Annotated in this window: 37 protein-coding genes and 1 pseudogene (2 of these 38 cut by a window edge); 21 read left to right on the top strand and 17 right to left on the bottom strand. The window is 36.6% G+C overall.

Annotated elements, in window-relative coordinates:
• The 8 genes and pseudogenes from DHU68_RS12890 to DHU68_RS12855 all read right to left on the bottom strand — a co-directional run.
• Nucleotides 1–591, bottom strand: partial view of a hypothetical protein gene (locus DHU68_RS12890; protein ID WP_108823411.1) — the 5' portion only. It extends 189 nt beyond the left edge of the window; 591 of the gene's 780 nt are visible here — the first part of the coding sequence; the start codon lies at nt 589–591; its stop codon lies off the left edge, out of view.
• Nucleotides 592–631: 40 nt separating this feature from the next.
• Nucleotides 632–1,138, bottom strand: a complete 507-nt coding sequence (locus DHU68_RS12885) for an LptE family protein (RefSeq protein WP_108823410.1) — start codon at nt 1,136–1,138, stop codon at nt 632–634.
• On the bottom strand, nt 1,135–2,412 hold the full coding sequence (locus tag DHU68_RS12880; protein WP_108823409.1) for a sigma-54-dependent Fis family transcriptional regulator: 1,278 nt from the start codon (nt 2,410–2,412) through the stop codon (nt 1,135–1,137). The genes DHU68_RS12885 and DHU68_RS12880 overlap by 4 nt, the downstream gene beginning before the upstream one ends.
• Before the next feature lie 219 nt (nt 2,413–2,631).
• Nucleotides 2,632–3,477: a lysophospholipid acyltransferase family protein gene (locus tag DHU68_RS12875; RefSeq protein ID WP_108823408.1), complete on the bottom strand. Its 846-nt coding sequence runs from the start codon at nt 3,475–3,477 to the stop codon at nt 2,632–2,634.
• Nucleotides 3,478–3,542: 65 nt separating this feature from the next.
• On the bottom strand, nt 3,543–4,037 hold the full coding sequence (locus DHU68_RS12870; protein ID WP_108823407.1) for a metallophosphoesterase: 495 nt from the start codon (nt 4,035–4,037) through the stop codon (nt 3,543–3,545).
• A complete protein-coding gene (gene menA / locus DHU68_RS12865) occupies nt 4,034–4,942 on the bottom strand; it encodes a 1,4-dihydroxy-2-naphthoate octaprenyltransferase (RefSeq protein WP_108823406.1) in 909 nt (302 codons plus the stop codon). Before menA ends, DHU68_RS12870 begins: the two co-directional genes overlap by 4 nt.
• A gap of 50 nt (nt 4,943–4,992) precedes the next feature.
• Nucleotides 4,993–7,446 (bottom strand): annotated as a pseudogene (locus DHU68_RS12860) (DUF5686 and carboxypeptidase regulatory-like domain-containing protein).
• Nucleotides 7,447–7,501: 55 nt separating this feature from the next.
• Nucleotides 7,502–7,864 (bottom strand): helix-turn-helix domain-containing protein, encoded by a 363-nt coding sequence (locus DHU68_RS12855; protein ID WP_108823405.1) that lies wholly within the window; start codon nt 7,862–7,864, stop codon nt 7,502–7,504.
• Nucleotides 7,865–8,108: 244 nt separating this feature from the next.
• Here DHU68_RS12855 and DHU68_RS12850 point away from each other — a divergent pair, with 244 nt between their 5' ends.
• From DHU68_RS12850 to DHU68_RS12815, 8 genes are all read left to right on the top strand, one after another.
• On the top strand, nt 8,109–9,494 hold the full coding sequence (locus tag DHU68_RS12850; RefSeq protein WP_108823404.1) for an aspartate kinase: 1,386 nt from the start codon (nt 8,109–8,111) through the stop codon (nt 9,492–9,494).
• Between the two features lie 412 nt (nt 9,495–9,906).
• Complete coding sequence (locus DHU68_RS12845; RefSeq protein WP_108823403.1) at nt 9,907–10,749, top strand: MotA/TolQ/ExbB proton channel family protein; 843 nt, start codon at nt 9,907–9,909, stop codon at nt 10,747–10,749.
• 83 nt (nt 10,750–10,832) lie between these two features.
• Nucleotides 10,833–11,459 (top strand): biopolymer transporter ExbD, encoded by a 627-nt coding sequence (locus DHU68_RS12840; protein WP_108823402.1) that lies wholly within the window; start codon nt 10,833–10,835, stop codon nt 11,457–11,459.
• A 34-nt stretch (nt 11,460–11,493) separates the two neighbouring features.
• Complete coding sequence (locus tag DHU68_RS12835) at nt 11,494–12,147, top strand: biopolymer transporter ExbD (RefSeq protein WP_108823401.1); 654 nt, start codon at nt 11,494–11,496, stop codon at nt 12,145–12,147.
• Nucleotides 12,148–12,171: 24 nt separating this feature from the next.
• Entirely contained in the window at nt 12,172–13,002 is an 831-nt protein-coding gene (locus DHU68_RS12830) for an energy transducer TonB (protein ID WP_108823400.1), read from the top strand.
• Nucleotides 13,003–13,104: 102 nt separating this feature from the next.
• Nucleotides 13,105–13,308: a hypothetical protein gene (locus DHU68_RS12825; protein ID WP_108823399.1), complete on the top strand. Its 204-nt coding sequence runs from the start codon at nt 13,105–13,107 to the stop codon at nt 13,306–13,308.
• Between the two features lie 30 nt (nt 13,309–13,338).
• Entirely contained in the window at nt 13,339–14,325 is a 987-nt protein-coding gene (locus DHU68_RS12820) for a PstS family phosphate ABC transporter substrate-binding protein (RefSeq protein ID WP_108823398.1), read from the top strand.
• A gap of 49 nt (nt 14,326–14,374) precedes the next feature.
• Nucleotides 14,375–16,030 carry a tetratricopeptide repeat protein gene (locus tag DHU68_RS12815; protein WP_255412506.1) on the top strand — a complete coding sequence of 552 codons (1,656 nt, stop codon included), beginning with the start codon at nt 14,375–14,377 and terminating at the stop codon, nt 16,028–16,030.
• A gap of 185 nt (nt 16,031–16,215) precedes the next feature.
• Here DHU68_RS12815 and DHU68_RS12810 read toward each other — a convergent pair whose 3' ends face one another.
• Nucleotides 16,216–17,526 (bottom strand): hypothetical protein, encoded by a 1,311-nt coding sequence (locus tag DHU68_RS12810; RefSeq protein WP_108823396.1) that lies wholly within the window; start codon nt 17,524–17,526, stop codon nt 16,216–16,218.
• A 310-nt stretch (nt 17,527–17,836) separates the two neighbouring features.
• Here DHU68_RS12810 and DHU68_RS12805 point away from each other — a divergent pair, with 310 nt between their 5' ends.
• The 3 genes from DHU68_RS12805 to DHU68_RS12795 are packed head-to-tail and all read left to right on the top strand — an operon-like array spanning nt 17,837 to nt 21,795.
• Nucleotides 17,837–18,916 (top strand): DUF3857 domain-containing protein, encoded by a 1,080-nt coding sequence (locus DHU68_RS12805; protein ID WP_160111135.1) that lies wholly within the window; start codon nt 17,837–17,839, stop codon nt 18,914–18,916.
• A gap of 39 nt (nt 18,917–18,955) precedes the next feature.
• Nucleotides 18,956–19,903 (top strand): hypothetical protein, encoded by a 948-nt coding sequence (locus DHU68_RS12800; protein ID WP_108823394.1) that lies wholly within the window; start codon nt 18,956–18,958, stop codon nt 19,901–19,903.
• Entirely contained in the window at nt 19,903–21,795 is a 1,893-nt protein-coding gene (locus tag DHU68_RS12795) for a DUF3857 domain-containing protein (protein WP_108823393.1), read from the top strand. Before DHU68_RS12800 ends, DHU68_RS12795 begins: the two co-directional genes overlap by 1 nt.
• A gap of 55 nt (nt 21,796–21,850) precedes the next feature.
• Here DHU68_RS12795 and DHU68_RS12790 read toward each other — a convergent pair whose 3' ends face one another.
• On the bottom strand, nt 21,851–24,622 hold the full coding sequence (locus DHU68_RS12790) for a family 78 glycoside hydrolase catalytic domain (protein ID WP_108823392.1): 2,772 nt from the start codon (nt 24,620–24,622) through the stop codon (nt 21,851–21,853).
• A 479-nt stretch (nt 24,623–25,101) separates the two neighbouring features.
• On the opposite strand from DHU68_RS12790, the gene DHU68_RS12785 reads away from it, so the two are divergent.
• Nucleotides 25,102–26,499 (top strand): Gfo/Idh/MocA family oxidoreductase, encoded by a 1,398-nt coding sequence (locus DHU68_RS12785; RefSeq protein ID WP_108823391.1) that lies wholly within the window; start codon nt 25,102–25,104, stop codon nt 26,497–26,499.
• Between the two features lie 80 nt (nt 26,500–26,579).
• On the opposite strand, the gene DHU68_RS12780 is transcribed toward DHU68_RS12785, so the two are convergent.
• From DHU68_RS12780 to DHU68_RS12770, 3 genes are all read right to left on the bottom strand, one after another.
• Nucleotides 26,580–31,202: an alpha-2-macroglobulin family protein gene (locus tag DHU68_RS12780; RefSeq protein ID WP_108823390.1), complete on the bottom strand. Its 4,623-nt coding sequence runs from the start codon at nt 31,200–31,202 to the stop codon at nt 26,580–26,582.
• Nucleotides 31,203–31,206: 4 nt separating this feature from the next.
• A complete protein-coding gene (locus DHU68_RS12775) occupies nt 31,207–34,245 on the bottom strand; it encodes a TonB-dependent receptor (protein WP_108823389.1) in 3,039 nt (1,012 codons plus the stop codon).
• Between the two features lie 221 nt (nt 34,246–34,466).
• Complete coding sequence (locus tag DHU68_RS12770) at nt 34,467–38,495, bottom strand: two-component regulator propeller domain-containing protein (RefSeq protein ID WP_108823388.1); 4,029 nt, start codon at nt 38,493–38,495, stop codon at nt 34,467–34,469.
• 314 nt (nt 38,496–38,809) lie between these two features.
• Here DHU68_RS12770 and DHU68_RS12765 point away from each other — a divergent pair, with 314 nt between their 5' ends.
• The 5 genes from DHU68_RS12765 (at nt 38,810) to DHU68_RS12745 (ending at nt 48,129) form a co-directional block, all read left to right on the top strand.
• Nucleotides 38,810–41,827, top strand: coding sequence for a TonB-dependent receptor (locus DHU68_RS12765; RefSeq protein WP_108823387.1), 3,018 nt, complete (start codon nt 38,810–38,812; stop codon nt 41,825–41,827).
• Nucleotides 41,828–41,844: 17 nt separating this feature from the next.
• Nucleotides 41,845–43,428 (top strand): RagB/SusD family nutrient uptake outer membrane protein, encoded by a 1,584-nt coding sequence (locus tag DHU68_RS12760; RefSeq protein ID WP_108823434.1) that lies wholly within the window; start codon nt 41,845–41,847, stop codon nt 43,426–43,428.
• A gap of 66 nt (nt 43,429–43,494) precedes the next feature.
• Entirely contained in the window at nt 43,495–44,463 is a 969-nt protein-coding gene (locus tag DHU68_RS12755) for a glycoside hydrolase family 43 protein (protein ID WP_108823386.1), read from the top strand.
• Nucleotides 44,464–44,466: 3 nt separating this feature from the next.
• The gene (locus DHU68_RS12750; protein ID WP_108823385.1) at nt 44,467–46,098 is read left to right on the top strand and encodes a sialidase family protein; all 1,632 of its coding nucleotides are present in this window, start codon (nt 44,467–44,469) and stop codon (nt 46,096–46,098) included.
• Nucleotides 46,099–46,116: 18 nt separating this feature from the next.
• Nucleotides 46,117–48,129 carry a hypothetical protein gene (locus DHU68_RS12745; RefSeq protein ID WP_108823384.1) on the top strand — a complete coding sequence of 671 codons (2,013 nt, stop codon included), beginning with the start codon at nt 46,117–46,119 and terminating at the stop codon, nt 48,127–48,129.
• 117 nt (nt 48,130–48,246) lie between these two features.
• Here DHU68_RS12745 and DHU68_RS14265 read toward each other — a convergent pair whose 3' ends face one another.
• The 4 genes from DHU68_RS14265 to DHU68_RS12730 form a co-directional block, all read right to left on the bottom strand.
• Nucleotides 48,247–48,420, bottom strand: coding sequence for a hypothetical protein (locus tag DHU68_RS14265; protein WP_185117516.1), 174 nt, complete (start codon nt 48,418–48,420; stop codon nt 48,247–48,249).
• Nucleotides 48,421–48,577: 157 nt separating this feature from the next.
• On the bottom strand, nt 48,578–49,276 hold the full coding sequence (locus DHU68_RS12740) for a hypothetical protein (protein ID WP_160111134.1): 699 nt from the start codon (nt 49,274–49,276) through the stop codon (nt 48,578–48,580).
• Nucleotides 49,277–49,406: 130 nt separating this feature from the next.
• Nucleotides 49,407–51,005, bottom strand: coding sequence for an ATP-binding cassette domain-containing protein (locus DHU68_RS12735; RefSeq protein WP_108823382.1), 1,599 nt, complete (start codon nt 51,003–51,005; stop codon nt 49,407–49,409).
• Nucleotides 50,998–52,644 (bottom strand): ATP-binding cassette domain-containing protein, encoded by a 1,647-nt coding sequence (locus DHU68_RS12730; RefSeq protein WP_108823381.1) that lies wholly within the window; start codon nt 52,642–52,644, stop codon nt 50,998–51,000. The genes DHU68_RS12735 and DHU68_RS12730 overlap by 8 nt, the downstream gene beginning before the upstream one ends.
• A gap of 303 nt (nt 52,645–52,947) precedes the next feature.
• Here DHU68_RS12730 and DHU68_RS12725 point away from each other — a divergent pair, with 303 nt between their 5' ends.
• The 4 genes in view from DHU68_RS12725 to DHU68_RS12710 are tightly spaced (at most 7 nt apart) and all read left to right on the top strand, a layout consistent with a single transcriptional unit that may run on beyond the window.
• Entirely contained in the window at nt 52,948–53,571 is a 624-nt protein-coding gene (locus DHU68_RS12725) for a hypothetical protein (RefSeq protein ID WP_160111133.1), read from the top strand.
• A gap of 7 nt (nt 53,572–53,578) precedes the next feature.
• Nucleotides 53,579–54,712, top strand: coding sequence for an AAA family ATPase (locus tag DHU68_RS12720; RefSeq protein WP_108823379.1), 1,134 nt, complete (start codon nt 53,579–53,581; stop codon nt 54,710–54,712).
• The gene (locus DHU68_RS12715) at nt 54,685–55,425 is read left to right on the top strand and encodes a hypothetical protein (protein WP_108823378.1); all 741 of its coding nucleotides are present in this window, start codon (nt 54,685–54,687) and stop codon (nt 55,423–55,425) included. The genes DHU68_RS12720 and DHU68_RS12715 overlap by 28 nt, the downstream gene beginning before the upstream one ends.
• Nucleotides 55,426–55,430: 5 nt before the next feature.
• On the top strand, nt 55,431–57,671 hold the 5' portion of the coding sequence (locus DHU68_RS12710; RefSeq protein ID WP_160111132.1) for a hypothetical protein. Its footprint extends 63 nt past the window's final position; only the first 2,241 of its 2,304 coding nucleotides appear in the window; its start codon is at nt 55,431–55,433; the stop codon falls past the right edge of the window.

Below are 57,671 nucleotides of genomic sequence, written 5' to 3'. Positions count from 1 at the left end.
TTCCTCTCCATCATCTTTTATCTCGCTTTTTTGGGGGGACGGAGGAGTGCTAGCTTCTTCTGTAGGAATGATGCGGATGCCATCTTCGCTTTCTGCTTTATTGATAAAAGTATCAATTATACTTTGGTGTTTTAACTTTTTCTCTTCGGTAGTATGCCCTGTAGTATCTCTTTTCTCTTCTGCTTGCAGGTAAGAAAAATAATCGGTAGAGGCCAGACTGGAGTTAGAAATGCTGTATTCTAAATCTTCCTCCATCCCTAAGTCTTCATCTCTGGATTCGAAAAAGGCATTGAGCAGAATGTTTGTTCTATCCTCTTCAATTTCTTTTTTGCCGGTCTGCTGTAAGAAGTAGTCAAACTCCTCGCTCAGTATATAATAAAAAAGAGCCTTTCTGTCCGATATAGTGATGCTCAATCTTGATAATTCGGGGTTGAAGCCATTAAAGTCATACAGATAAAGAGCTTTCAGATAAGCGAACAATGCACCTTGAAAGTAAGGATATTCATTCACCAATTCTCTGAGGGGAAATATATCCTCTATTGTAGGATCGGTTTCCCTTCTTGCAATTTGGTGAAAGTGTTGAATATTCATTGTTTTTTTGATTTCGTTGATTAATTGTAGGTAGTATGTATTACCAATCCGACATTGTCGAGTTGAATATCTGATCTACAATATCTTTTGTCAACTCTTTGATCAGTTCATCTTGTACATCTGTCAGCATCTGATTGCTGTCGAAATCTCTGTACGCTGATATAGTTTCTTCCTTATCCTTTTCTGGTCTTTTGTTGTTTCTGAAGCGGAATGTTACAGCCATTGTTAGGCGTGTCTGCGAAGCCATTCTGTCTTCCTGCACCGCCATAGGTGTAAGGTCGTAACGTGTAATTTCTCCTTCAAGCTCCATAGAAGGATTAACCGAATTAAATCTCAGTTTAGTCCTGCGGGTAAACATATCCTTCAGGTCTTCATTGAAAAGCTGAGTTAATGGAGGGTATACGAGAAGAGCCTGATTCTGAAAATCCTGAATAGAAATGTCAGGAGTCTCGTCGTAGTTGATAGAAGCGCCGTTAAACTTGTAAGAAACGGTACACGATCCGGAAACAAGAATGAGTATAAATAATATTATGATGTTTCTTTTCATAAATTTTCCAAGTTGTATTCTTTTATTTTTCTATATAATGTCCGTTCAGATATTTTTAAGTCCTGAGCTGCATTTTTTCTTTTTCCGTTGTGACGCTCCAAGGCTTTCTTTATCATATCTCTCTCCACATCTTGCAAAGAAAGAGTTTCTTCTTCATACTCCGGAGCTTCGATGATATCGGCATCCGAAATGCTGGATGGCGGTATAATCGTATGTTTATCTTCTTTTACATTCGTTATTGAAGGAGCATATTCGTGGGGACTTACTACCATTGGAGTCAACGGAGTGTCTTGGTTCGTAATGGAAGAAGCAGAAATAATATCATTCGGAGATAGTTTTCCGGCAACGATGTCGTGAACAATTTTCTTTAGTTCATTCATATCCTTCTTCATATCGAACAGTACCTGATAAAGAATTTCGCGCTCGTTATTGAAACTTTTCTGCTCACTGCTGTTTATCGTTCCAATAGGTACTAGTCCAACCTCATTTTCGGGTAAATATAAGCGAAGAATCTCAGGCGTTATCTCACGTGCCTGCTCTATTATCGATATTTGCTCTGTGATGTTTTTTAGTTGACGAATATTCCCCGGCCAATAGTAGTTTTTCAGCATTTCTCGAGCCTCGTTGGTCAATGTAATAGGAGGCATGCTGTATTTCTCCGCACAGTCGCTGGCAAATTTTCTAAACAATAAAGGAATGTCGTCTTTTCTGTCCCTTAGCGCAGGAATTCTGATGGGGACAGTATTGAGGCGGTAATACAAGTCTTCGCGGAAACGACCGTTGCGTGTAGCACTTATCATATCCAGATTGGTGGCAGCAACTACGCGTACATCCGTTTTCTCTACTTTAGACGATCCTACTTTTATAAATTCTCCTGTTTCTAACACACGTAACAAACGAGCTTGTGTAGAAAGAGGGAGTTCGCCCACTTCGTCGAGAAACAAAGTTCCTCCGTTGGCTACCTCAAAGTATCCTTTGCGTTCGCCGGTAGCACCCGTAAAGGAGCCTTTCTCATGTCCGAATAGTTCGGAGTCAATCGTTCCTTCGGGAATAGACCCGCAATTGACAGCAATGTAAGTGCCATGTTTGCGGTGGCTAAATTGGTGTATGATTTGAGGGAAGTTTTCTTTTCCCACTCCGCTTTCTCCCGTTACCAGCACCGACATATCGGTAGGAGCAACTTGAAGAGCGATATCTATAGCCCGGTTTAGGTCTGCACTGTTACCTATAATACCGAAACGTTGTTTTACTTGTTGAATATCAGGTTTTGCCATATCTAAGATTCGTGTTAGTATAAATAAGCTTGTTATATATAAACACGTCGCTAAATAGTTAAGTTTATCGAAACCTGACAAAATTACATATTTATTCCTGCTTTGTCAGCCTTTTTTAGTGAAGATTTCTAAAGATAGCTTGATTTGTATAGTAAGAAAAAGTGATACACGAATGTATCACCTTACTTATCTGTTTACTACTATGTACTACTATTATTTTTATTTCATTTTGTCCGAACTCTTAGCCAGAGCATAGGTTTTGGCTTTCAGAAATTCTCCGAATTCCTTTATGTTCGAATATTGAGCTTGTTCTTCAGGAAGGATTGGTTGTCCCAGACGAAGATAGATTGTTTTACCTCTTTTGTTATATACTTCGTGTCCGAGACGAAGCGAGCGCAGGCGCCAGTTTACAAGGTCGAGGAAGTTGAAGAACCAAGAATTGTTACCACTAAAATACATGGGTATGATAGGCACCTTGGCTTTCTTCATAAGCTTCAGGACGGGTTCTTGCCATTCGCGGTCTTCTACTTCCATCTTGAAGTTTCTTATTTTGGTTTTCGATACGGCTCCGGCAGGGAAAAAACCTAGAGGATGCCCGTTTTTGAGATGATCTATTGATTGTTTGATACCTTCCAGACTCGATTTGCTTGCCATCTTTCCACTTTGGAAAGGATTAACGGCGATAAAATTCGGAGCCATAGTGTCAATCATTCCAAGAATGAAATTAACCATCATCTTATAATCGGGGCGAACAGTTCCTACAGTTGCTATTGCAGCAATCCCGTCGATGTGTCCGTAGGCATGGTTAGATACGGTGACAAAGGCTTGTCCTTCATATTGCTTCAATACTTCAATATTTTCAACGACTATATTTACACCCACATCTTTTAACAGGTGCGTACAAAAATCAACACCTTCGTACTGTTTGGATGCATCGTATATGCGATTGACCTTGTTCATTCCGGTCAAAGCCATTGCAAATTTAATGAGAGGCTTGCCTAATGGTCCTTGTAAAATCGGACTCATTTTTCGTATGTCGTCGTAGCTTAATAGTTTTTCTTTCATCTCGAATGATTTTCAAACTGCAAATTTCGTCAAAAAGAGAGTAATTCCAAAATTATTAAGAAAAGTTAGTCGTTCAATTCTATTACATCAAGGTCGAATATATTTCCTTTGTTGAGCGAAAACTTGACTAATGTTCTAACTCTGTGAAAACCATATTTACCCGCAGCACCAGGGTTGATATGGAGGCAATTTAGTTTTTGGTCAAACATCACTTTCAATATATGAGAATGTCCGGTGATAAATAGCTTAGGTGGTTTTATTGTTAATATTCTTTTTACGCGAGGATCGTATTTGCCGGGATATCCACCGATGTGAGTCATCAGAACATCTACATCCTCTAAGTCGAATCGCTGAAATTTAGGATAAGCTGCTCGCACTTTACTATCATCAATATTCCCATAAACAGCGCGGAATGGTTTTCCTATGGCCTCGAATTTTAAAGCAAGATTCATTGAGCCTATATCGCCTGCATGCCATATCTCATCGCAGTCCGCAAAGTATTTCAGATACTTTTCGTCCCACCAGCTGTGTGTGTCGGATAATAGTCCTATTCTTTTCATGCCAGATTGATGCAAATACAGAAACAAACCGATAAGATAAACGTTCCCATAGAAGTGTATTTCAAATAAGGATCGAGCAGTTTGTTTTCTTTTATTTTAAAAATGTTTATCAGCAATTTGATGAAAATGAGAAAACACAATAGATATAGATATTGATACCACGCCTCAGTGTAGATAACGGAATAAATTACGAAACAAACTAATGCCCCCAAAGTAAGAAAGGCATGGTAGCGTTTTGCGTTTTTCAGTCCTATGCGTACAGGAATAGTGATTTTCCCCGACTTCTTATCATTGTCCAAGTCGCGCATATTGTTGAGGTTGAGTACCGCAATAGTCAATAGTCCTAGACCAATAGCGGGTAGCCAAGGTTGAAAGTCGATAGTATGAGTATGCAGAAAATAAGTTCCTACTACAGAAACCAGTCCGAAGAATGTGAAAGAAAAAATATCACCTAGTCCCTTATATCCGTAGGGATTCTTTCCGGCTGTATATTTTATAGCGGCAACGATGCTCGCTGCACCTAATACCAGAAACAGAAGAATATACTTTAACTCCATAAATTGCAGAGCCACATATATTAGCAAGGCGCCAACTATAGCCGCCGCTCCGATAGCAATCAAAATTCCTTTCTTCATTTGTGAAGGTGTGATTGCGCCGCTTTGTACGGTGCGCTGAGGTCCAACACGCTCGCCGGTAATGTCTGTTCCGTGCTGAAAGTCTCCCAAGTCATTTGCCATATTAGAAAGCAACTGCAAGATGGTTGCAATCAGAATGGTGAGAATAAATACAAGAATGCTATATTTGCCTGTACTGTATGCAATACCACTTCCGCAAAGGGCTGTAGCTACAGCAAGGAATAATGTTCGAGGGCGTAGAGCCGATATCCAAGAGTTGAAAGATGCCATAAAAATGTTTTTGCAAAGGTAAAAATTTTACCTCTAACGAATAAATTATTTTACTCGAAAGCTCGTTTCATTCCTTCCCAGTCAAATATAAGGCGAATGCCGAAATCTTGGTATTTCCCTTTTTGGAACGATACGAAAGCACCTGCATTGACTAATTGGGTGAGATTTATTGAATAACCGGCTTCGGTGTACAACTTCATGTCCGGAGTATATAGGCTCTTTAAGTGAAGTGTTTCGCTAAACATCTTTCCTTGCAAGAATGGAAGGCGTTTTAGTAGAAGGTATTCATTCGTATAGTTGATATTTGTCCGTACCCAGTATTTATTCGTAGAAGCTGTATAATTATCAAGCAGCATAAATGAACTGAATGGAGATTTTAGATTGATCATTACATCCGAAGTGTTGAAATGCTGGAAGTCTGCGAAATGAATGTAATTTTTATTCCCTAAAAAACCTCCCCCTTCAAGAAGGTAATGGAAAGAAGAGAATTCATTTAGTTTAATATACTGATCCAATCCTCCATACAGCTTGTAAAATTGTTTTCGTTTACCCTCTATTGTTGGCAATGTATGTTGAAACCTCATAAAGAAAGTAGGAGAGGTGCGTTTTACATAGTTTTTCACACCATCTCTTATTGTATAATAAGCATAAGGGGTATAATCTAACCCAAGTCGGTATTCTACTTTGTTGAATCTGTCGTTCGGTAGGATGTTTTCTGATATTTTACTCTTTTTTCCCCATGTGTAATCTGTGTGATTGCTAAGCCCGTGACGATTGGCTATTTCGAAAATGGTATGAAATCTTAAGCCGTTGGAAATGTCTATGCTATTAGTTGCAGAAACGAAATTCTTTTGATAAAAGAAGCTGTAATTTTTTCCTTTGATTAAAGAACTTGAGAAATTGTTGAAGCGATGAATCCCATTCGGGTTATAGTCCTCACTGACCGATCCGGCTGAAATATTGAGCCTACCAAGTCTCATAGGGGCATAAGATAAATTGATGTCGCCACCGCCTACTAATCTTTTTCGGGCTAAAGTGTAATATAAATAAGGAGCAATTTCTAGCTCATTCTTCTTTCTTAACTTTGTTTTTTAACTAATTGATTGCCCCATCCATAGACCGTCTACAAAGTTGTATTCGTGGAGTAGGAGTCCTCGCATCAGCCCATTGTAGGTAAAAGTAATTTTACTGGAGTCTCTGCCGATTTGCCCTCCCGAAATAAGATCTTCCCAAGAGAATGATTTGTTGTTGTATGCCCTGCGGGTAGAATCTAAGTGAATTTGTATCGAGTCTTTTTTCTGTAAGCTGGCTATTTCTCTTTTGTCTAAAGGAACTATCCTTATGTTTGTCCAGTAGGCAGAATCACGTTTGTTGGCTAAGCTATCGGAAGTGATTGAATAAAGGGAGTCTCTGACTGCAATTTCGAAATTTCGTTTTTTACTCTCTTTTTTATTTATGCTACTCTCTACTATGTCTTTATTTAGTTTAATGTCTTTATAAGTCAGGGATGCATAATAATTCATGGCTGCTCCTATGCCAAGAAAGTTGATGTCGGCATCCATAATATAGGTGATGGGGAGATATAAGTTGGTATCCAGTTCTTGGTAAGATATTTTGTAATCTTGCTTTATTCCAAAGGCATTTGTTGCTAATTCTGCAGAATGGATATGCCATGTATTGTCAGCTATGTAAATATAGCCATCGAACAGGATAGGGTCTTTGAATTTAGGATCTACCTTTATTTTATTGATGTTTAGTCCTTCTTCGTCAATAAAGCCCTCGTAACGAAATTTATAATAGGAGAAAGCTTTAGGGTTGAGGGGTGAAACAAACATCCCCATTTTAGGGTTGTATAGAGATGAGGTCATTAATCCCATAGCGCCTTCAGGGTTCATGTTGTCGGGGATACTACTCGAAAAAGCTTTGACAGTCTGTTTGTATTTGTCGGGAGCTGTGAAGTGAATTTCGTTGAAAGATTCCTGCATAAAGAGTTGATCCTTAAATTCAGAGAGTTTTATACCTTCGCCTTTTTTTGCGATCATATCTATAAAAGAAGATGTCTTTAATAGCTCTGCATTAACCTTGATGTATGCCTCTGCTTTATACTCTTTTGCAGCACTTGCGTATAAGGGGGCTTTTTCTATAGCCTTGCGTATAATGGCATAGGCTGGGTCTTCTTTTGCTGAGACTGTTATTTCGCTGAGATTGAAAGGAGATTCTTTGAGAGAAATATCAACGATGGTGGGCTCGTTTCCTTTTATTTCGATAGCTTTTTCTATAGACTTAAAGCCTAAGCATTTGAATTCTGTAGTGTAACTGCCTTCTTTCAACGTTGTTTGATAATAACCCTCGTCGTTGCAAGCTAAGCCTTGATTGATTTCCTTAATGTAGACGAAACTGCCATGCAAAGGTTCTCCTTTGGAGTCTGTTATTCTTCCCTTGAAGTTTTGCCCAGATAAAATGGAGGAAAAGAGTATTGTGATAATTAAGCAGAAGCTCCTCATAAGTTTGTTAATTGGTTATTGTTAAATACAACCTGTTTAAGGAATAATTATTGTTCTATTTGCCTAATATTCTTTTGCGGTGCTTCTTTCCCCAGTCTACAAGGGTGTCTGTAATTTCTTTCGAAGTCTTTCCGTATTCTGTGATGGTGTATTCCACTGTTGTTGGTTTGCCTATTATAACTTCACGCGTTACTAATTGGTTTTGTTCCAATTCTTTCAGCTCCTTAGATAACATTTTTGCTGAAATGCCTGGTAGGCCTCGTTCTATCTTTTTGAATGTATTCTTCTCCTTTTCGTTCACAACTAAGTAATGTAGTATCTGTAATTTCCATTTTCCGCCAAGTGTTTCTATTGTGTCTCGTAAAGCTAGAAGATTTTCAGAGCAGGAAGCATTTAGGGTATTGTCGTTGTTTGTCATTTAGTTATTTTTTTTATGTGTTGTTTTTTTGAGAATGTAAATATATAGATTCTTTTTTTTTGTATAAACGTAAATTGATGATAGTAGAGTATTATGGTGTAAAAAGTCTATGAAAAGATTAGTTAGTTTTCATTATGTTAAGAAGATGTTTGAAAATGACTACAATATCTTTTTTATAGATATATAATGGGATTATTTTATTATTTTTGCACGAACTTTTAATCAATAACTTTTTTAGAAAGAAATGCTTACTGTAGAGAAAATTGGCGGAACATCAATGTCGCAATTCAAGGACGTTCTAGAGAATGTAATTATTGGAAAGCGCGCTCCCGAAGATTTGTATGATAGAATATTCGTGGTATCGGCATATAATAATGTAACAAACTGGCTTTTGGAGCATAAAAAGACGGGTGAGCCGGGTGTATATGTGCAATTTCTCGAAAATAGCGATTATAGCATAGGTTTAGATAGTCTTTGTCAACGTCTGTTATTAATAAATAAAGGCTTTGAGGAGATAGGTCTTGATCAGGGTGAGGCGCGCGAGTTTATAACTTTTCGCATCAAGCAGGCAAAAACAATGCTTCATAGTTTGAGTAAAGTAATGGCTTCTGGGTATGTAAATGCAGATGATATCTGTCTTGCAGCCCGCGAAATATTGGCCTCGATCGGAGAAGCGCATTCGGCTTGGAATACTGTGAATATTTTGAATAATAATGGTATTTCGGCTCGCTTCATTGATCTTTGCGGATTTAATGATTCAATGCCTTTGACTATTGATGAACGTATCCATCGAGCATTCAAAGGGATGGATTTTTCCAAAACTCTCTGTGTTGTAACAGGATATACAAAGGGTACCGAGGGTATCATGCGTGCATTCGATAGAGGGTATACCGAGGTTACTTTCAGTAAAGTAGCTGTGGAAGTGAAAGCGGTAGAAGCCATCATACATAAAGAATATCACCTGTCCAGTGCAGATCCTAATATAGTAGGAGTGGATAAAATTATACCTGTAGGGTACACCAACTATGTTATAGCCGATCAGTTAGCCGATATAGGTATGGAGGCAATTCATCCTAAAGCAGCAAAGCCTCTCGAATTGGCAGGAATAAATATTCGCATAAAAAATACATTCGAGCCAGAACATCCGGGAACCTTAATAACTAAAGATTATGTGTCAGGGGTGCCTAAAGTAGAGATCGTCTCAGGTACTAACAAGGTATTGGCTATAGAAATACACGATCCAATGATGGTTGGAGAAGTGGGTTTCGACTTGCGTATTATGCAGATTTTTCAAAAGCACAAGGTGAGTTATATTCTAAAATCAACAAATGCAAACTCTATAACAATGGTTGTCTGGGATAACTATAAGTCTAGAGAGTTGATCTCAGAGCTTGAAGAGGTGTTCTATCAGGTAATAGAAGAAAGAGTTGCTCTGGTTTGCGCTATGGGTACAAATATCGCTATTCCAGGATTTCTTTATAAGGCAGCAAAAGCTTTGTACGATAGAGGGATAAATGTAGAGAGCTTTGGACAGTCGTTGAGGCAGGTAAATATGCAGTTTGTGATCAAGAGAGAACACTATAAAGAAGCCGTTATTGCCTTAAACGAAGAATTGTGTATTGATAAATAGCAATAAAAAAAGTCTTTTTTAGTTTTTTTTAATTGTATAGAATCAATTTTAGTTCTATTTTTGTAAGCTGGAATAAAGAAAAGTCCAGAATTTAATACCAGGTAAACGGATCTAGTAGTGTAATCTTCGCATCTATAGATAATTATACCTTTATTTATTTATTTATTGAAAAATATATTTATTAGAGTTGTTTTATCTAAGACTAAAATCTAATCATCAACGTTGTATTTTATTAAAGACGTTATTCAGAATGCAAATTTGGAGCAAAAATACTTTGAAAGATAAAATGGAGTAGTATATTTGTAGCCTTGTTGTCACTTTTGAATGGCTTTTTTTTGAATCTGAGATTTTAAAATGTATAACAATATAAAACAAAAATTAATTCACTAAACTTAAATTATTTATTATCATTATGGAAACTAAAAATCAAAAACCGAGATCGAAAGGCGTTTCTGCGTTTCTTGTTGTTATCGCATGTGCTATCGTAGGACACTTATTCTTTTACATCGTAGCAGGAGCTGGAGACCCAGAAAATCCACTTGGTTCTATTTTACCTACAAACTTTGATGAAAAAGGAAATCCAATTGATGGAAATGCAATGGGTACACTTTATCATGGAGGTTTTGTAATTCCAATCGTTATCACATTATTATTAACAGTATTTACTCTTTCTGTAGAAAGATTCTTCGCTTTGAACAAAGCTAGCGGTAAAGGTAGTACTACTAAATTTATCATGAACGCTAAAGCTAAACTAGACGCTGGTGATATTGAAGGTGCTTCTAAATTATGTGATGAGCAAAAAGGTTCTGTTGCTAACATCCTTAAAGCAGGTCTTCTTCGTTATGCTGATGTTGAAAAACTAACAGATCTAAACAATGATGAAAAAGCTGCTATGATTCAAAAAGAACTTGAAGAAGCAACTACATTAGAATTACCATATTTACAACAAAACTTATCAGTTATCGCGACTATCTCTTCGTTAGGTACACTAATGGGACTATTCGGTACGGTACTTGGTATGATCAAATCGTTTGGTGCGATGTCTCAAGAAGGAGCTCCTGACTCAACAGCTCTTGCTCTTGGTATCTCTGAGGCCTTGATGAACACAGCGATGGGTATTGGTACAGGTGCTGCTGCGATCGTTTCTTATTCTTATTTCTCTGGTAGAGTAGAAGACATGACTAACGCTGTAGACGAAGTTGGTTTTGCTATAGGTCAAACTTATACAAAATTCCACGGAGGTCTATCTAAATAATTTAAGATTTTTTCACAAACTTGATTTGTGGAATATCTAATGAATTATACTCTATTAAGTAAAAAGAATAAGGAAGCAATAAAATGGGAAAAGCAGTAAAAGCAAAAAAACACGATACATTCATCGACATGACGGCGATGAGTGACGTTACTGTTCTCTTGCTCACTTTCTTCATGTTGACAGCAACTTTCTTACCTAAAGAGCCCGTACAAGTAATTTCGCCAAGATCGGTGTCAGAAACAAAAGTTCCGGAAAACAATGTATTAACTATATTGATTGACGGAGAAGGAAAAGTGTTTTTGAACTTTGACGAACATACTAAGGCAACTAGGAAAGATATAGAAGTGCTTGATTTAGTGGGGAAAGATTATGGACTTACGTTTTCAGATGGTCAAAAAAGATCTTTTAACGAGCAAACTCACGTTGGAGTGCCAATTGGAAGATTGTCTGATTTCTTAAATAAGTCTATAACAGATCAAGACGAAGAAATTAAAAAATATGGGGTGCCTCTTGACAGTGCAAATAATCAGTTCGAACGTTGGATTAAGCGCGCTCGTGAAGTAAACGGCGATGGAATGCAGATTGCAATCAAAGCAGGTGAAACAACACCTTATCCTCTTGTGGAAGCGGTGATGAAAAATCTTGTTAAGATGAAGGAAAACAGATACAATCTGGTTACTTCTCTTAAAGCTGCTCCTAATATTGATTGATATCATAATTTAAACAATAAAGAAAGGTAAAATTATGGCAGAAGTACAACAAGGCGGTGGCGAAGCAAAGAAGGGTAAACCAAAAAGAATGAATTTGAGGGTAGACTTTACTCCGATGGTGGATATGAACATGTTATTGATCACATTCTTCATGTTCTGTACAACATTGAGTAAGCCTCAAATTATGACGATTGCGATGCCAACCGACGAGAAATTAACTGAAGAAGATGAAGTTAAGGTAAAAGAATCTAAGGCTATTACTTTAATATTAGGCGAAGATGATAAAGTCTATTATTATGAAGGTATGCCGAATTACGAAGATTATACAACCTTAAAGGAAACCACTTATGCTGCAGATGGTCTTCGCGCATTATTATTAGAGCGCAATAAAGAGATTGTTGATGAAATGAAAGATCTTAGACGTCAATTAGCAGATAAGGAGATAAAAGAAGAAGAATTTAGAGAAAGATCAAAAGAGGTTAGAAGTAACAAAGAAAAAGCACAGGTTGTAGTTATTAAGCCTACAGGAGATGCTAGTTACCGTAATCTAGTTGATGCTTTGGATGAAATGGCTATCTGTAGTATCGATACTTATGCTATTGTTGATATAGCTGATGGCGATAACTTCTTATTAGAAAACTATAAGACTAAGGGGGCCCATGGTGCTGGAGCAACAGCATCTAATTAATCACATTTAAAAAAATAGGAAAAAATGTCAGACATTAAATTAAATTCCGAAGAATGGCGTAATGTGGTTTTTGAGGGTAGAAACAAGGAATATGGCGCATTTAGACTTCGTCAATCCTCCTCGAAAAGACATATAGTGGCCTTTCTTGTAGTTCTGCTATTTGCAGGAGTCGTATCAGCTTTGCCTAGTCTTGTTACAGCAGTAAAGAGTTTAACTCAAGATGTTGCGATGGGACCAATGGATGAGGCTTATGAAATGTCGGCTGTTGAAGCTGAACCAGTAGTTCCGGAAGAGAACCTGATTAAGCAAGAAACTGCGCCACCGCCACCACCATTGAAAAATACTGTAAAGTTCGTACCTCCTACAATTGCGAAGGATGAAGAAGTGGCAGAAGATCAAATGGTGAGTCAAACAGAAGTACAGGAAACTAAAATCCAGATTTCGGTAGCTACAGTAACAGGTGGAGATGATAAACATGGTGTTGATATTGCAGAATTGAGAGAGCACAAACAAATTGTGCAAGAGAAACCTGTAGTAGAAAAACCGTTTACAATTGTAGAGCAAATGCCAGCTTTCCCTGGAGGAGAAGAGGCCATGCACAAGTTTATCTCTGATAATCTTAAGTACCCAGTTGTAGCGCAAGAATCAGGAATATCAGGTCGTGTAACTCTACGTTTTGTGGTAACAAAAACAGGAGAAATATCAGAAGTAACAGTAGTTCGTGGTATTGACCCATCTTGTGACCGTGAAGCACTTAGAGTTGTGAAATCCATGCCTAAATGGGTTCCTGGAAAACAAAATGGAGAAAACGTTCCGGTTTATTTTACATTACCAATTGTATTTAGACTGAAATAACGTTACTATCTTAAACTTAAGTTTTTAATAGAAACTAAATAAAGAAGAGAAGTTTGAACCTAAAAATCATCTTCTCTTCTTTTTCTCAAATAAGAAACAACAATGGAAAAAGAAAACAAATCACCCAAATTCTCGCCAAGAATGATTTTTGGCCTTTTTATGGTCGTTTTTTATCTGTTCGTGGCAATTCTATTAGTCTTTACACCTATCTTTAAAGATGTACATATTGCAGCTCGCATCATTATGGGGATATTGTTCTTTGCATACGGATTGTTTCGTGGCTATCGAGCATGGAAGCAGTTTTGAGGAAAATACATGATTAGAAAAATTAAGATTATGAATAAGTCGGTTGTTATCATATCAGTATTATTACTTGCACTCATTTCAATTACATCGTGTCAGGACGTTAAATCATATCGTACCGATACCACGACGAGTGGTGTAGCAGAAATTGTAGCAGATGAATGTTTTGCGCCAATAGTGCAAGAGCAAGTAGATGTTTTTGAAGGTCTAAACAAAGAGGCCACTGTGATACCGACATATGCTAACGAAAGAAAAGCATTTGAGCTGTTTATGGCCGATAGTATGCGAGTTATAATAGCAGCTCGAGAATTAACACCAGCTGAAAAACAAATCATAAAAGAAAGAAAACAAACTTTACGATCTCAAGCATATGCAACGGATGCAGTAGCATTAATTATCAATAAAGAGAATCAGGACTCTCTGATAACTGTTGCAGATGTAAAAAAAATAATGACCGGAGAAATCCGTTCGTGGAAAGAATTGAACCCAAAGTCTAAATTGGGAGAAATAGTTGTTACCTTCGATTCACCCAACTCAAGTACAGTTCGCTTTATCGCCGACTCTATTTGCAAAGGAGAACCTTTAGGTGATAACCTGAGAGCATTTAGCTCTGACAGTATCAAAACGGTAGATTTGTATGATCGCACACCAAATCAGCAAGTGATAGACTATGTAGCATCTACACCAAATGCTTTAGGTATAATTGGGGTAAACTGGATAAGCAACCCTTCAGACTCTACTCGATTGAGCTTTATTAATAACATTAGAGTAATGTCGGTAAGTAGGGCAGATAGTGCAACTCGTAAAAATAGTTATAAACCATTTGCAGCATACATTAAATTGCAAGAATATCCGTTAAGTAGGAACTTATATATAATGATTACAGACGTAAAAGGAGGATTACCTTCCGGTTTTGTTAATTTTGCTGCCGGAGAAAAAGGACAGAGAGTTATTCTTAAAGCCGGACTTTTACCTGCATATGCCCTAACGAGAGTAGTTAGTGTGAAACCAACACTGTAATTGTAAGAAATAAAATAATCATTAATCCATAATATAAAAAAACATGAAAATGAAGTATTTTTTAGGCTCTTTATTGAGTATTATGATCAGTATTTCAGCTATAGCACAGAATAATCCAGGAACAGACTATATCAGTCTTGGAGATTTGAAATTGGCAAAAGACTATTTCATGAAGAGAATGCGTCAAGCGCCGGCTGAATCAAATTACTATTTAGGAGAAATAGCTTACCAAGAAGGTAATTTAGCTGAAGCACAAAAAAATTATGAAGCAGGAGTAGCTGCTGATCCGGCATCAGCTCTAAATAACATTGGTCTTGCTAAACTTCAGTTGAAATCAAATCCTAAAGAAGCAGAAGATCAGTTAAAGGATATTCAAAAGAAGAATAAAAAAGACGTAACTGTTATCCTTGCTATAGCAAAAGCTTATCTTGACAATGATATGAAAGAAAAAACTCAAGAGAAGCTAAAAGATGCTTACAAAGCAGACAAAAAGAATCCTTACATCTATATTTTCGAAGCTGATATGTTAGCTAAAGAAAATAAAATAGGTGAAGCTACTCAGCTATATGATCAAGCAATCTATTTTGATCCTAACTGTACACTAGCCTATCTAAAAGGAGCTAGAGTGTATGAGTACATCAATAGAAACCATGCTGCTGACATGCTTAAGAAAGTAATCGCGATTCAACCAGATAATAAACTAGCTACAAGAGAACTAGCAGGCTTGTATTATCGTGATGGATTCTATCCTCAAGCAATAGAGGCTTACAAAGAATATTTCAAAACAGGAGACTATGGCATTGAAGATCTTCGCCGTTATGCAGCAGCAGAATATTTTACTAACAATTTTGCAGAATCGATGAGATTGTTACAAGAAGGAATGCAAAACAATCCGGATGATTTCGTTTTGAATCGTCTGTTGATGTATAACAGCAATAGTACTCAAGATTATGAAACAGGATTAGCTGCAGGGGATAAATTTTTTAGCCTGCCGTTGAACGAAGGAGACTCAATCTTGGCATTAGACTATAAAACTTATGCTAACATATTGAGCCAAACAGGAAATAAAGTGAAAGCTATGGAGCAATATAAAAAATTAGCCGACCTTGATCCTACTAATGCAGAATTGCGAAAAGAAATGGCTACTACTTGTGCATCAGAGAGAATGTATCCAGAAGCTGCAGAATTTTATAAGAAATTTATTGAATTATCACCAGAAGAAGCAATTGATGCTCAAAATTATTTCCAACTAGGTCGTTACTACTTCCTGGGAGGTGTTGCTGCAGCATCAGATACGACTACAGTTACTCCGGAAGAAGCAAAAGCTAAATCTATTGAATTGTATAAAAAAGCAGACGAAACATTTGCAATTGTAGCAGAGAGAGTTCCTGATAGCCACTTAGGATATTACCAAAGAGCTCAAACTAATTATAGAATGGACCCGGATAGTGAACAAGGTTTGGCAAAACCTCATTATGAAAAAACTATTGAAGTTATTCTAGCAAAAGGAGGTGATCTAGAAGCTGCAGATAAAGCTATCCTAATCGAAGCTTATAGTTATTTAAGCTATTTTTATTATCTTGAATATGATAAAACGAAGAAAGCAGCAGATAAAGAATTCGTAAAAGAATACGCAGGAAAAGTACTTGAATTAGATCCTGAGAATGCAAATGGTAAAGCATTGTTTGAATTTGCAACAAACTAATCAAGTTTAAACGAGATATTTAAATAATAGCAGCAAGGTTTTCCTTGCTGCTATTATTTTTTATACCTATACCTATGTAGGAATATCTTATATTCTATGAATTAAAAAGGATCTCTGAATATTTATTCAGAGATCCTTTTTATATGTATTACAAAAGCTTATTTTAAGCTATTCCAAAGTCAAAGTTAAAACTTATAAGCAGCTCTGATAAGAATGTTCCCGTATGGTTCATAAGCTTCAAAACCGGGACCTGAAGCTTCCGTTTTAGCTTCATCTCCTTTGAGGGGGATGTTATGTCTATATCCACCTCCTATCAGGAAAATATTTCCTCTTTTTAGTTTAAATCCAAGATCAAGAGTAGCCATTGGTCCATAATAGAAAGTACTGTATTCAGTGCCAAGCATCGCTCCTAAGCCTAGATGTGCACCAGGTATCAGATATATATTATTAAATCTGAAAGGTAGTTGTCCAGCCAAAGAAGCATTTACCCTAAAGAGTCCTTGTTTAGATAAGTCTCTTTCTTCAACAGGCACTTTGTCTATGTCATTTATTGAATGATTTTCTAGTCTCTTTGTTTGATCAATATATTTTGCAGAGGCATAACCTATGTCAACACCATAAGTAAAGAATTTGTGTATAGTACTTCTGATGCCTATACCAAATTGTGCCGAATATTTATCGTCAGATGGTAGGGCAGATTCTACATACCAAATCATTTCTTTATTAAAATCATTTGTCAATAGGCTTCTTTTTCTAGGGGCAATAGTAACTCCATCTATAACTAAGGCTGAATTACCTCTGTTTGGGTTATAATTTTGGACAATAGAATTCATGTTGTCAAAGCCCCATTTCTCATCTTGTATATATTCTGTTAATTGAGAGTCATCGTGTAGAAAATTGGAAACTCCACTTCTAAAAGCAGAATCTTCAAAACTTATCCCTTTAGTCAATGCAACATGAGTCAGAGCATCATCTCCTTTTTTCATCATATAAACAGGGTAGCTTGGGTTTACAATCATTGTCCCATTGCCATGGTTCACCACTTGGCGAGTACCAACAAAGCCCATTGTTCCGTCTGCATTGATCTTATAGTTGGCAGCTCCTACATAAGCTGATGTATAAGGCCCTTCAGAGAAGCATACTACCCATCTGTTACTCCTTTTATTGAACATTCCTTTCACTGGCAGATAACGCACAACATGTACTTTGTCTGCTGTTAAATTTGCGGTGAATTCTATACGGTCAACTTTTTCAGCCTCTATTGATTCATCGGCTTTTCCTTTGGTTTTTAGCAGGATTGTCTTACTGTTTGAGGACGGCATTCCTACTTGTCCTTTTTTTACTTCTCCATTACTAAGATAAATTGTACCAGGATAATTATTGAGTTCCTGATCTGCGTAAAAATTTTTTCCAATACCACAGCTGTATAATAGCACAATAGATAATAATAGGATAGAACATTTTAAGAAATGTGCTGAATTGTTGTGAAGCTTCATAATTAATTTATTTTAATATGTAATCTTGTAGTGTGTTGTTAGATGCAAAGAAAGTTAATAAAATAATATAAAGCAATTGCAGAATCTAATTTATAATTATTCTAATTTGATTTTTTAATATGTTGATGTATAGCTATATGCATTGTGTATAGTTTTATATATAATCTTTTCCTATTTCCTGAGTTTCTTGACTTATGTATAGATTGTAAACTGTGAAAATTTCAGTTTTAATATTTGTTTGTATTAAAATGCTTTTATGTTAATAAATTATTATATTTACATAGCTGTTAACACTTAAATGAATACTACTATGGACGCGATGTTTACAAACACACAAAAGACTAAAGGACTTTTTTATAGTCGTATACTTATTGTCTTATCTATCCTTTTCTGTGCTCAGATCTCTAATGCCCAGTCTAAGTACGGGAAAACGACAATGGATGAGATGAAAATAAATTCGTGTGAGATAGATGCCACAGCCAAAGCTGTTGTCTTAATGAAGGATGGATTTACCGAATTCAAATATGACGACCTAAAGGGCTTTCTTTATGAATACACTTATAGGGTGAAAATAAAAATATTAAAAGAGGAAGGTCTGGATCAGTGCGAAGGTAGCGTCTCTTATTATTACGGACCAAATATATCATCAAGAGAAGAAGTTAGGGGACTCTCTGGAACTACATATAATCTCGAAAATGGGAAGATTGAAAAAACTAAACTATCTAAAGACTTTATTGTAACTGAAGAGCATGATGATGTTAATAAAAGGATAAAATTTACTATGCCGGGAGCTAAAGTTGGTTCTATAATAGAGTATAAGTATACTTTGGTATCTCCATTCAATTATAATCTAAGGGGCTTCAACCTGCAATCATATGTGCCGGTTTTAAATGTGCGATACGAAATCATAATCCCTGAATATTTTATGTATAACCAATCCGTTCAAGGACACGAACGGATTAATCCGGTAAAGGTAGATGACATTAATCTGAAATTTAGTATGAGACTGGAAGATGGAGATGGACGTTCCTTTAACTATACAGATCAATGCTCTGCTAAAAAATATATTTATGCGGCAGAGAATCTAGTAGCAATGAAGGAAGAACCTTTTATTTGGTCAACAGAGGATTATATAAGTAGGATCGACTTTGAATTGAGGAGCTTCCAGTTTAAATATAACTTGTCTAAGCAATTTTCAACAACATGGAACGATGTAGATAAGATGTTATTTGGGTCTAACTATTTTGGTGGTAATTTGAAGAAAACAGGGTTGTTTAAAGATGAACCATTACCCGCGTCTAAAGACCTGAATGCAGCAAGTGCAATTATTTCTCTTGTAAGACAAAAAGTAAAATGGAATGAAAAGTCTGAGTTTGCTCCTGATAATTAAGGTAAAGCGCTGAAAGAAGGACTGGGAACATCGGCAGATATGAATTTTTTAGCTATTAATGCCCTTAAAGCTGCGTGTATAGATGCTTTCCCTATTATTCTAAGTACAAGATCGAATGGTCGTATTCCTATCACACATCCTTCGGCTTCAGCGTTTAATTATAGTATAGCAGGTATATTACTTGACGATAAATTGTATTGCATCGATGTATCGGATAAATATAGTGTATGGAATATATTGCCAAATAAAGCATTGATTAGTCAAGCCCGCATTATGAAGGAAGGGAATACTCGTTGGACTGATTTAACAAAATCTTCTAAGGGAGTAGAATATATCACTTCTATCTATGAATTTGCTGATGATGGACAGTATCAAGGAGAAATAACAAGTACATATCGAGACAAGAGTGCACAAGAATTTAGACGGTTTTATTATAATCAGCATAAAGATGAACAGCATTATAAAGATGAATTAGCAAAAAAAATAGCATTGCCTATTGAAGATATAAAAATAGAAGATGTTGCAGATATCAATAAAGAGGTGAAACGTAGTTTTGTTGTAAAGCCCGATTTAGTATTAGGTGATGAATTTCTTTATATAGACCCTATGCTGATAAAGCATTTTGCTGAGAATCCGTTCAAAGCAGAAGCACGTAAATTCCCTATTCAGTTCAATTATTTAGAAAATCACATTCAAATAGTAAGGATCGATATTCCTGATGGATATAAAGTAGAGGAACTACCCGAGAGTATTACCTATGTGCTGGATGAAGATAATACATTGAAGTTTTTGTACCATGTAGCAGTAAATGGAAATACTGTTGATGTTAGATACCATTATACTATAAATGACTTATTGGTATTACAAACCAAATATCCGGAGCTTCAGGATTTCTTTGCTAAGATAGTATCTAAGTGTTCTGAAATGATTGTATTGAAGAAAATAGGAGAGGACGAGGCTGTTAGTATAACTGAAACTGAAGCATAATGAGTAAACGAATATTTATTTATTTTTTCTATCTATTAGGCTGTATACCTCTGTTTAGTCAGAATTATCCTGTGTCTGATATTCCCGAAGTTTTGGAAGGGGATGCTGTAGCTGTGGTTCGTAATTATTCTACCGGCATATCTCAGTCAGATAAAAATAACATGGTATATACTGTCAATAGAGTAGTCACTATTTTGAACGAACAGGGGGATGGATATGCCCATTTTTACATTACCACGGATAAATTTACAGATCTAACCAAATTTTCGGGAGTGATAAGAGATGCCTCTGGCAAAGAGATAAAGAAATTCAAAAAAGGAGATTTGGTTTCTTCCAGTCTAGATTTCGAAAGTTTTACAACAGGGTCTTATAATCACCTTTATGAGTGTATTTCGCGCTCCTACCCATTTACAGTAGAATATAACTATGAGGTAAAGACAAAGAATGGAGTGAGAGGTTATCCTCCCTATGTCCCAATATGGAGATCCAGAGTTGCTGTCGAAAAAGCTAACTATAAACTAGAAGTTCCTTCAGATATAAAAGTGAGGCATCATTCTAACTATGCAGCTAATATAGAAGAGAGTACAGCCACTGGGAAAAAGATCTACAAGATTACCGAAGAAAATATTCCAGCAATAAAGTATGAGATTTGGGAACCCCAGGATTTATATCCTATTGTAAATTTTGCACCGGCTGATTTTTGTTACGATTCGCAGTGTGGCAATATGGAAACATGGAAAGAATACGGCTTGTGGGTTAATAAACTGCTCGAAGGACGAGATATATTACCCGCAGAGGTTGTAGCTACCCTTCAGAGCCTGGTTGGCGAAGCCAAAAATGAGAGGGAAAAAGTGAAAATTCTTTACGAATATCTGCAACAGCATACGCGTTATGTTAGTATCCCGCTTGGAATAGGAGGTTATCAACCCGAAACAGCAGCTAATGTATATAAAACAAAATTTGGAGATTGTAAAGGATTGACAAATTTAATGAAGGCTATGCTAAAGGCTGTAGATATTAAATCCAATTATTGTGTTATTTCAATGGGAGATGAAGATAAACGCTTTTTTGAAAACTTTCCAAGTTTTAGACAGGCGAATCATGTTATTTTACTTGTTCCTATAAAGAATGATAGCATATGGCTGGAGTGTACTAGCGCTATGCAACCATTTGGTTTTGTGCATTCCGAAATTGCCGATCATGATGTACTTGTCGTTTCGGATGAAGGAGGTAAATTGTGTAGGACACCCGCATACGAAAGGGATGCTTACATGAGTCGAATAAACCTGACAATAAATGTAGATGAAGAAGGTAATGCTTCCGGGAATATTACTTTGGAAAAGACGATGGATAAGGCAGTGGAAGCCTCTCGTGTGAAAGAGCAAGACAGAGAAACTCAAATAAAATACCTGAGAAGTGAACTGAAAATGCCTAAGGTACAATTTGCAGATATTGACATCACATATAGAGCGAGTGAACTCCCATCGGGTATAGTGAAGGGTAGTTTCGAAGCTACAAACTTTGCGAATAAAACAGGCAACCGATTATTTGTGCAAGGCTATCCCTTGAATAAAGGTGATCTGAAAATATTTGCATCTAGCGATCGTACACTAGATATTGAGATACCTCTTCAGTATGTTCTCTGCGATACCATAACGTATATATTGCCAGAAGGGTTTGTTGCAGAGTCTTTACCTAAAGATCTAAAAACAGAAACCCAATTTGGAACTTTTTCACGAAGTATAGTCTCAGATAATAATCAGGTAATATCTGAGCAAAGAATAGATATAAAACCAGGTGTTTATAAAAAGGAGGCTTATAATGAATTGAAAGATTTTTTCGGTCAGATAGACAAAGCCTTATCCAGTAGGTTGATCTTTAGAAAGAATTAGACATTAAACAGAAGCTCCCAGCTATTACAGCTAGGAGCTTATTGTTTGATTTTATTTATTTCTGTTTTACCTCGAATAGATAATCGCCCGAACCTACTTCAAGCTTCATAGAGTTTGAGTCTGATCCAAGCACCTTTATCTCATTGATCTGACTCAAAGGGATACCATATTCGGTAACAAGGCTTTTGTCGGTAGTTGGTAAATGTACAATAGCTTTACTATTTGCAGGGATTGATACCCTTAATGTATATGTATCATCACCCAATCTCCATTCGCTACGGATTGTACCATACGGTGATTCGTAAGAAACGCGGGTGTTAGTAATATCTCCAACTATTTGTGGATTAATTTCAACAGTTTTGTATGCAATCGAATTTTCTGCTTGTCCTATGCCTCCCAATCCTCCATATAACCATTCCCATAGATGTGCAAATACAAAATGGTTGTGTGATAGATTTTCAAATGCTTGCCACGATTCGGTTAAGGTAGTAGCACCCTTCGCCAACTGCCAACCATAGCCGGGAACATCGTATTTGCTATTCATGTCGAATATAATGTTCGATAAATTGTTTTGTTTCAGGACTTGTAAAACGTATCTGAACCCAATATCTCCAGCAGTCAGAGCATTGTTTCTACCTCTAATATCATCTACCAGATTTTGTAATACCTGATCTTTGTTTTCATCTTCTACCAAACCTACATATAATGAAATAGCACTTGCTGTTTGGCTGTTGCGGTCGTATGTTTTAGTTTTTTTATTGAAAAATGTATCATTATATGATTTTTTTATCTCTTCAGCTAGCTGACCATACATTTTAGCGTCTTCATCTTCACCCAACAATGTTGCTATCTTTTGCATGATTGTAGCATCATAATAGTAAGTAGCGGTGGCAGTAAGACTGTTTGCTGTCAACTGTGCATGTGCCGGAGGCTTTGGTCCTAGGTCTAGCCAGTCGCCTAATCCATACGAAAGAATATTGTTATTGGCTTTGCTTGCAAAATATTCCATATATCGTTTCATCTTAGGATAGTAGTGACGGAATATATCGTCTCCATACCATTGATAGAGATACCATTGGCTTATAATGAATGCACTTCCCCACTCAGGCGTATCCTCAAAGCCACCCTCGAAACGAACATACTCCGGTGTAATTGTCGGAATAACGCCCTCATCTGTTTGAGATGTAGCCATATCATTCAATTTTTTAGTGTAGAGTTTCGATAAATCGTATTGGTACTGTATTGAGTTTTGGGTCAGATAAGCCTGTTCAATCCAGCCGAGCTTTTCTCGGTGTGGACAATCAGTTAAGACACTCGCCATATTGCTTCTGGTTGCCCAGTCTATCAGGTTATGTATTTTATTAAACATCGGATTAGAACAATGAAATGTTCCAACCTCAGGGGCAGATAGGGTAGTATGCAGCCCGGTCAGCTTTTCTATTTCGGGAAGATTGTTTGGATTGTCTTCTCCTGCAGGAACAGCATCCAGAACTTCCACATATCTAAAACCATAATAAGTAAACTGAGGTTGCCATGTCTCTACGTTGTCACTCCCTTTCGTTGTATAGCAAAAGTATGAAGGGGCTCCTGTGGCCTTTTGGTTGGCAAGACTATCCTTTGTAATTAGTTCAGCAGGAATAAGTGTTATTTTCTGTCCCTTACTCCCTTTTACAGATAGGCGAGTGATACCAGAAAAGTTTTGTCCGAAATCATATACCCAGTTGCCTCTTGAGTTCTTGTATTTGTTAACTACAGATAATTCTTGCTTAATCTTTAGCGGATTTGATTGCTGGGCAATTAACGTAGGATTATAGTCTGAAACAATTGGTGTAGACCAGCTTTTGTCATTATAGCCATTTCCGAGCCAACCTTCTATTTCTCTATTAGCATCATAGTCTTCTCCGCCAAAAATACTGGAATAAGTGATTGGGCTTTCTATTACTTTCCACGATTTGTCTGTAACTATCTGTTGGGTAGAACCATCGTCATAGGTTAATTCAAGATATAGCTTTACTTTAGGAGCTCCGTAAGAGGTTACGAGTTTGAAATAGCGTTCTTGTGGTATGTTGAAGAAACCGTTTCCGAGCATTATACCAAAAGTATTCGCTTTATCATTAATCTTATTCGTTATATCAAAACCTACATATAATGCTTCTTTGCTATATAGAGTCCAGCCCGGATCGAGAAAATGATTTCCTACTTTCTCTCCATTAAGAAATAAGTCGAAGTGCCCTAATCCTGAAATATATACCAAAGCCTGTTTTACCGACTTTTTGGGTATAAATTCTTTCCTAAACTGAGGAAGTTTATACATGCCTACTTTTGGTTTACTAGGATCTACACCACTTAATCCATGTATGCCGGCGATAAAAGGACCATCTTTTTCTAACGATATCCATTGAGCATTGTTCCAATCTTTAGGGGTGTATAATCCGGTAGTGAAGCTATTGATCGTACTCCAAGCAGACTCTTCTCCTTTATCGTCCGATACTTTTACTTTCCAGTAATAGGTCTTAGCCGGTTGTAACTGGCTTCCTGCAAAAGGGACTAAAACAGATTGCTCTGATCTAATTTTTCCACTATCCCATATGTTTCCTTCGTTCTTGTTGATTTTATCATAAGAATCGGAAACTAAGATTTGGTATGCACCTTGTGTGAAATTCCTCCTTTGCGAATTAGTTTTCCAACTAAAGCGTGGAGTTGGATTGTCTATCCCGATAGGATTGCTCGCATGTTCGGTAGAAAGATCGAAAACCGAAAAAGATACTTGAGCTTTGGGCATAAGGGATATAAACAAGAGGACAGTAATAAAAAGTAGTTTTTTCATAGCGTGGCATTTATGTTTATAAAATCGGTTATAGAAAAAGGCTAATAACAGAAGTGCCTTAAATCGAAAAAGGAAACGTTCAAGAGTAAAACTGATATTATTATCAGGTGAAGTTTTTTAGATTTTGTTTTGGGCACTTACTATTATAGTTCATAAATATAATAATTCTTTCTTAAATGTTTGATATATTATTAATTAGTTTGTCTCAACTCTTCGCATTCAAAAAGAAATACTAATACTCTTTCTCTATTATTCTTTTCTTAGTTTAACAATTTTACTATTGAAAATTATTATATTAGAGGTTTTTGATGGTTATAAGATACAACTGTAGTTATATTCGTAGATAAGATCTATAAATTATATACTGATCATAATACACGTTAGAAAAACATATCAAGATAATGCCCGTCTATTCAGAAAAAGAGTAGAACTTAACTGTCAATCAGAATCAATATCATTTTTAACCTAATACTAAAAACATGTTGAATAGAAGAAAATTCCTGAAAACGTCCCTCGCTGTAGGTGCAACTGCAATAATTGGAGGAGAAGCACATTCTAAAACTCTAACATCGTTTGCAGAAGAAAAATTAATTGAAGATATTCCATTGCGTAAAGGAAAATCAGTAATGGGTCTTCGTTGTCAACCAATAAATAAAGTTAGAGTTGGAGTTGTTGGTTTGGGTAGAGGAGCCGGTGCAGTAGATGCTTTAGCACAAATAGAAGGAGCCGAAGTGGTTGCTTTATGCGATTTAAATCTGGATAGGGTAAATAATAGTCAGAATTTGTTAAAGAAACAAGGCCGAAAGGAGCCTGCTGTTTATACAAAAGAAGAAGACTGGAAAAAAATGTGTGAGCGAGATGATATTGATCTTATCTACAATGCAACCCCATGGAACTTACATGTGCCTATTGCTTTGTATGCAATGGATCATGGTAAGCATGTTGCTGTTGAAGTTCCCGCGGCTTTAACTATAAAGGATTGTTGGGCATTGGTAGACAAAGCGGAAGAAAAACAACTACATTGTATGATGCTGGAAAATTGTTGTTACGATTTTTTCGAGCTTGCTACCCTGAATATGGCACGACAAGGAGTTTTTGGTGAAATTATTCACGGAGAAGGTGCTTATATACACGATCTTCGTGAGTCTAAATTTAATGGCTATTATAAGAATTGGAGATTGGATTTTAGCAAGAATCATACTGGGAATCCTTATCCTACACATGGGCTAGGTCCGGTTGCAGAAGTTCTGGGGATCAATAGAGGAGATCGAATGGAATACTTATCATCGGTTTCTACCAATCAATTTGGATTGAAATTATGGGCTGAAGAGAATTTGAAAGATGATGCACGTATTACTCAATCTGAAGCATATAAACTCGGTGATATGAATACGACAATTATTCATACAGTGAATGGTAAAAGTATTATGATACAGCATGATACAACCTCACCTCGACCTTATTCGCGTATTCATCTGATACAAGGTACAAAAGGAATGGCTGTGAAATATCCTGAGGAAAAGATAGCTATACAGCCTAATGCTCATGGCTTTCAGAGTGAAACTGCACAGAAGGAACTACTTCAAAAATATGAGCATCCTCTAAGTAAATATATTGGAGAGCAGGCTCGTAAGGTTGGTGGACACGGTGGAATGGATTTTATCATGGTTTGGCGTTTGATATATTGTCTACGCAATGGTTATCCTCTTGATCAATCCGTTTACGATGCCGCTTCTTGGTCGAGCTTGGTAGAACTTACAGAACGATCTGTGTTGAACAAGAGTCAATCAGTTGCTATTCCTGATTTCACAAGAGGAGAGTGGGTTAAACACAAACCTATCCCTATTATTGATATGGATAAAGTGCTGCATGTATAGAAGTAAATAGACTTAATAACAACTCAGGCTCAAACTATTTTTTTAGTTTGAGCCTGAGTCTCTTTTATATGAAAAATTCTTTACTCGGTTATAGTAACTGCTATTCCATCTACCCAATGTTTATGTTCATTAGTATAATATACATAGGCTGAAGAAGCCATCCCTTTGTAAGTACCGGGTATTTCAGCTTTCAGGTCAAGGTTGATCTCTTTCTTCTCGTTAGGTTGCATATGGCTATAATAAATAACCAAATTATCATCTATGATTTCGTAATAATCGAAAATCAATTTATCCCTAAGCTCTTTCAATTGCCAAGGCTGTAAGCTCATACCGCCCGGAATTCCTATGATAGCAACATTCATCGGTATTCCTTCCGATTTTTTGTTTTCCAAAGTAATGGAAAGTCTAACCGTTTCATTTCTTTTTACTGTATTCGAGTTGAGTTTTGTAGTTAAATATACAGCACATTCTTTACTGCTCTCCGGACGGTCATACTCCCAATACAGATCGACAGTATATGGTAGCCCTTTTTCCATATTTTCATAATAGAGCTTGATCTGATTGTTTCCTTTCGGGTTGAACAAATCTGTAATGTCTAAACTCATTTCTTTTCCTTCTTCTACAGGTTTAGTTAAGTCAAGACTTGCTTTTTTTGTGTCGTTTACCTGAATCGCTAAAGAACCATTATCGAGAGCCTTAGAGCCTGATTCAGCATATTTAGTAATAGCCTGTAGACTCAATATTGTAGCCTGAGTATTATAAAATCCCCCATTAGAGCGTTTAGATGAAATATAATTGATACATGTATCTATTATAGGGAAATTGATAGGATCGTTGCTTTTCAGCATAGCTAATGCCCACAGAGCAACAGTCTCTTGTGTGGCAGAAGGTAGGGAACTTCTGGTAATAGTTGTTTCTATCTTCATTTTATCCCAGCCCTTTTTCATATTGTCTTTGAAGTACTCTATCAACTTGTTATGGTTCTTCATGTCCTTCATATTGAAAGCCGAATTAGCCATTAATGCCATCCGATACATATCTTTACTTTCATAAGCTTCGTCCAATGCTTTTGCATATTCTTTTGTGATATCGTCAGTTTCGCCGGTTTCGCTGAAGGCATAAGTGATATATGCATCGCTGATAGATTGAGGCGATCCTGCAAAACTATCCATTCCTCTCGTGTTGTTTAGGAAATGACCTGAACCATCTTTTCGGCTTTTGATGAAGTTTCGAGCGCGCTCAACCATTGCTTTGTCTACCTTGTCGTAGACTTTCTGCATTTCGTGGAATTGAAGAATGCCATAAGCCGTTAATCCCGTATGTGCCGGATCATTTCCAAACCATTCAAAACCTCCCGTACTCTTAATTTCGTAACTGGAGAGTTTTTGGTAACCTTTATCAAGATAGTCTAATGCTTTCTTTTTGATCTCGGGTTTGTCTTCTCCTGATGCCTCTAATGCTTGTAGAGCCATAATGTTAGGGAAATTAGACGACGATGTTTGTTCGAAACAACCATAAGGTTCTCTAAAAATACTTTCTAAACCAGAAAATAGTTCATCAATGGTATTTGTATAACATACCAGATTCGCATGGAATGAACCTTCAACCATTTGTCCCTTAAGACTAAAGTTGAAGACATCTTTTAGACTTCGTCCGGAGAAGCTCATCTTTCGAGGGAAATAGACTGTACGTATAGTTACACTTCTGGTAATTTCGTCCGATGTATTGCCTGTATTTGCCGAAATAGTATATTTATGCTCCCCTTTTTCCTTGGTAGGAGAGAAGCTAAGGAATATTGTCTCAGCAGATTTTGGAGCGACCTTTACCTCTATTTCTTGATTGCCTACAGCTATCAATTCTTGCGGTAAGGAAAGTTTAACTTTAGCTGTAACCTCTTCGGATGTATTATTATTGACCATTACAGGAAGCTTTACTACATCTCCAATAGAAGCGAATATAGGTGATTTTACGTCTAATGAAAAAGGCTTGGTCGTAGCTATATTATGATAATGGCTTCCGATTAGCCCAGTGGTATTAGAAAAACCTTCGGCTGTGATTCGGAATGAAGAAGATGTATCATTATTCGTAAAGCTCAGAGTGGCTCTACCTTCTTTATCGGTTGTAACATCTCCATTCCAATAGACAGTTGTAGCCAAGTTATCTTGATTATGATTTTTTTGTTCAAATGTTTGAGAAGCATAGAACTTACGTTTAGGAATGCTTACACCTGTATATTTAGGCTTTGGCGATTTGTAATTTGTAAAAACAGGATTTTTAGTTGTAATAAAAATGACACCATTACCTGTTTTAGAAACGAAAATGTCATCTATAGGAGTTTTAGTTATTGTTACTGATTCTATATCTTGTATATTGACATAATCATTAATATTGTATACACCGCTGATTGTTTCGCTCAATAATATTCCATTAAGGACTATCGTCGGCTGAGAATAGCCACTACCCAATGAAGATACTCCTTTGAGATACATTTTATTGCCTTGAGTGTTATTTAGGTTGCTAGGGTCGATGAGTAGACCAGGGATTTTTCCACTCAATGCATTTTTGATATTATTTACCTGAACCCGAATCTCATCCTGTCTGATGGATGTTACTGCACCTGTGATAGACTGCTTCTTTGTAGTAGCATATCCAGCCACAACAACTTCATCCAGAGATTTATTGTCATCCCAATCAGGAAAGTTGGGTATAATGATTTCCTCATTCTTAGCTAATTCCCCATCTTTTATGATAGGTGCAACTTCTTTCTTTTCCTCTTCTACTATATTATTTTCGGTTATCCGTTCTTTGGCTAAATTGAGTGGATAAAAATCTGCATTCTCAGCTATAATTTGAGGTTTACTTTCAAATAAATTGATTTTGTTAGGTCTTTTGGTAATGATATAAACATTACCGGACAGATCTATATTGTGAAAGGCGAATTGCCCTTCAGGAGTTGTTTTGGTTTCAGCTACTCTTCTTTTTGTCCCATTTTCTATTAGGTAGACAGTTGTTTGCTTTCGTTTGTTGTTTTTATCCAAAACATATCCATATACATCACCTATTTTTTCGGCAGTATGGTCAAGTGTAATTCTTTTGTTATCAATCACATCTTCCCATACAAAACCTCTCCAGCCATGCGTTAGCATGAGGTAGTCGATAGCTTCTTTAGCCTTTTCTTTAGTAGGATCGAAATAGAAATATGGTTCTTGGATATTTCCTTTCAGCTCCGAAGAAAAGAACATATAGCTGAGCATATTGTCTTGTTTGTCGTCGGCATAGGTGATGAGCTGTTCGTCTACAACAGAGATAGCCAATTTCGCGGATGTAGGTTTATTGTTTTTATCCAATGTGCGTACAGTCAGTTTTACTTCCTCCTTAGGATTGTAAAATTCCTTGTCAGTTTCTAGTTTGATTTTCAAACCATTTTCGGGATTCACAAAGACTAGACGTTCGCATTGTTCTTTCAGTTCGGCATCAAATAAAGTGAAAACGGCGACGCCAATAGGAAAACCGTCTGTTTTTACATCTATTTTGTTGTTCCCTTTTTTCAGATTTAATGTTTGACTGTAATATACCTTACCCTGAGTTTGTCCGATTAAGGTGACAGAAGATTGTACAGGACTATATATATTCCACGACAAGGATTGTGCAGAACGATTTGCTAACCCAAATACAAACCCGTTTTCTCTGACTTCGGGTAAAGGGAAAAGATTGTCTTTGCACTGAGGTTGAAGCACCTTCACAAAGTATTTCTTATTAGGTAGAGGGGTATATTTAAAAGCACCCATTCCCAAATGGAAGCTACTGAACGATCCATATTCGTTATTATCTTCATCTACAATAACTCCGCTAATGTCAGCTCCTTTTCCAAATTCATCTAAAGATTCGAAAGCGATTCTACTTTCTACATTCTGTACGGAATGTCCTCCCTCAGGGAAAAATTGTACTTTAATTTTATTCAGAACAATAGGAATTGAACGGGAAATAGATTCCTCAATTCCTTTTTCGGTAACAACCACCTGTAGTAATCCATCAGATGTGTCAAGGTCTGCTGGAAGCTTGAATTTTATTTTTACTTCACCATTCTCAACAGTGTTTTCGACAGTTTCTACAACTTTACCTTTCAGTCGGATAGTTGATTTTACAGAGCTTCCATTCGTTTTCTGATTTCGCAGATTGCTAACCGAAAGAGAAGCTACAACTTCATCATTAGGTCCATAGGCACGTTTCTCAAAGTCGAGTTTGAGAAGTAGGCGAGGGGTTATTACTTTCTGTATATTGATCTCTTTCTTAAATAAAGCTTTTTCTCCCCAATTTTGCATCCACTTGGTGTAGGCAGTTAAGGTATATAATCCTCCGGGTAGATCTTCCCTTATCATAAACTCACCATCGCACACTCCTTCTAAAATGTTATGTTCATGTTTGTCTACAAGATTCCCTTTTGGGTCTCTCAATTCGATATAAGCAACATCACTTATCGAAGAAGCTGTATGGTCACCACTGTTTATCAGAAATATTTTGTACCAGACGTTTTCTGTCTGTTTGTAGAAGGTCTTGTCTGTTTGTACATATAGTTTTTCTTGCGGATAAAGCAAGTTATACTGATTTAGTCGTTTTATCAACTGCTCGATAATAGGATTGTCAAAGGCTAGTAATGAAAATGGAATAGCCAACAACAGGAGTATATATATAGTCTTTTTCATTTTCTTAAAATTTTAGAGTTACCGATAAACTGTATCTTTTGATACTTGGGGAGTTGAATAAATCCAATCCCTTTCCTGTACTGTATCCAAATAGGGTTGAGGAAGGATCAACACCTTTGTAGGAAGATAAGAATAACAGATTCTCGGCATGAATTGCTATTGTGGCATCTTCGAAAAAACGGTTTTGATCTCTCTTAAAGAGTTGATAAGCCAAAGAGATATCAGACATACGCAAGTAAGAGGCATCTTGGATGTATTCTTCACCTACACCATCCGCTCCATAGCGAACCCAACGATTTTGGTCGATAGGGAGTGAGGCATTATAAAAATCAACACTCTTTGAGTTTCTGTTTCCATTGGCTAAAACTCCGTCGAAGATATGGCCTCTTATATTTCTTTGAGAAGCTGAATTTTCGGACATACCCAAGTAATCAAGATAAGCTTGTGTCCCATTCCATCGGTCGCCGCCGTTGCTGTATTCGAAATTGAATGTAAAAGAGAATCTTCTCCAACTAAGGTTGGCCGAAAGGTTCATTATATAGTTAGGAGTTGGATCACCAATCAACTTCATCGTAGGATCTTCAACAGGGAAGCCATCATTATCTATCAGTACCTGGCCGTCCTCATTTCTTTTGTACGTTGATCCATAAATAACACCAAGGGGTTCATCCTTAGCAAAGAAAGTTCCTATATTCGAAAAACCGGCTAACTGAACTTTGTCTTTCCCTTCATATACAGATTTTACCTTGTTGCGAGCCCTGTTGAAATTGAAATTAAATACTCCATAGAAGCGATTGTCACCCCATCCGGAAGTGAGATAATAGCTCAGATCTAAAAGAAATCCATAATTGTTGAGTCGTCCAATATTATCAAGCGAGAAGCCAGCTTCGGTATTTACCGGTGCAAACATATTATGAGTCGTATTATTATAGTAGTTTAGCTCTACATTGAATTTATTTCTGAGAAATCTGAACTCTAATCCAATATCAGTGTTTTGGTAAATTTCTGGTTTCATCTTGTGAGAGAGAGGAAGAATCTCTCTGTCTTCGTAAAATGTTTTCAAAGCGTTTGTCGAGTTCTGTAAAGTAGAAAGTGCAGCTCTGTTTCTAAAGACAAGTGGATTCTCTCCTAACGAGCGGCTTGTCGATCCTCTGATTCCTACATATTCTAAAAAGTCATCGTCAAATATATCATATAGAGCATCATTGATAAAATTAGGATTATATAAATTATATCTCACTGCGGCAGTAGGAAATAAGTTGGTATAATCCTTTGCTGTATTTGAAAAATAGTGTTTGTTATATACATCAAAGAAAAAATTATTTCGATTAAATTTCATTCCATAAGACACCTCATTGCTATTTCTTGATCGATCCATAATGATGGCGTCCATTCGGTCTACTTCATCCGAGAGATGATTGAAAGAGTACCCTCCTTGGAAGGTTATTTTTGTTCGATAATTTTCTATTTTATAGCTAGGCTGTACAGATAGTCTGAGATCGGAAATATTTTCTTTCCTTTTCAATGTTTGCATTGGGCTCGTGAATACTTTTCCGATAGTCATATTATCCCATTGATAATCGTAACTGGCTGAGGCGAGAGTCTTAAAGTTTTTATTTTTGTATTCTGTGTAAGCATATGCCTTGACAGTCCCATTCTTATCTTTATCGGGAAGCTGGCTTACCATATAGTACGGATTAACAACTTCTTCAGGAGCATATGAACGCATCGATCCGTCGGTGAGTTGCCATGAATTATTATTGTCGATAGCCTCCTTTCGGTTCAACCCATTGTTGTTGTCGAAAGTTGTAGGTGTCGTGAAAAGACTATGCATCAGGCGAGCATGGTTGGCTCCATTGTTCATAAAATGCTCTATTCCTATTTTTCCAAGTACTGCGACACTTGTAGTGAATTTCCCAGTCTTCATGTTCTCTATCTTTAAAGAACCATTATAATTCTCCTGATCTGAGTGAGGAATAGGACTGTTTATTCTACTCTGATTCAGCGTAAAGTGTAGAACTCCCTCCTTGAAAGATGTTCGCCTATAACTTAAACTATTATTGAATGATAAGGCCGTTCTGAAAAAGTTGGCAGGATCATAACTATTGGCTTTAAGCCCATTTCCTAGACCTTTACCTATCAGAGCTCCATTGTTATCGTAAGCATAACTTCCATCTGTATATTCGAGTGAGGATATTTGTGGTCCCCAACTGAATTGTTGATTTTTATCGGCTCCTTGCCATATTAATTCTCCATCTTGGCTTTGCCCTTGAGCGTACTCTGTTTGTAGTTTAGGTGTGCGTCCTATTGTCGATATAGAAAAGGATCCACTATATTCAAATTGCTGGGCAGTAGATTTCCTGTTTTTCTCCTCTTTGGGTTTGTATTCGTTGCCCGATTTCTTAAGTGATTTTACATCTTCAATATAACTAATAGATTTTTCATCGGATAAGGTCGGAGTCGTATTATTTAAATAGACAACACCAAGGGTATTCGTTCTACTGGCTAGTAAAGGTGAAATATATTGATCCATTTTGACCTGTAGCGGTTGGTCAAAAGTGTATTCTCTACGGATGATTTTATTTTGATATTGCTTTTTCGAGTCTTTAAATTGGAGTATCATATCCTTGCGGATGTCAATATCTACAAAAGAGAAGAAACCATATTTATCTGTAATTACAGTTCGTGTTTGGTTTTCTTCTACCAACTTCACTTCAATGCCTTTTATAGAATTACTCCGCGAATCTTCTACATAACCACTTATAATAGGGTCATATTCAACAGTAATAGTATCTTGCCCTGCAACGGGTATTTCAACATATTTTTTGTGATTAATAACTATATGGAAATCGGAAGAGACATCTTTAAATGTAAAATATCCTTGTCTGTCTGTATAGTCTAATCCACTGTACATTACTTTTTTTATAAAGATAGAAGCACAAGGATAGCCCTGTGGTGTAACTACACGTATAGTTTTGTCTTTTTTCTGTGCTTGTAATACTATTGTAGAGCAAAGAAAGATAAAAAGAATAATTTTTCTCATGATTTTATGGTTTATACCTAGCCAAATAATAGCTAATGGTAGTAGCTGATAAGTTTGTACCCTGTGTGTTTTATAAAGGAGAAACAAGTTGTTAATTTTACTTAACCAAAAGTAGCTAATTAAATATTAACATATCTTGATTTAAATCAAGATATGTTATTGAGAGTGTTAGTTGTTTATTGTTTAGGTGACTCTATCAATATTTTTTTAGGATTACTCGATTATTTTTGAATTGCTCGGTTTTGACTTATAAATTCTTTGGGTGATACTTTATATACTTTTGTAAATACTTTCGTAAAATATGAAGCAGAACTAAAGCCTACATTAAAAGCCACTTCGTTGATGCGCATATCTTCTTCGAGCAGGAGTTTGCAAGCTCTTTTCAGTCTGTAATCTCTGAGGTAATCTCCAGGTGTTACACCGCAGATACTTTTTAGTTTTCGTTGCAAATTAGACCGGCTCATGCCTAATGTATCAACTAATGATTCTACAGAAAACTCTTCATCAGAAATATGAAGTTCTATTTCAGCATTGAGCTTTTTGAAAAATTCTTCGTCCTTTTTGTTTGTAACAAGGCTGGTATATGTGGCCGATGGTGTTCTGTTGAATGTTTCAAGTAAGTTTCGTCTGTTATCAAATAAACTCTTTATTTGAGCTTTCAAGTGCATAATAGAAAACGGTTTCTCTATAAATACGTCAGCGCCAGATTGTAATCCTTCTATTTTTGTACTGACTTCAGTTTTTGCCGATAATAGAACGATAGGGATATGGCTATAATTGACGTCAGATTTAACAGTCCTTGTAAAGCTAATGCCATCAATATCAGGCATCATTATGTCAGATATAATGAGATCATAGATACGGTCGCCTTTCAAAATAGAAAATGCTTCCTGAGCATTATAGGCTAGGCTTACATAGTATTCGTTTTTCAGTGAGCCTTGTAAGTAAGAGACTATTTCCGGATTATCATCAACGATGAGGATGGAATATATTTCCTCTCCCAGAGGTTGCTTGATATATGAAGGGGAATCCTCAGAATACTCGTTTTCTTGAATAGGATCGGTCAGGTTGTTATTGTCTTTTATATCTGAGAGTGTAAAAGTAAAGATAGTCCCTTTAGGTTTCGCGTCAGATACGGTTATCGATCCGTTAAGAGCCTCGGTAAGATGTTTCACTAAGGATAGACCGATCCCTGTGCCAATATTGCGATCTTCTTTCCTGACTTGATAAAATGGATCGAAAACTAAATTTTTATGCTCATCAGATATTCCCGGACCATTGTCTTCTATACTAATCGAATACTGCCCATTATTTTTTTCTTCCAATGATAATATAATTGTATCTTTTGCATACTTCATTGCATTGGTGAGCAAGTTTCCTACAATCTTGGTCAGAGCGTCAATATCAGAATAAATCTCGATGATTTTAGCTTCAGGGTTGTTTAGTTTCAACTCAATTCCCTTTTTCTGTGCTGTCTTATTAAAACGGAAAAACATTTCCTGAATGAATCTTTGTAAATCAATTTTTTCAGGATTAACAGTATATGTAAGAGAATCCATCTTTCTGAAATCCAGCAGCTGGTTAACCAGCGTATTCAGACGGTCACAGTTTTTCTCTATAATGGATAGGTTTTGTTTGGTAGTTTCTTTTCCATCATCAGAACTGATAATTTCCTCCAGAGGGGCATTTATCAGACTCAGAGGAGTTCGTATCTCGTGTGCTATTGTAGTGAAAAAATCTATTTTAGATTTAAAAGCCAATGTCTCTTGCTCCGTTCTGTAAGCATCCAGAATTTTCTTCTGTTTTTCAATATTCTTTTTCAGGTAATATTGTATAGTTATATAAACCAGTAATACTGTGATTAGCAGGTAAAGGAGTTTTGCCGTAGTGGTTAACCAAAATGGAGGAAGTATTTTTATGATTAAAGACGCTCCTTCTTCATTCCAAACATCATCGTTGTTAGAAGCTTTGACTTGAAATATATATTCTCCCGGAGGTAGATCTACATAGGTAACTGTTTTGTTGTTGTCTACGTAGTTCCACTCTTCGTCAACATCTTTCAGTTTGTAGGCATATTGATTTTTAGATTCAGAAACGTAGCTTAGACTAATATATGAAATAGAAAAAGACGCTTTGTTGTAGGGAATTTCTATCTGACCTTTTTTTATAAGGTCTGCATGCAATTTGCTATTTATATCCTTATCTTTTTTATCAAGTAATTGTATTTGAGTGATTTCTACAGGGGGTACTTTTAAGTTCTCCTTCTCAAAAAGATTTTTTGGATAAAAACTGTTAAACCCATTTACTCCACCAAAATAAAGCTTGCCGTTTTGAGTTTTATAGCTAGCTTTGAAATTGAACTGATTGCTCTGCAATCCGTCATCTTTATTGTATAGTTTGATGTTTTTGAAATCACTGCTTATACAGACTATCCCTTTATTGCAACTTGCCCACAGATTTCCATACGAGTCATCCAGAATACCATAGACAACATTGTTAGGCAATCCATCTTTCTCTGAAAAATTTATGAACGTATCGCTTCTATAATCATAGATGAAAAAGCCTCGTCCTTCGCTGGATAATAATATACGATTCTGGCTGTCGATGTAAATGTCAGTCAGTTTGCTATTTACGATAGGGTCATCCGATGCACAAACGTAATCATATGAAATCCATTTGTCAGCCTTGACATTAAACTTCTTTACTCCGCTGCCATATGTAGCAACCCATAGATTACCATAGCTATCTTCTTCCAGATCATAAATAAAACCATTCGCCTCACTTATCCGCTCAAAGCTTCTATCTAACCGATTGTATTTATTTAATCCTACGGGTGTGCCTGCATAAATATCTCCCGATTTTGTTTTGTACAGAGAGAATATACAATCATCATCTATTGTTGTTTCATCATTGATCCGGCTGCGCATATTCGTTATTCTGCCAGTCTTGGTATTGTATATATCTATTCCTCTCGAAAATGTTCCTATCCATAGGTCATCTCCATCTAAAAGCAAGGCATGTGTATTATGATATGAAGTTTTTACAGGCTGAGTTATTCTTTTTGTTTTCGTATCCATGTAGTTAATACCCCCATCCTCTGTCGCAATCCATAGATTTCCTGATTCATCTTCGCAAAACTGGCTCACAGCTTTGCCTGATAATGAATATGGGGTGGAGGATGGATGAAACAATTCAATATTTGAAGGGAAGGGAGTAAGATAATTGATGCCACCAAAATATGTGCCAATCCATATGCCTCCTTCTCTATCTTTAGTTATGCAATATACATTCTGGTCACTCAGGCTATAACTCAAGTTAGGCTTGTTTAGGCGTTGAATATCAAAAGTTTTAGTGTTGAATATATATAATCCATCATCAGAGCCGATAAATATATTTTCGTCAGAATAGTGAAAAAGACTGCGTATATGTGTAATATAAAAAGAACCTGACTTGTTATTGAAGAATTCTTTATACGTATTACTCTGTTTATTATACATTCGCAAACCAGCTCCCCATGTCCCAAGCCACATCATCCCATTGTCATCCTCATAAATTGATAAAACTTCGTGTTCGGACGAACTTTGAGTACTAAACATGCCTTCGATAGCTTCGAGCTGTTCTGTATTGTTATTATATCTCAGTAACCCAACTCTGTTGCCAACCCATATGACTCCCGATTTGTCTTCGTATATAGTCCATGTCGCATTTTGCTCTAGTCTCAGTCCTTTCGCATCTACCTTTCTTAGTTCGTTTTTTTTAGGGCTGAAGACAAAGACTCCTTGAAGCATAGTGCCAATCCATAAATTACCGTTTTTATCCTTCAATAAGGAGTTTACAGCTGAAGTAACTCTGTATCCATCTTTCGTTGCTGTACTGATCAGATTGAAGGCTTCATCTTCTATATTTAGGGAATATAAACCAGCATCTGTCCCTACATATATAGTTGTGCTATCTGTTTGGATCATGCTGCGTATGAAGTTATTCTGTAGAGTATTCCCTTTATGGATGTTACTATTTAAACCTCTGAAAGTTTTAAATGAGTTTCCGTCATACTTATTCAGCCCATCTTTGGTGCCAAACCATATAAAACCTTTTATATCTTGCATAATGCAATAAACGCTACTTTCCGAAAGACCGTTATCTACAGTTATTCTTTTGAAATGAAAATTATATGTATCCTTGGCTGATAAAACAAGGGGAATACACAATATAATGAATGTGGTGAAGATTAAAGTTGTTGTTTTTCTCATACCATAAAAATATAAGATATCATTGGTAAAATTTCACCAATACGTAAAAATAATCATAAAAAATGGTCAAAGAATAGTCAAAATTAGTCATGTGAGGTTATTAACCTAAATTTACTATATTTTTACTCAAAAGAGCATCTTTGGGTATAGAATAGGAGTCTATATTTGATTTACACTAAAATAAACCATGAAATACAAATCATTAAAGTTATAATGTATGAAATAGAATCACTGTGTTTTGTCTAGTACTAATTTTCGTAATTAAGAAAATTACATTTAAAATCTATTAGAATTTTAATATTAAATCTAAACCAATGCTAAAAAAAATCTTATCATTATTATTGATATTTTGTTCCATAACAGTTTATGGGCAGAATGTGAAATTGACAGGGAATGTTGCCGATGATAAAAATGAGATCCTAACAGGAGCCACTGTTGCTATAAAAGGTACAACTAGGGCTACAATGACAGATCTTGATGGTAATTATCAAATTGAAGTATCTCGCGGGGAAACAATATCGTTTTCTTTGATAGGGATGAAAACTCAAGAGCTTGTTTATCAAGGAGAACCAGTAATTAATATCAGACTGGAAACAGACGATAAATTGTTGGAAGAAGTTGTTGTTATCGGATACCAGACAATAAAAAAAGCTGATTTAACGGGAGCCGTATCTACTTTCAATCCTGAGGATATGAAAAATACAATCGTATCCGGAGGAGTAGGGGATGCTCTAGGTACACTTCCTGGGTTGATGGTGCGCACAGCAGGTAATCCGGGTAGTGAGGGTAAAGTTGTTATCCGTGGTATGGGTACGTTCGGAAACTCTGACCCATTATATGTTGTGGATGGTGTAGTGTCTGGAGCAAACAGAGACTTTAACTACAATGACATTGAAAGTATTCAAGTACTAAAAGATGCTTCTGCAGCAGCTATTTATGGTTCTCGTGCCGGTAATGGGGTGATCATTATTACCACAAAACAAGGGAAACAAGGTGAAATGAAGATCGATGTGTCTTCAAGAGTATCTGTGCAATGGTTACCAAAATATAACTTAACAGGGCGCGATCGTTGGATCGAATTAAATGATATGGCATTTATAAATGGGGGCAAAGCTCCAGCATATCACTTCGATGCAAATACAGATTGGCAAAAAGAAGTTTATAAAAACGGAATTCTGCATGATCATAACCTATCTCTATCGGGCGGAGGAGAAAAGAATAATTATTTTTTCTCAGCCAACTATCAAAGTAACTCTGGTACAACAATCGGTACTGATAGCAAACGTTATACACTTCGCAGCAACACTTCTGCATTTCGCGATTTTGGAGAACATGTACGCTTCCGCGTGGGAGAGAATATAACGATGAGTAACTATGCTGTTAATGAGTTGAATACAAACCCAGTTGTAGATGTATATCGCATGTTGCCTACTATCCCTATTTATGATGAAGAGCATGCCGAAACTGGAGGCTATGGTTATGGTGAAGGTTCGCGAGATGTTACATTTGGTGTAAACCCATTTGCGAGAGAAGATTTTGAAGATACTCGCAACAGCAATTTGCGCATACGAGGTAATGCTTTTACAGAGTTAGAGGCTATGAAGATGTTCAAATATCGCTTCAACTTTGGATTCGATTATAGTAACGATAAGCATAAATATTTGAGGAAAGTAGGTTCTTGGGCATACAATGAACCTCCGGTAACTTCAAGTTTAAATAAGAACCAAGCTCAATATGCGGCTTTCTCTTTCGATAATACATTAGAATTTAATAAGCAATTTGGAAAACATTCAACGAATGTTATTGTAGGGTCAAGCTATCAAACTACAAATTATGAACAAATATGGGGTACTAAAAGTGATGTGCTGACTAGTGGAAATGATTACTTTGATGAGTTGAATGCAGCATTGAATATAGCAGGTGTAGGTAGCTATAGAAATGAGTCTAAGTTATTCTCTCTGTTCGGACGTGTAAACTATAATTATGCCGAAAAATACCTGTTTAGTTTTACTATGCGTCGCGACGAAGCTTCTAAATTTCCTAAAAGTGACCGTGTAGGTTATTTCCCTTCAATATCGGCAGGTTGGCGTATTAGTGGCGAAGAAGGCTTTGATGTGTCATGGATTGATGACCTTAAGCTAAGAGTCAACTATGGAGTTCTTGGTACTTCAAATAACGATTATTATGATTACATAGCAGTTATAAACAATAAGCCACAAGCTATGTTCGGCGATAATCTAGAGGCAGGTATGACACAATCTGCTTTAACTAACACAAGCCTTAAATGGGAGGAAATGAGTCAACTTAATGCAGGGTTTGATGCTACTATATTGAATAATAGACTGACATTAGCTGCTGATTATTTTATCAAAGAGTCAAAAGATGTATTGACCAGAATGCCTCTTTCTTTATACCTAGGGCATTGGGGTAACGATCCATGGGTAAACGCAGCTACCCTGAAAAATACAGGTTTTGAAGTTTCTGCAACATGGAGAGATAAAATCAATGTAGATATGGACTATAGCGTAGGTGTTAACTTCTCTTATCTGAAGAATAAACTAACATCTATGGGATATACTAGCTTTGCTGAGGGAGAAACTCCTCACTTCTCTCAATGGAATACTAAATCTTTTGAAAGAGGTTCTATCGGTCAATGGTATTTAATCAAAACAGATGGTATTTTCCGTACACAAGCAGAACTTGATGCTTATAAAACAAGCAGTGGAGACCCTATCAAGATACAAGGAAATGATCTTCCTCAATTAGGAGATGTGCGTTATATTGATGCTAACGACGACGGACAGATTACAGATGCAGACCGCCAATACTGTGGCGAGAACATGCCAAAATATGAATTGGGAATGAATCTTGGTTTCCGTTACAAAGATTTTGACTTACAAATGGTGCTTGGTGGAGCTTTCGGGCACAAGATATTTAACGGACCTCGTAGTGCCATAGATATGTTTAGCGATAACTCTAACTACAGAGACAACTACGACCCATGGTCATTAGAGAATCCTAATGCAAAAGATCCTCGTCCTATCTATGGTGATAGTCGTAATGTTAGAGGAAATCAGGACAGATGGTTAGAGAACGGAAGTTATTTGAAATTTAAACAAATTGCTCTTGGTTACAATATCCCTAAATCTGTTTTAGGACAATATATTAGCAATTTGCGTCTATACGTAAATGCTCAAAACCTTCTGACTATAACATCGTACACAGGATTAGACCCTGAATTCCTGAATGGAAGTATGTGGGAAAGAAGTTATGACGGAGGAGCATTCCCTAATCCAAGGGCAGTTACATTTGGTGCTCAAATTACATTCTAACTATTAAAATTATGAAAATGAATAGAATATATACATATCTACTAATATTATGTTTCGGGTTATATTTTACTAGTTGTGATGTTGACGTAGAGAACCCGAATGAAGGTACAGTAAACTCTTTTTGGAAAACAGAACAAGATGCTCAGTATGGGTTGACATCTGTTTATAATTATTTTTACAAACCAAACACTTTTAGTCGCTGGATTTGGTTCCGTCTGGATTTAACTTCGGATGAAGGTTTTAGCCAAAGTCCTTGGGCTGAACTGAAGGAATGGACTCAATTTGCTTATGGAAACTATAATTTCGGAGAGGGTAATAAATGGACTCTTGAGGCTTTTTATGTAGCTATTTTCAGAGCAAACCAAGTGCTTCATTATGTGCCAACTATTGAGTTCCAAGACGAAGCAAAGAAAAAAGAAATTTTGGCGCAAGCTTATTTCTTAAGAGGTTTCTATTACTACTATACAGCTTTGTTGTGGGGAAGCGAAAATAAGAGTTTAGCTATTATGCTTGAAACTGAACTTCCTCAACCTCAAGATAGACCAGAGGGACATACAGGGCAAGAATTATATGAGCAAGCTATTGCTGACTTTACATCTGCTTTGGAATATAACATTCCGGAAGAGTGGTCAGGAAATAATCAGGGAAGAGCAACCAAAGGAGCTACATTAGCTTTCCGTGCAAAAGCATATATGCAATTGCATGAATATGAAAAAGCCAAACAAGATCTTAGTTGGTTAGTTGAAGGAGACGGAAAGAAATATTATGGTCTGACAACTAATTATTTCGATAATTTCGATAAGGATAAAGAATATAATATAGAGTCTGTATTCGAAATTGGTTTTTCCGATATTCACTTAGACCCGGCAGGAGATAGTGATGATAGTCTTAATCCTAATCTAGGGCTGAATAGAGGTCAATTCTTTGCACCTCCGGGCATTGGATGGACTGATGGAGAATTACGTCCTTGGTTAGTTGATGAGTTTAAGAAAGAACGTGATAACGATGGTAAATATGACATTCGCTTGCGTTATACAGCGTTCTACGAAGGAATGGAAAAAGACTTTGAGAACAACAGCCGCATTTATAAGTTTACAAGCGATGCTAAAACTTGGGGACAAGATAACTGGAAAGGGCGCGTATTCTTCCGTAAGTATGGAAGTGATTATTTCCGCGACTATGATGATTATTATAATCCGACAAATGTTCGTTTGGTTCGCTATGCCGATATCTTGTTAATGTATGCAGAGTGTATTGCAGAAACTGGAGGTAGTCTGACTACGGCTGCTAATTACGTAAATCAGGTTAGAGCACGTGTCAATATGCCTCCATTAAGCAAGAATCATCCAAATGCAACAGCCAATTTTCAAAACTTCATGAAACGTTTACAAATGGAACGTGTACATGAGCTTGCTACAGAAGGACACCGTTGGGCTGATATCAAACGTTGGGGATTACTAGATACTCAGGAAGGTATTGAAGAATTAAAATCACGAGATGCTGATTTCAAAAACTTTATAATAGGTAAACACAATTGTTTGCCGATCCCTTCTGATGAAATTAATAATAATCCGAATGTAGGACAAAATCCTAAATACTAAAACATGGTTCTTTCCTCGACTTTAATCAACTATGGAGTCGAGGAAAGTTCATTTAATAAAACCACTATGAGAAAAATATTTTTGATAACTATAGCCTTCTTATTTTCAGCCTTGTCAATATCATTAACTTCATGTGGTGGAGATAGTGAGAAAAAGGCTAAGCCAGAAGTGTCGTATCCGGTTCCTTTAGGAGATCCTTTTATCATGCTTCACGAGGGTACTTATTATGCCTATGGTACAAATTCGGATGCAGGGATAGAGGTATATACTTCTGACGATTTACTTACTTGGGAGAGGTCTTCTGCACTGGCATTACATAAAGATAACTCATGGGCCGACCGTTGGTTTTGGGCTCCTGAAGTATATTACATAAAAGAAAAGAATAAGTTCTATATGTATTATTCTGCCGATGAGCATATTTGTGTTGCTACATCCGATTCTCCAACAGGACCATTTGTACAGACTGAGCAGAAACCGATGATTGCAGACGAAAAGTGCATCGATAATTCCTTATTTATAGACGATGATGGCACACCATATCTGTACTTCGACCGTTTCAACGATGGACTGAATATATGGGTAGCAAAGCTTGAAGATGATCTGGAAACCATAAAGACAGAAACGCTAACTAAATGTATCAACGTATCTCAGGCATGGGAAGAAGTATTCCCTCGTGTAAATGAAGGTGCATTTATTACAAAGCATAAAGGAAAATATTACCTGACATATTCAGGAAACAGCTACGAAAGCCAATTCTATGGTGTTGGTTTTGCTATTGCAGATTCGCCGATGGGACCATGGACTAAATATGAAAAGAATCCCATTCTTCAAAAACCGGAAGATCTTGTAGGGGTAGGGCATAGCGCTATGTTTAAAGATAAAGAAGGAAAACTGAGAAAAGTCTTTCATGCCCATCATTCCTCGTCCCAAATACATCCTCGTGCTATGTACATTATGGATGTAGAATTTACAGATGATGAAACTCCGGTGATGAAGATAACAGGAGATATTTTACGCCCAAAATTAAAACAATGATCTATGAATAAGATTTGCCTGCTGTTAATTGTCTCTTTACTATGTCTTGGTAATACAACTGTTTTCGCTCAAAAGAACAATTTAAGAGCCGATGATGTGCGTATCGCCTGGGATTATAGTTCTATGGAGAAGATTGCAGAAAAAGGCGGATATCCTCGATTGTTGCGTTTGCAAGATTCATCTATTATCATAATCTACGAAACTCGTACCGGTAGTATTGAGTATAAGCGTAGTTACGATAATGGTAAATCGTGGGAATATCCGGTACAGGTATTTTCTCAATTCATATATAGCAACTTATCTGGTGAGTCAACCATCGTAAATATGGCAAATGCCGAAATTGAACAGTTGCAAAATGGAGATCTGATTGTCGGTTGTAATTATCGTCCGGCAAAGGCTGAAATAGCACCTTATTCCATCGTGATAAGAAGAAGTACAGATAACGGTAAGACATGGCTTCCGGCACAAGTATTATGTAATGCCGCTCCACGGTTTATTGATGGCTGTTGGGAGCCCTCTTTCTTACAGTTGCCTGATGGTGAATTGCAGGTGTATTTTGCAAATGAAAATCCATACCAACAGTCAGAGGAACAAGAGATATCAATGGTATCTTCTGACGACAATGGCGAAACATGGACTAAGACTCCTAAAATAGTTTCTTTCCGTAAAGAAAGAAGAGATGGGATGCCGGTATCTATTGTTTGTGGCGATGAAATTGTAACTGTAATAGAAGATAACTACAAAGAAGCTTTTAAACCATATACAGTCAGAACTAAATTGAAGGATAACTGGGCAGAACCGGTGCTTGGAGACTCTGAAATGAGAAATTATGCACTTCAGACGCCTGTCCCCGACTCTGTTTACATGGGGGCACCGTACATCATAAGTTTACCAAATGGACAAACACTTATATCTTATCAGACGACAGAAAATCGTTCATCCAATTGGGAACTTTCTACAATGGAGGTCGCTATTGGCGATACGGAGGCTCGTAATTTTAAATACAGAACCAGACCTTTTCCTGTTCCATTAGATAAGGAAGCAAAATGGAATTCTTTAGCTATATGGAATAAAGATACAGTTGTGGCTGTAGCTTCTAGTAATTTCGACTATAAAAATGTTGCTCCATGGATCATAAAAGGCTACCAGATTCCTTCTGAACTTAGTATAAGTAAAGATGTGGAGGGACACTCACCTCTTTTCATCGGATCTAAGGGAGTTACACATGCTGACATAAACTTATGGGAAGATGCTGACTCCCTTTATATCATAGCACAAATAGCAGATATGTCCCAATCAACTCAAGATGGGCTATCAGTATGTTTTGCTTCGGGTAAATACAGATATAAAATATTCAGTAATCGAGAAGGTGTAATCTCAGTATGGAAAGAAAAGAAAGGCAAGTGGAACCCCTTCTCTATGCAGAAAGTGCAAGTAGGTAGTGAGATAAATGAAAATGGTTACACCCTCACTTTTTCTATCTCTAAAACAGAAATTCCTTTATTAAGGAAAGACTCGTTTTACTTCAATGCAATACTATCAGCATATGAAAGTGAAGCATCTGGATATGAAGAAGCCATTGTAAATAGTTGTATTCAAGAAATTGATACATGGCTTAAGGTAAAGACTAATTAAAAATAATATTCGAAAGAAATGAGAAAAAAAGTATTTATGATTGCATTATCTCTACTCTCGTTTGTGGTTGTGAATGCACAGCAAAATGTAGAGAAGAGGATAACTCTTAAAACCCCGGGTAATCCTTCCGAAACATTAGTATTGAAGGAAAGCTCAAGTGGACAATTACAAGCTCAGAAAAGTATTCCGTTAGCAATCACTCGTCAAGAAGTGAAGAATGGAAACACCATCCGGGTGAATATTACATTGAATGCCACAGATGAGGTTTATTACAATTATGAAGAAATCTATAAACTGACAGCCGATCATGATGATTGTCTTTTTTATATGCCCGGCTTTTGGTATCGTCGCAACCTGAGATCTCCAAAAGAAGCTCCGTCGTTTTACACAAGCGATAGCTGGCGTGTAAGAGAAGACCGTTTGAGTACACCGCTTACTGGTATCTTTAACGAGAAAACAGGAGAATACTGTACTGTTTTGCGAATAGATGAATTTAAGAATGAAAGCTTGGCTTGTCATAGTCAGGGAGAAGTAATTCTTTCGGGTAAAACTTCTTTAGGTTTCACAGGATTTCAGAATATAGAAGGAAAATCAGCTTTGGTTTATGGCTTTCCATACAATGAGGCGCCAAATACCTATATCCGAAAATTGACATTAGCTCCGGCGGTTAAGGCTTTCGAGAAAATGGAAAAAGGAGAAACCCGTCAATTGACATGGGAAATCAATGTAGGCAACAGTCAGAGCTATTCGTCTTTCGTTGCTGATGTTTGGAATTATTCTTATGACACTTACAGGCCTCAAAAATATGAGAAACCAATGTCGGTAGAACAAGCAAAAGCTGATCTGACTAAGTTTTTTGTAAGTAGTTATGTAGAAAAATATCCGCTGAAATATTTTTCGGGAGTTCATATGCGTACCGACGATTGTGAGAGTACCGGTAGTGTAGAAGTAGGTTTTGTTGGTCGTGTTTTGTTAAATGCGTTCAATGCTCTGGAATACGGAGAGTCGCACAATAGACCCGAACTAGTGAAAATGGCAAACAGCATTTTCGACAGTTATCTTGAACATGGCTTTACGCCAAATGGCTTTATCCGCGAGTTTGTAGATTATTCCAACAATTCAGAGACAGATATTTACAGTATTCGTCGCCAGTCGGAAGGAGTATTTGCTGTACTTAACTACTTGGACTATGAGAAAAAACAAGAGCGTAAACATCCTCAATGGGAGGCTAAAATAAAAAATATTCTAGAAAACTTCCTTAAACTACAAGGAGAAGATGGTAGTTATCCTCGTAAGTTTAAAGATAATTTTGAGATTACAGATCAGTCTGGAGGAAGTACGCCATCTGCTACGCTACCTTTAACGATGGCATACAAATACTTTAATGATAAAAAATATTTGGAAAGTGCTAAGAAAACAACTGTATATCTGGAAAAAGAATTAGTATCCAAAGCAGACTACTTCTCTTCTACACTTGATGCCAACTGCGAAGATAAAGAGGCTTCGTTGTATGCTTCTACGGCTATGTATTACATGGCAATGGTGTCGAAAGGGAAAGAACAACAACACTATATTGATCTGAGCAAGGAGGCCGCTTATTTTGCTCTTTCTTGGTATTATATGTGGGACGTGCCGTTTGCTCAAGGTCAGATGTTGGGAGATGTAAACTTCAAAACGAGAGGTTGGGGTAACGTATCTGTAGAAAATAATCACGTAGATGTATTCATTTTCGAATTTGCGACAGTGCTGGATTGGCTGTCAAAAGAACGGAACGAGCCACGTTTTTCAGAGTTTTCTGCTGTTATCAAGAGCTCAATGCTGCAACTTATGCCATTGAAAGGTAGTATGTTCAATATCGGTAAAGAAGGTTATTATCCGGAAGTTGTTCAGCATACTAATTGGGACTATGGCAAGAACGGAAAAGGATTCTATAATGACATCTTTGCTCCGGGATGGACAGTAGCTTCGCTATGGCAAATGCTTTCTCCTGAGCGTGTTGAAACATATTTTGGCTATAAAGGTAAAAAGTAGTAGATAAAATAGGTTATTACCTTTGATTTGTTTGGTTATCTCTGCTTTGCTATATGTTTTGAAAATGATTTTCTGGCATTCGGCAAAGCAGATTTTTTTATATGCTAAAACTTGGGCTTAGAACATTATTATTAGTCTCCAGTTTACGTGTCTACCCTCATGCGGAGGCATCTTGTTGCCTCTGGATACCGATTGAGTGACTGTTTCGAATGTTCCCACTACTTTCCATACTCCACTTTTGGGACACTTTTCTCCCGTACGAGCAGTCATGCCTATGCGAGGCTTCATCATAATTCTTTCTGATTTAAATTTATAGTGTACAAAGCTACTACATTTTTTGTAAAGTCTTTATATCGTAAGATAAAGCAAAGGTGGACGTATTCTTACCAGCCTGAGTAATCTCTGAGATTAATGAAACATAATTGTCCCTTTATGAAAGTATTTTCAGTTATTCTATTTCTATATCTCCAAAGATATTTTTCTTCACGGTCTTTTTGTTCCCTTTGTCATCTATGATTTCTATATTTCCGAGAATATCTTTTTTCACAGTTGTTGTATTTCCCTTATTATCTTTTATTTCAATATTTCCAAAGATGTCTTTTTTTACGGTCTTTTTATTACCCTTGCTATCTTCAATTGTGACATCACCTAAAATATCCTTTTTTATTGTTTTCTTATTTCCTCTATCATCACTAATTTCTAAGTCTCCGAAAATATCTTTCCGTATCGTCCTTTTATTCCCTTTCTCGTCTTTTATTTCTGCATCTTCAAGATAGGACGTTATTTCCTCAAAAGTATCCTTTTCTTTAGATTTAATAGTGATCTTCTTCGGTCTGGATCCATTTATGTCAGCCGTCTCAACTGTTTGTGGAGGAATATATCTATGAAATTCCGTGAGGTGATTATTGACAAAATAAAAGAGATAATCGTAAGAATAACTGGAGGTAAAGAGTAAGACTTCAAGTTTCCCCTCCTCTATTTCCGATACTGCGTCAATTACATAGTTATTTCCCAAAATATTGATAACCTCTTGTTTTGTTGAGCCCAGTTCTACCTGCTCTATAAGTTTACCTAGCCTTGGAGTAGAAAGGCTAGCACAAGATGCCGTAAGGAAGATGATTATTATAGCAAACAGATTCTGTTTCATAATGGTATAATTTAGATACATTGTAGTGTAGATTGTCTTTGCTCTTTACAATGCTTTAAGTTACTACAATTTTTTCGATGAATTGTAGCAAAGAGGTAGCCTTCTACTTTTTTTATCCAAAAGCTAGCAATTATATTCTTATTACCTTATCAGCTACCTGTTCAAAGTCCTTCAAGTGGGTAGCCATCAATATCGAAATGTTGGGATACAAGCGTCTGATACCTTCGAAAATAGAAATTGCATTCTCTGAACTAATGCCTGCTGTTGGTTCATCTACTACCAATAATTGAGGTTTCTTGAGTAATGCTTGCGCTAGAAGTAATTTCTTTCGTTGCCCTCCGCTTAAAGTCTCACCATTTTCACCTATCCATGTATCCAGGCCTTCGGGGAGAGAGCGTCTCCAGCTTGTCAGGTCGACAATGTCCAATGCTTCTTCTATGGCTTCGTCGGGATAACCTTCGAAGTTCTCACGCAGTGTCCCTGTCAGCAGGTAAGCTTTTTGAGTAACGTAAATACATTCAGGTACAGGTAAGTGTGACAATGGAGTATCATTGTTCCATAGTAGCACTCCACTGAGGCGGTATTCTGGATAAAAAAGGCTATTCAATAAGGTCGTTTTACCTTTTCCTGTTTCTCCAAATAGAGCAATCCATTCTCCTTTTTTGATTTCTAACGATATTTCATTGGTACGAATTGGTGTTTCGGGAATTTTAGCACTCACATTTTTTAAGCTGAGCCTTTCTAGTGAAGAATCAACCTCTACAGTTTCTACAGGTTGTTCTCCTTTTTGGATGATCGTATCTACATCTTTTATCTGATTTGCAACAGAACTTTTCTCAGATTTTCCGGAAAAAAGCATTTCCGATAATTCAGCTTGTGCCATGATACCGAAGAAAATTCCAATAGCTGTTGGTGCATCTATTCCATAATTCTGAGAATTCCAGAGTAAAAATATGGCGACGAAACTAAGTCCCAAACCTCCTATGAGTTGTAGCCAAAATGAATTCGTTTGCAATTGGCTTTCTACTTGTTCTAATTGCGCCAATCTGAATTCATTTTGCCCAATAGCTTTCGCTTCCAGATCATATTTCGAAATCTCTATTCTGCCCCTGAAACTTTCGATAAGAGCCTGATTGTTTTCCTCACGACATAGTTTAAGCTTTCCGTAAAGATTACTGTTCTTCCTGAAAATAAATTGAGGAACGATAAATAGCAAAATAGCAGATGAAATCAAAAACTCTATGGCTATGACATGTGAAAATACGATCAAGAAAAAGAAGTAAACACTAAGCGAAACTATTAATGCAGAGAATGGCAGAAGCCACAAAAGAATGTGATTCAATATCTCATCTACGCCATGCGTACTGTTTTGGAGTATGGCTGAATTATTATTGACTTGTTTCTGAAAATAAGGGAATTTGGCTACAGATTGGAATATCTTCAATTGAAGTCTTTGCTGAGCATCTAGCGTTGTCTTATGGTTTTCCAATCGTTCGAAATACCTTGTCGCTGTACGCGATAAGGCCATCAGACGGATTATGGCAGATGGAACCAAATAAGAGAATGTCGTATTTGCTGTAACGAATACCACACTGCAAATAGCCAAAAACCACCCCGAAATAGCAGGAAGGGCAATAAATGCCAAAGTCCAAATCAGCAAAAGGAAAAAACCTCGAAACCATTTGCCGGCTAAGGGCTGTAGTATATATTTAAAGATAAATTTATTCATGATTCATCTGTTCCCCCCAGTTTAAGTTTATGATTGTATCTGCAACAGTATCGAACATTTTTTCGTGTGAGGCTACGATGACAAGTTTTTCTTTGGCCAATTTGATTATTTCCGGAAGAATAACTTCTACTGTATCTGTATCCAAATTGGCGGTTGGTTCGTCTAAAATAGCTATTGGCTTAGGATATAGTATCATACGAGCGAGTGTAACCAATTGTCTCTCTCCTCCCGAAAGCTGTTTGCCATTATGACTCAGTTCTGTTTGCCAGCCATCTTCTTTCTTAGCCAGAATTTTGTTTAAGAAGTCAGGGTATTGATTATAGCTGCTTGCATCTTTTTCTAAAAATACATTGTACTGTAATGTGCCGTCAAAAATGAAAGGAAACTGATTCATATAAGACGAATTGGCTTTCAGCCATTGTTGAGACCATTCATTGTCTTTTTGGTTTACCGATACAAAACCATTCTCAACAGACAAGCTCCCGGTACATATTCTCAAAAGAGTGGACTTGCCGGAACCCGATATGCCTTTTACAAGAACAAGTCCTTTCAGTGGTAATTCGAGATTGATATCGTGCAAAACTCTAACCGGAGAATCTGGATAAGAAAAATTCAGTCCTGTAACATTGAAAGACTTAAGTTCTTCTCTGTTGTCAGCCAAAGGAGCTTCTACATGCTCGTTTAGTATCGGTATAATCAACTTGGCCGATGCTAAAGCTTTATTACGGTCATGGTAGGCACTTACAAATTTCCTCAGATAAAAGAAGAAATAAGGTGCAAGAATGAGCAAGAATAATGCTGTATGAAAATCGTATCCATTTCCATAACTAGGACCTGTCATTATTCCCAATAAACTCATTCCTAAATAGACGGCAACAACAGCAATACAGATGGTAACACAAAATTCTAAAACAGCCGATGAAAGAATTGCAACCCGCATTACATTTATTGTAGCCTTGTTTAACTCTTTGCTCTTTTCGGACAAAAAACGATACTGAGGTTTGAAGTTATCCAGATTGACAATTTCGGCAATTGTTTGAAGACGGTTGTAGAAAACAGCCGAATATTTAAGAAAAAGATTTATATGTTTTTTGTGAAGCGCTTCGGCTCCTATGCCTATAATAATCATCTGCATAGGTATAATGATAAGTGAAACCAAGAGAGCCAGACCGACCCATTTTTCCATCCAAAAACAAATAATGAGCAACAACACACTTACTAAGATTGATGCTATGGCATATGGAATAAAAAAGGCGTAGAAAGGCTTTAGATCATCACTTACTCTGGTAACTAATAGGGTGCTTGATACTGAATCGTATTTGCTGCTGTTGAGCAATATAGGATATAACTTTTTCTTTATTCTGGAAACAATTATATTACCAGCTTTGTAATTGAACTGTGAGGCAAAATGCGCAAAGATGTATCTTCCCGTAAGGAATATGGATGAGTATAATAACGTAGAGGGTAATATTTTACCATCTATCAGCCACGAAGCGGCAAACACCGCCAGATACCATCCGAAGATAACGAAGCACCCTGCACTTAGTACGGTTAGTATTGATGCAGAAATATATGCTCCTTTTGCTTCGATTATCTTTTTACCTAGCCAACTGGAAGCGCTTTCTGGATTAGAACTCATTGATTATCTATGATTATGATTACTATGTGAAAATAGTAATTATTAAATAAACTTATGTGCTTTAACTCTATTACAACAAAGATAATTAAATAATGCGAATCTGTATCTGTATTCGATTTGAGGATTTTCTTGCTGCTTTTTATTTCATAGAGTAGTAGGAAGCTATAGGAAATGCTATATATTACTTTCGTATGAGTTGATTTTATACCGTTTTAGTATAGTATATTTTTATATATAGCTCTGTATATGAAGTATGGTATTGACAATACAATACATATATTTTTTATTATCTTGCACCTCGAAATGAAAAGTTATTTTTTCGACATGATTCGTCATGTCAGATTAACCGGGGAAGTTATACTTTACAAAAATATACTGGAAATTAATCCTGATGAGATAGAAGCAACAATTTCGTATCTGGAAAAAGACTATAAACAAGAAGTATTATCATACCCCTACACATCACCTATATTTAGCTCTCAAGCGGCAATATGGGCGGCTTGTCTGTTCTATTATTCGAGCCAGCTGCTTCTTTACAGAGAGCAGAATTTGGATGAAGTTCGTAGGTTGGTACAACCCTATAATGAGGCGATAACTCCGGCTGCTATTTTATCAGCCGATCTTACATTAAGGTTTATTTCAGATCTTTTGTTTGAGCTAAAATTGATAGATGATACTGATCCATTAATTCAGATATTGGAAGACATATTGCACGTTTGGCATTATTCGGCTATTGGCTATGGTTTGGAGAATATAGATAGCCTCGATTTTTTAGTAATAAAGGAAGATAAATGTCTGAATCAATTATATATTGATAGAGTTATTAAACGCGATGCCTTACTGTTGTCGCATCATCCCTCGCTTTACAAAGACATAGAATCAGAATTGAGTATATATAAGAAAAACTTATGGGGAAAATTTGAATAAAATATAAATGGAAACAAAACTGCAAAAATTAAACGAAGTACTTTCTTTCATAAAGAACACATTTATAGGCAAAGATGAAATTGTGGATTTATTGGCTATTGGTCTTATTGCCAGAGAGAATACTTTTTTGTTAGGTCCTCCGGGAACAGCAAAAAGTGCAATTATCCGTTTACTATCAACTTGTATTGAAGATGGTAGAAACTTTGAGTATTTATTAACCCGATTTACAGAGCCAAATGAAATATATGGACCTTTCGATATTCGTAAACTGAAAGAGGGAGAGTTGGTCACAAATACTGAAAGTATGATGCCCGAAGCATCGATGGTTTTTCTTGACGAGATATTTAACGCAAATAGTGCAATCCTCAACAGCTTGCTAATGAATCTGAACGAAAGAGTGTTTCGTAGAGGAAAAGAGACCCGTCAATTGCCGGCATTGATGTTTGTGGGTGCTAGTAATCTTTTGCCCGAAGATGAGTCGCTAAATGCTCTTCTCGATCGTTTCCTCATTCGTATACAATGCGATTATGTTGCACCCGATTTACTGGAAGGAGTCTTAATTGCAGGATGGAAGCTTGATAATAAAAGTACAGAGCAACCTCCACTGATTAAGCCCGAAGAAATAAAGGAATTACAAGCTCAAAGCAGGCAAGTAAATCTTGATAATATCCGTAAAGATTATCTTCAGGCAATCAGAGCCTTGCGTAATGCCGGAGTTAAAGTGTCAGATAGGCGTGCAGTAAAAGTTCAGAACTTAATTGCTGCAAGTGCTACCATTTGTGGTCGAACAGAAGCTATTCTGTCAGATCTATGGGTGATGAAACATATTTGGGACACAGAGGAGCAGATAGAATTATTAGCAGGTATAATAGACAATGTTATAGAAAAGGACGATAGTATTGCTCAGCATCATCAGGCATTGAAAAACAGAGCTCCCAATGCAGATGAATTGATAAAAGATATTAACCTGCTCAAAGAGCAATGGCGTTCAGGAACTTTATCTTTCTCGGAACAAACTATCTTAAAGGATAAATTGAGATACATTCAGACAAGGGGTAATTGGATAAAAGACGTAGAACACAAGCAACATATAGAAAGTGAGATTGAAGCACTATGGCAGAACATACTCAAAACACTCTAGTATATTATGCTGCAATAGATGTCATATACAAAAATAAATTAGGTAGCCTTCGTTTATGGACAAATCTCAAGTTGGCCTATGATGGGGAAACAATATGGCTAAAAGATTTGACGGAGGAACAAACCTCAGAACACAAACTTCGAAGCATTCCTAGTTGCAGCATCTATGTAGAGAAAAATAACAAGTTGTACCCTAAAGACAGTCTCTTGCCTTGTGGCAATATTCCGTCTTTGCTATGGACTCCTATTTTTAGAGCAGTACCTGTCACCCTACCCAGATACAATGATAATTTTATGGGTTTGGAGGAAGATAGCATAAATATACGATTGGTGCCTTCCTCTAATATGCAGGATGTATTTGCAATGATAACAGATGTGACAGAGTTGGGAAAATATATAGAGACTGCTCCTGCAAGCCGCTTGAGAGAATTAAGGTGGACTATTCTTTCAGACAGAAACGTTTTTATAGCAGGTACACCTTTACTACCTATCAAGGGGAATGTGTTCTGGAGATATAAGCAGTTGTTGTTACCTGCAGGCTTCGACTTTAACTACTCTATACTATCCGATTGTATCAATAAACTTTATACATCTACTGACTTATATATTTGCTGGTTGAACCAAGATGATTACATAAAAATAGACGTTACTCAATTGGAATATTTATCAATAGCTTCTTTCAGAAAGACCTATAATGCATTGGAGAATATATGAGCAGTATGAAATACAGATATTTTCAGGTTTACGACAATTACTTCTGGCAATGGGAGGATAACAACAAAGTGTTAGCCATCCCGAATGGGAATACTATTGCCTATTGTGAATCTGTTGCTGAAGTTATAGAAGAACTCTCGGTGCAAGGGCTTCCCGCCTTTGGCTCTTTGCTGTTGGCTATTATTGCAACGAGCCAACATGCAGACGGGTCACTAAAGATGATAAGGAAGATAATAGAGTCAATACCCGAAGAAAATAGGCGTCAGGCATTGTTGAGTAGTGAAATGATTGAACATGCATTTCATTTTCTAAGAAAATTGAGTGAATTACCCGCAGAATATAAAGAACGGAAGAAACTGATACTATTATTTCAAACGATATTCCAAAACTATCACAATAAGAAATCAATAAAAGATTCTGGAGTTTTTGTAGGTGAAATAAAGATGCAGAGGATTCATCCCCAGTCATATATAAAAGTACCTTTCGATCCGGCTGTTTTAAATATTGACTTTAGACCTCTTGCCCTATTAAACGGACGTTTTGAGTCTACTGAGGCACTCATAGAAAAGATTGTAGCAATACCGCAGGATGTGGATATTGAATTGAATCCGGAGAAGGAAGGAGATTTGATTTCAGACTTAATTGCCGAGCCAAAAACATTTCATATAGGTTCACTTATAAGGCAGTTGTGGGGAGGGTTGAATATCCCGATGCATTATTCAGATACAAGTCAGCAAAAGCTGGGAGGAGTCTCAGATATTAGCAACAAGGGCGACTTTGATAAACTATTTATATCAGAATTTGCAAACGAGGATGAGGTCTTCTTATCTAGGTTAGCAAACAATGAGGCTCTTTATATCAACAGAGAAGCTCCGCTTCAAAACGATAATTTCAATCAGTATATTCTCATCGATATATCGCTACGAAACTGGGGAACACCTAAAACAATAGCTTGTGCCTTGATGTTGGCGTTAGTGAATCATCCTAAATCGAAGATGAACTATAAAGTTTATTTGATAGGGAATCGTAGCTATGAGGTTAATTTCAATTCTACAAAAGATATTATAAATATTGTAGACCATGTAGACCCTTGTTTATATCCAAGTGAAGGCTTTCTTGATTTTTTCAGAAACTATACTACAAGCAATAGCGAGATAGTCTTAATATCTAATGTTGCTACAATGAAGTATCCTGAAATGAAATCTCTGCTTAACGAATATAGAAAACATATTGATTATGTCATCCATGCTGATAATGGAGGTGAAATTGAAGTGTTCCGTATTCTCAAAAACAGTAGTAAACATATACAATCTTTAGCTCTCAACTTGACCGAGAGTTGGAAAAAAGTACCTAAAGAGAGTCTTGCTACAATTGTTGATATTGACAGTTCTGATACGCATCCATTCCGTCTATTGTTTGTCAAAAGATTCGATTTGCCATTGATGCTTTTAGGTGATCAAGGTTATTTTATAGACCGAGGGCTTTTATTCAGAAGAGTATCTAAAAACAAAGGTTGGCAAATCATATTTAATAAAATAGGCAAAGGACTTTCGGCATATCAGGTTGGATATAATGAAATGCATGAGCCTCTATTGTTACTTTGTTATGATAATCATAAAAAAATAAACCTGATAAATCTTGTAACTAAGGCTGAATCTACAGTCTCCTTACGGAAAGGTATGTTTTTCCAACCTTGCACTATCTATTTTCATCAAGGAGTCTTTTATGCTATTGAAGGAAGCCATAGAAAAATGAAATCGAAAGAGAATAAATATTTAAGGCGTATAACTTTGGATTTACAGATCGAAAATATTGAAGATGCTGCATTATGTAAGGAGATAGAAGAAAATGCGGCAAACAATATTCAAAAATATTATATGGAAGGAGCAATGAATTTTCATTCTTCTATTATAATGAATGTAAGGCAAATAGCTATTACTAAGAATAATTGCTTAGTTATTAATGGAAAACACGTCCTGAAGGAAGTTAGTTCCATGTTAAGGCTTGTCCATTATTCTTCCGAGGATGATGAAATTAAGGAAACAGCAATACGCTATAATGATAAAGAATTCAAATTTAAGAACGGAGTCACTGTCTTTCAATCGTTTTATGGCCTCATATCCATTGTTTTGAAAGATGGGGAAAAAATAGAAATTCCCCTTGCTGTAGATTCGTCCTTAGCTATGTCTGTAGGAAATGAAGCTAGTGGTAATCCTTATTTTTATACAGATAGTCCATCTCCTGAT

This window comes from Dysgonomonas sp. Marseille-P4361, assembly GCF_900343125.1.
In the GTDB taxonomy this organism is placed as follows: domain Bacteria; phylum Bacteroidota; class Bacteroidia; order Bacteroidales; family Dysgonomonadaceae; genus Dysgonomonas.
The sequence above is the reverse complement of the archived record's forward strand: the minus strand, read 5'-3'. Positions and strand labels throughout refer to the sequence as shown.

Coding starts and splice junctions, on each gene's coding strand:
- DHU68_RS12885 (WP_108823410.1), bottom strand. CDS start 1,138: ATGAAAAGAAACATCATAATATTATTTATACTCATTCTTGTTTCCGGA.
- DHU68_RS12880 (WP_108823409.1), bottom strand. CDS start 2,412: ATGGCAAAACCTGATATTCAACAAGTAAAACAACGTTTCGGTATTATA.
- DHU68_RS12875 (WP_108823408.1), bottom strand. CDS start 3,477: ATGAAAGAAAAACTATTAAGCTACGACGACATACGAAAAATGAGTCCG.
- DHU68_RS12870 (WP_108823407.1), bottom strand. CDS start 4,037: ATGAAAAGAATAGGACTATTATCCGACACACACAGCTGGTGGGACGAA.
- menA (WP_108823406.1), bottom strand. CDS start 4,942: ATGGCATCTTTCAACTCTTGGATATCGGCTCTACGCCCTCGAACATTA.
- DHU68_RS12855 (WP_108823405.1), bottom strand. CDS start 7,864: ATGACAAACAACGACAATACCCTAAATGCTTCCTGCTCTGAAAATCTT.
- DHU68_RS12850 (WP_108823404.1), top strand. CDS start 8,109: ATGCTTACTGTAGAGAAAATTGGCGGAACATCAATGTCGCAATTCAAG.
- DHU68_RS12845 (WP_108823403.1), top strand. CDS start 9,907: ATGGAAACTAAAAATCAAAAACCGAGATCGAAAGGCGTTTCTGCGTTT.
- DHU68_RS12840 (WP_108823402.1), top strand. CDS start 10,833: ATGGGAAAAGCAGTAAAAGCAAAAAAACACGATACATTCATCGACATG.
- DHU68_RS12835 (WP_108823401.1), top strand. CDS start 11,494: ATGGCAGAAGTACAACAAGGCGGTGGCGAAGCAAAGAAGGGTAAACCA.
- DHU68_RS12830 (WP_108823400.1), top strand. CDS start 12,172: ATGTCAGACATTAAATTAAATTCCGAAGAATGGCGTAATGTGGTTTTT.
- DHU68_RS12825 (WP_108823399.1), top strand. CDS start 13,105: ATGGAAAAAGAAAACAAATCACCCAAATTCTCGCCAAGAATGATTTTT.
- DHU68_RS12820 (WP_108823398.1), top strand. CDS start 13,339: ATGAATAAGTCGGTTGTTATCATATCAGTATTATTACTTGCACTCATT.
- DHU68_RS12815 (WP_255412506.1), top strand. CDS start 14,375: ATGAAGTATTTTTTAGGCTCTTTATTGAGTATTATGATCAGTATTTCA.
- DHU68_RS12810 (WP_108823396.1), bottom strand. CDS start 17,526: ATGAAGCTTCACAACAATTCAGCACATTTCTTAAAATGTTCTATCCTA.
- DHU68_RS12805 (WP_160111135.1), top strand. CDS start 17,837: ATGGACGCGATGTTTACAAACACACAAAAGACTAAAGGACTTTTTTAT.
- DHU68_RS12800 (WP_108823394.1), top strand. CDS start 18,956: ATGAATTTTTTAGCTATTAATGCCCTTAAAGCTGCGTGTATAGATGCT.
- DHU68_RS12795 (WP_108823393.1), top strand. CDS start 19,903: ATGAGTAAACGAATATTTATTTATTTTTTCTATCTATTAGGCTGTATA.
- DHU68_RS12790 (WP_108823392.1), bottom strand. CDS start 24,622: ATGAAAAAACTACTTTTTATTACTGTCCTCTTGTTTATATCCCTTATG.
- DHU68_RS12785 (WP_108823391.1), top strand. CDS start 25,102: ATGTTGAATAGAAGAAAATTCCTGAAAACGTCCCTCGCTGTAGGTGCA.
- DHU68_RS12780 (WP_108823390.1), bottom strand. CDS start 31,202: ATGAAAAAGACTATATATATACTCCTGTTGTTGGCTATTCCATTTTCA.
- DHU68_RS12775 (WP_108823389.1), bottom strand. CDS start 34,245: ATGAGAAAAATTATTCTTTTTATCTTTCTTTGCTCTACAATAGTATTA.
- DHU68_RS12770 (WP_108823388.1), bottom strand. CDS start 38,495: ATGAGAAAAACAACAACTTTAATCTTCACCACATTCATTATATTGTGT.
- DHU68_RS12765 (WP_108823387.1), top strand. CDS start 38,810: ATGCTAAAAAAAATCTTATCATTATTATTGATATTTTGTTCCATAACA.
- DHU68_RS12760 (WP_108823434.1), top strand. CDS start 41,845: ATGAATAGAATATATACATATCTACTAATATTATGTTTCGGGTTATAT.
- DHU68_RS12755 (WP_108823386.1), top strand. CDS start 43,495: ATGAGAAAAATATTTTTGATAACTATAGCCTTCTTATTTTCAGCCTTG.
- DHU68_RS12750 (WP_108823385.1), top strand. CDS start 44,467: ATGAATAAGATTTGCCTGCTGTTAATTGTCTCTTTACTATGTCTTGGT.
- DHU68_RS12745 (WP_108823384.1), top strand. CDS start 46,117: ATGAGAAAAAAAGTATTTATGATTGCATTATCTCTACTCTCGTTTGTG.
- DHU68_RS14265 (WP_185117516.1), bottom strand. CDS start 48,420: ATGATGAAGCCTCGCATAGGCATGACTGCTCGTACGGGAGAAAAGTGT.
- DHU68_RS12740 (WP_160111134.1), bottom strand. CDS start 49,276: ATGAAACAGAATCTGTTTGCTATAATAATCATCTTCCTTACGGCATCT.
- DHU68_RS12735 (WP_108823382.1), bottom strand. CDS start 51,005: ATGAATAAATTTATCTTTAAATATATACTACAGCCCTTAGCCGGCAAA.
- DHU68_RS12730 (WP_108823381.1), bottom strand. CDS start 52,644: ATGAGTTCTAATCCAGAAAGCGCTTCCAGTTGGCTAGGTAAAAAGATA.
- DHU68_RS12725 (WP_160111133.1), top strand. CDS start 52,948: ATGAAAAGTTATTTTTTCGACATGATTCGTCATGTCAGATTAACCGGG.
- DHU68_RS12720 (WP_108823379.1), top strand. CDS start 53,579: ATGGAAACAAAACTGCAAAAATTAAACGAAGTACTTTCTTTCATAAAG.
- DHU68_RS12715 (WP_108823378.1), top strand. CDS start 54,685: ATGGCAGAACATACTCAAAACACTCTAGTATATTATGCTGCAATAGAT.